The organism is Selenomonadales bacterium 4137-cl (genome assembly GCA_032334055.1).
Taxonomy (GTDB): Bacteria; Bacillota; Negativicutes; order Sporomusales; family UBA7701; genus Anaeroselena; species Anaeroselena agilis.
Window position 1 is genome coordinate 2,440,534 of the sequence record JAUOZS010000001.1, and the last position, 57,671, is coordinate 2,498,204.

Annotated in this window: 51 protein-coding genes and 1 riboswitch (1 of these 52 running past the window's edge); of the genes, 15 read left to right on the forward strand and 36 right to left on the reverse strand. The window is 59.7% G+C overall.

Going from position 1 to position 57,671, the window contains the following annotated elements; all coding sequences use genetic code 11:
* Nucleotides 1-4: 4 nt before the first annotated feature.
* Genes Q4T40_12845 through nifH form a run of 9 tightly spaced genes read right to left on the reverse strand, consistent with a single transcriptional unit; the run spans nucleotide 5 to nucleotide 9,001 of the window.
* Nucleotides 5-313: a 2Fe-2S ferredoxin gene (locus Q4T40_12845; protein ID MDT8902136.1), complete on the reverse strand. Its 309-nt coding sequence runs from the start codon at nucleotides 311-313 to the stop codon at nucleotides 5-7.
* Nucleotides 314-326: 13 nt separating this feature from the next.
* Nucleotides 327-1,577, reverse strand: a complete 1,251-nt coding sequence (nifB, locus tag Q4T40_12850; GenBank protein ID MDT8902137.1) for a nitrogenase cofactor biosynthesis protein NifB — start codon at nucleotides 1,575-1,577, stop codon at nucleotides 327-329.
* A gap of 6 nt (nucleotides 1,578-1,583) precedes the next feature.
* The gene (locus tag Q4T40_12855; protein MDT8902138.1) at nucleotides 1,584-2,981 is read right to left on the reverse strand and encodes a nitrogenase component 1; all 1,398 of its coding nucleotides are present in this window, start codon (nucleotides 2,979-2,981) and stop codon (nucleotides 1,584-1,586) included.
* Nucleotides 2,974-4,341, reverse strand: a complete 1,368-nt coding sequence (nifE, locus tag Q4T40_12860) for a nitrogenase iron-molybdenum cofactor biosynthesis protein NifE (protein MDT8902139.1) — start codon at nucleotides 4,339-4,341, stop codon at nucleotides 2,974-2,976. Before nifE ends, Q4T40_12855 begins: the two co-directional genes overlap by 8 nt.
* A 36-nt stretch (nucleotides 4,342-4,377) precedes the next feature.
* A complete protein-coding gene (gene nifK, locus Q4T40_12865) occupies nucleotides 4,378-5,763 on the reverse strand; it encodes a nitrogenase molybdenum-iron protein subunit beta (GenBank protein ID MDT8902140.1) in 1,386 nt (461 codons plus the stop codon).
* Nucleotide 5,764: 1 nt separating this feature from the next.
* A complete protein-coding gene (nifD, locus tag Q4T40_12870; GenBank protein ID MDT8902141.1) occupies nucleotides 5,765-7,378 on the reverse strand; it encodes a nitrogenase molybdenum-iron protein alpha chain in 1,614 nt (537 codons plus the stop codon).
* 18 nt (nucleotides 7,379-7,396) lie between these two features.
* The gene (locus tag Q4T40_12875) at nucleotides 7,397-7,810 is read right to left on the reverse strand and encodes a P-II family nitrogen regulator (GenBank protein ID MDT8902142.1); all 414 of its coding nucleotides are present in this window, start codon (nucleotides 7,808-7,810) and stop codon (nucleotides 7,397-7,399) included.
* Nucleotides 7,811-7,822: 12 nt separating this feature from the next.
* Complete coding sequence (locus Q4T40_12880; protein ID MDT8902143.1) at nucleotides 7,823-8,149, reverse strand: P-II family nitrogen regulator; 327 nt, start codon at nucleotides 8,147-8,149, stop codon at nucleotides 7,823-7,825.
* A gap of 24 nt (nucleotides 8,150-8,173) precedes the next feature.
* On the reverse strand, nucleotides 8,174-9,001 hold the full coding sequence (gene nifH, locus Q4T40_12885) for a nitrogenase iron protein (GenBank protein MDT8902144.1): 828 nt from the start codon (nucleotides 8,999-9,001) through the stop codon (nucleotides 8,174-8,176).
* Nucleotides 9,002-9,609: 608 nt separating this feature from the next.
* On the opposite strand from nifH, the gene Q4T40_12890 reads away from it, so the two are divergent.
* From Q4T40_12890 to Q4T40_12920, 7 genes are read left to right on the forward strand one after another with little or no spacing between them, the layout of a single operon-like run.
* On the forward strand, nucleotides 9,610-10,587 hold the full coding sequence (locus tag Q4T40_12890) for a methyltransferase (protein MDT8902145.1): 978 nt from the start codon (nucleotides 9,610-9,612) through the stop codon (nucleotides 10,585-10,587).
* A 16-nt stretch (nucleotides 10,588-10,603) separates the two neighbouring features.
* Nucleotides 10,604-11,215 (forward strand): FmdE family protein, encoded by a 612-nt coding sequence (locus Q4T40_12895; GenBank protein MDT8902146.1) that lies wholly within the window; start codon nucleotides 10,604-10,606, stop codon nucleotides 11,213-11,215.
* 3 nt (nucleotides 11,216-11,218) lie between these two features.
* A complete protein-coding gene (locus Q4T40_12900) occupies nucleotides 11,219-12,817 on the forward strand; it encodes an ABC transporter substrate-binding protein (GenBank protein ID MDT8902147.1) in 1,599 nt (532 codons plus the stop codon).
* A 13-nt stretch (nucleotides 12,818-12,830) separates the two neighbouring features.
* The gene (locus Q4T40_12905) at nucleotides 12,831-13,868 is read left to right on the forward strand and encodes an ABC transporter permease (GenBank protein MDT8902148.1); all 1,038 of its coding nucleotides are present in this window, start codon (nucleotides 12,831-12,833) and stop codon (nucleotides 13,866-13,868) included.
* On the forward strand, nucleotides 13,868-14,689 hold the full coding sequence (locus Q4T40_12910; protein ID MDT8902149.1) for an ABC transporter permease: 822 nt from the start codon (nucleotides 13,868-13,870) through the stop codon (nucleotides 14,687-14,689). Before Q4T40_12905 ends, Q4T40_12910 begins: the two co-directional genes overlap by 1 nt.
* Nucleotides 14,686-15,495, forward strand: a complete 810-nt coding sequence (locus Q4T40_12915) for an ABC transporter ATP-binding protein (GenBank protein ID MDT8902150.1) — start codon at nucleotides 14,686-14,688, stop codon at nucleotides 15,493-15,495. Before Q4T40_12910 ends, Q4T40_12915 begins: the two co-directional genes overlap by 4 nt.
* 2 nt (nucleotides 15,496-15,497) lie before the next feature.
* Nucleotides 15,498-16,292, forward strand: a complete 795-nt coding sequence (locus Q4T40_12920) for a dipeptide/oligopeptide/nickel ABC transporter ATP-binding protein (protein MDT8902151.1) — start codon at nucleotides 15,498-15,500, stop codon at nucleotides 16,290-16,292.
* On the opposite strand, the gene Q4T40_12925 is transcribed toward Q4T40_12920, so the two are convergent.
* From Q4T40_12925 to Q4T40_12940, 4 genes are all read right to left on the reverse strand, one after another.
* Entirely contained in the window at nucleotides 16,283-17,566 is a 1,284-nt protein-coding gene (locus Q4T40_12925) for an EAL domain-containing protein (GenBank protein MDT8902152.1), read from the reverse strand. The genes Q4T40_12920 and Q4T40_12925 overlap by 10 nt on opposite strands.
* Nucleotides 17,567-17,605: 39 nt before the next feature.
* Nucleotides 17,606-18,349: a zinc dependent phospholipase C family protein gene (locus tag Q4T40_12930; GenBank protein MDT8902153.1), complete on the reverse strand. Its 744-nt coding sequence runs from the start codon at nucleotides 18,347-18,349 to the stop codon at nucleotides 17,606-17,608.
* A 32-nt stretch (nucleotides 18,350-18,381) separates the two neighbouring features.
* Nucleotides 18,382-19,500, reverse strand: a complete 1,119-nt coding sequence (locus Q4T40_12935; GenBank protein ID MDT8902154.1) for a glycosyltransferase — start codon at nucleotides 19,498-19,500, stop codon at nucleotides 18,382-18,384.
* Between the two features lie 162 nt (nucleotides 19,501-19,662).
* A complete protein-coding gene (locus Q4T40_12940; GenBank protein ID MDT8902155.1) occupies nucleotides 19,663-20,352 on the reverse strand; it encodes a response regulator transcription factor in 690 nt (229 codons plus the stop codon).
* Between the two features lie 205 nt (nucleotides 20,353-20,557).
* On the opposite strand from Q4T40_12940, the gene Q4T40_12945 reads away from it, so the two are divergent.
* From Q4T40_12945 to Q4T40_12955, 3 genes are all read left to right on the forward strand, one after another.
* Nucleotides 20,558-22,627, forward strand: a complete 2,070-nt coding sequence (locus Q4T40_12945; GenBank protein ID MDT8902156.1) for a methyl-accepting chemotaxis protein — start codon at nucleotides 20,558-20,560, stop codon at nucleotides 22,625-22,627.
* 109 nt (nucleotides 22,628-22,736) lie between these two features.
* Nucleotides 22,737-23,810, forward strand: a complete 1,074-nt coding sequence (locus Q4T40_12950; GenBank protein MDT8902157.1) for a GGDEF domain-containing protein — start codon at nucleotides 22,737-22,739, stop codon at nucleotides 23,808-23,810.
* 71 nt (nucleotides 23,811-23,881) lie between these two features.
* Entirely contained in the window at nucleotides 23,882-24,358 is a 477-nt protein-coding gene (locus Q4T40_12955) for a histidine phosphatase family protein (GenBank protein ID MDT8902158.1), read from the forward strand.
* 89 nt (nucleotides 24,359-24,447) lie between these two features.
* On the opposite strand, the gene Q4T40_12960 is transcribed toward Q4T40_12955, so the two are convergent.
* Nucleotides 24,448-25,626, reverse strand: coding sequence for a TAT (twin-arginine translocation) pathway signal sequence (locus tag Q4T40_12960; GenBank protein ID MDT8902159.1), 1,179 nt, complete (start codon nucleotides 25,624-25,626; stop codon nucleotides 24,448-24,450).
* 260 nt (nucleotides 25,627-25,886) lie between these two features.
* A riboswitch (molybdenum cofactor riboswitch) is annotated at nucleotides 25,887-26,009 on the forward strand.
* Between the two features lie 145 nt (nucleotides 26,010-26,154).
* On the opposite strand from Q4T40_12960, the gene Q4T40_12965 reads away from it, so the two are divergent.
* Both Q4T40_12965 and Q4T40_12970 read left to right on the forward strand, forming a co-directional pair.
* Nucleotides 26,155-26,457: a hypothetical protein gene (locus Q4T40_12965; protein MDT8902160.1), complete on the forward strand. Its 303-nt coding sequence runs from the start codon at nucleotides 26,155-26,157 to the stop codon at nucleotides 26,455-26,457.
* A gap of 46 nt (nucleotides 26,458-26,503) precedes the next feature.
* Nucleotides 26,504-28,117: a hypothetical protein gene (locus Q4T40_12970; GenBank protein ID MDT8902161.1), complete on the forward strand. Its 1,614-nt coding sequence runs from the start codon at nucleotides 26,504-26,506 to the stop codon at nucleotides 28,115-28,117.
* A gap of 63 nt (nucleotides 28,118-28,180) precedes the next feature.
* Here the strand turns inward: Q4T40_12970 and Q4T40_12975 are convergent, their stop codons facing one another.
* From Q4T40_12975 to modA (Q4T40_12990), 4 genes are read right to left on the reverse strand one after another with little or no spacing between them, the layout of a single operon-like run.
* The gene (locus tag Q4T40_12975) at nucleotides 28,181-28,873 is read right to left on the reverse strand and encodes an ATP-binding cassette domain-containing protein (GenBank protein ID MDT8902162.1); all 693 of its coding nucleotides are present in this window, start codon (nucleotides 28,871-28,873) and stop codon (nucleotides 28,181-28,183) included.
* Nucleotides 28,873-29,559: a molybdate ABC transporter permease subunit gene (modB, locus tag Q4T40_12980; GenBank protein ID MDT8902163.1), complete on the reverse strand. Its 687-nt coding sequence runs from the start codon at nucleotides 29,557-29,559 to the stop codon at nucleotides 28,873-28,875. Before modB ends, Q4T40_12975 begins: the two co-directional genes overlap by 1 nt.
* Before the next feature lie 22 nt (nucleotides 29,560-29,581).
* Complete coding sequence (gene modA, locus Q4T40_12985) at nucleotides 29,582-30,379, reverse strand: molybdate ABC transporter substrate-binding protein (GenBank protein MDT8902164.1); 798 nt, start codon at nucleotides 30,377-30,379, stop codon at nucleotides 29,582-29,584.
* A gap of 13 nt (nucleotides 30,380-30,392) precedes the next feature.
* Nucleotides 30,393-31,190, reverse strand: coding sequence for a molybdate ABC transporter substrate-binding protein (gene modA / locus Q4T40_12990; GenBank protein MDT8902165.1), 798 nt, complete (start codon nucleotides 31,188-31,190; stop codon nucleotides 30,393-30,395).
* Between the two features lie 265 nt (nucleotides 31,191-31,455).
* Here modA (Q4T40_12990) and Q4T40_12995 point away from each other — a divergent pair, with 265 nt between their 5' ends.
* Nucleotides 31,456-32,391, forward strand: coding sequence for a helix-turn-helix transcriptional regulator (locus tag Q4T40_12995; protein ID MDT8902166.1), 936 nt, complete (start codon nucleotides 31,456-31,458; stop codon nucleotides 32,389-32,391).
* 52 nt (nucleotides 32,392-32,443) lie between these two features.
* Here Q4T40_12995 and Q4T40_13000 read toward each other — a convergent pair whose 3' ends face one another.
* The 6 genes from Q4T40_13000 to Q4T40_13025 form a co-directional block, all read right to left on the reverse strand.
* Nucleotides 32,444-32,584, reverse strand: coding sequence for a TOBE domain-containing protein (locus tag Q4T40_13000; protein MDT8902167.1), 141 nt, complete (start codon nucleotides 32,582-32,584; stop codon nucleotides 32,444-32,446).
* Between the two features lie 22 nt (nucleotides 32,585-32,606).
* A complete protein-coding gene (locus tag Q4T40_13005) occupies nucleotides 32,607-32,792 on the reverse strand; it encodes a hypothetical protein (GenBank protein MDT8902168.1) in 186 nt (61 codons plus the stop codon).
* 58 nt (nucleotides 32,793-32,850) lie between these two features.
* Complete coding sequence (locus tag Q4T40_13010) at nucleotides 32,851-33,615, reverse strand: DUF364 domain-containing protein (protein MDT8902169.1); 765 nt, start codon at nucleotides 33,613-33,615, stop codon at nucleotides 32,851-32,853.
* 56 nt (nucleotides 33,616-33,671) lie between these two features.
* Complete coding sequence (locus Q4T40_13015) at nucleotides 33,672-34,934, reverse strand: metallophosphoesterase family protein (protein MDT8902170.1); 1,263 nt, start codon at nucleotides 34,932-34,934, stop codon at nucleotides 33,672-33,674.
* A 323-nt stretch (nucleotides 34,935-35,257) separates the two neighbouring features.
* Nucleotides 35,258-35,476 (reverse strand): small, acid-soluble spore protein, alpha/beta type, encoded by a 219-nt coding sequence (locus Q4T40_13020; protein ID MDT8902171.1) that lies wholly within the window; start codon nucleotides 35,474-35,476, stop codon nucleotides 35,258-35,260.
* A 307-nt stretch (nucleotides 35,477-35,783) separates the two neighbouring features.
* The gene (locus Q4T40_13025) at nucleotides 35,784-36,047 is read right to left on the reverse strand and encodes an alpha/beta-type small acid-soluble spore protein (protein ID MDT8902172.1); all 264 of its coding nucleotides are present in this window, start codon (nucleotides 36,045-36,047) and stop codon (nucleotides 35,784-35,786) included.
* Nucleotides 36,048-36,282: 235 nt separating this feature from the next.
* Here Q4T40_13025 and Q4T40_13030 point away from each other — a divergent pair, with 235 nt between their 5' ends.
* A complete protein-coding gene (locus Q4T40_13030; GenBank protein ID MDT8902173.1) occupies nucleotides 36,283-37,020 on the forward strand; it encodes a manganese catalase family protein in 738 nt (245 codons plus the stop codon).
* 801 nt (nucleotides 37,021-37,821) lie between these two features.
* On the forward strand, nucleotides 37,822-38,106 hold the full coding sequence (locus tag Q4T40_13035) for a hypothetical protein (GenBank protein ID MDT8902174.1): 285 nt from the start codon (nucleotides 37,822-37,824) through the stop codon (nucleotides 38,104-38,106).
* A 38-nt stretch (nucleotides 38,107-38,144) separates the two neighbouring features.
* On the opposite strand, the gene Q4T40_13040 is transcribed toward Q4T40_13035, so the two are convergent.
* The 12 genes from Q4T40_13040 to Q4T40_13095 all read right to left on the reverse strand — a co-directional run.
* Nucleotides 38,145-38,810 carry a hypothetical protein gene (locus Q4T40_13040; GenBank protein MDT8902175.1) on the reverse strand — a complete coding sequence of 222 codons (666 nt, stop codon included), beginning with the start codon at nucleotides 38,808-38,810 and terminating at the stop codon, nucleotides 38,145-38,147.
* Nucleotides 38,811-38,820: 10 nt separating this feature from the next.
* Entirely contained in the window at nucleotides 38,821-39,393 is a 573-nt protein-coding gene (locus Q4T40_13045) for an N-acetylmuramoyl-L-alanine amidase (GenBank protein MDT8902176.1), read from the reverse strand.
* Nucleotides 39,368-39,727, reverse strand: coding sequence for a hypothetical protein (locus tag Q4T40_13050; GenBank protein MDT8902177.1), 360 nt, complete (start codon nucleotides 39,725-39,727; stop codon nucleotides 39,368-39,370). Before Q4T40_13050 ends, Q4T40_13045 begins: the two co-directional genes overlap by 26 nt.
* Entirely contained in the window at nucleotides 39,728-40,129 is a 402-nt protein-coding gene (locus Q4T40_13055) for a hypothetical protein (GenBank protein MDT8902178.1), read from the reverse strand.
* A 179-nt stretch (nucleotides 40,130-40,308) separates the two neighbouring features.
* On the reverse strand, nucleotides 40,309-40,683 hold the full coding sequence (locus Q4T40_13060) for a hypothetical protein (GenBank protein ID MDT8902179.1): 375 nt from the start codon (nucleotides 40,681-40,683) through the stop codon (nucleotides 40,309-40,311).
* Nucleotides 40,683-43,187 (reverse strand): hypothetical protein, encoded by a 2,505-nt coding sequence (locus tag Q4T40_13065; GenBank protein MDT8902180.1) that lies wholly within the window; start codon nucleotides 43,185-43,187, stop codon nucleotides 40,683-40,685. The genes Q4T40_13060 and Q4T40_13065 overlap by 1 nt, the downstream gene beginning before the upstream one ends.
* A gap of 13 nt (nucleotides 43,188-43,200) precedes the next feature.
* Nucleotides 43,201-52,275, reverse strand: a complete 9,075-nt coding sequence (locus Q4T40_13070; GenBank protein ID MDT8902181.1) for a transglycosylase SLT domain-containing protein — start codon at nucleotides 52,273-52,275, stop codon at nucleotides 43,201-43,203.
* Nucleotides 52,276-52,292: 17 nt separating this feature from the next.
* A complete protein-coding gene (locus Q4T40_13075; GenBank protein MDT8902182.1) occupies nucleotides 52,293-53,954 on the reverse strand; it encodes a hypothetical protein in 1,662 nt (553 codons plus the stop codon).
* Complete coding sequence (locus Q4T40_13080) at nucleotides 53,954-54,493, reverse strand: hypothetical protein (GenBank protein MDT8902183.1); 540 nt, start codon at nucleotides 54,491-54,493, stop codon at nucleotides 53,954-53,956. Before Q4T40_13080 ends, Q4T40_13075 begins: the two co-directional genes overlap by 1 nt.
* Nucleotides 54,494-54,497: 4 nt before the next feature.
* A complete protein-coding gene (locus tag Q4T40_13085) occupies nucleotides 54,498-54,974 on the reverse strand; it encodes a DUF2833 domain-containing protein (protein MDT8902184.1) in 477 nt (158 codons plus the stop codon).
* Nucleotides 54,974-57,268, reverse strand: a complete 2,295-nt coding sequence (locus tag Q4T40_13090) for a hypothetical protein (GenBank protein ID MDT8902185.1) — start codon at nucleotides 57,266-57,268, stop codon at nucleotides 54,974-54,976. Before Q4T40_13090 ends, Q4T40_13085 begins: the two co-directional genes overlap by 1 nt.
* Before the next feature lie 2 nt (nucleotides 57,269-57,270).
* On the reverse strand, nucleotides 57,271-57,671 hold the 3' portion of the coding sequence (locus tag Q4T40_13095) for a hypothetical protein (GenBank protein MDT8902186.1). It continues 196 nt past the right edge of the window; only the last 401 of its 597 coding nucleotides appear in the window; the start codon falls outside the window, past its right edge; its stop codon occupies nucleotides 57,271-57,273.

Below are 57,671 nucleotides of genomic sequence, written 5' to 3' on the forward strand. Positions count from 1 at the left end.
TTGGTCAGAGTGCCAGCCGCTCGACGATCTGGCCGCCTTCGATGTGCTTGTCGAGGATTTCCGCCACGTCGTCGGGGGTGACGGAGCCGTACCAGACGTTGCCGGGGTGGATGACGACGATCGGTCCTTTTTCGCAGATGCCGAAACAGCCGGTGTTGGTGACGAAGACCCGGCCGCCCAGTTCCCGCTCCTCGATCTCTTCCAGGAACCCGGCCATGATGTCGACGCCGCCCTTGGTGTGGCAGAAGCCCTTCTGGACGCCGCCAATGCGCGAACTGGTGCAGACGAAGATGTGATAATCGGGTTTTTTCACGGTTTCTCCCCCTTTAGCTGCACTTTTGCTGCTGCAGCGCGGCCACCGCCCGTTCCAGGCCGTGCTCGACGGTGAAGCAGTCTTCGATGCTCATGATGCCGTGGCGACGGAGGCGGTCGGCCGCCTGGCGGCCGATGCGCATCGAGAGGACGGCGTCGCAGTCGGCCAGGATGCCGATCACCGCCTCCTTGTTGTCCTCCTCCCCGCAATCGGCCGGCCCGTCGCAGTATCTGCCGACCCGCCTGGTGCCCGACAGCACGAAGCCCTGGTCGGTCGTCAGATATACGAGGAATTCCTCGGCCTGCCCGAAGTGGAGGTCGACCAAGCGCCCGTGCCTGGAGGCGACGGCGATCCTGTAAGGTCTGGGGACGGGAGGAGCGGGATGCGCGGACTCCGCCCGGCAGCCGCGGCTGAATTCGGCGGAGCGGTCCTCGGCGAGCAGGCCGATGGCGTCGGCCCGGCACTGGCGGCAGTGGCGCATCTGGCGGATGTCCTGCTGGCAGAGGTCGCGCATCGCCGCTACTTCCTTCATGCTCGTCTGGGGCAGGTATTCGAAGGCGCTGCCCGGCGCGGGGATCATCGGCATGATGTTGGTTACGAATACGCCGAGGTCCTTGACGGTCTTGACGACGGCCGGGATGTGCCGGTCGTTGACGCCGCCGATCATGACGATGTTGACCTTGACCAGCACCCCGCCGGCGGTAAGGGCGGCGATGCCGGCGAGCTGCCTGGACAGCAGGAGCTCGGCTCCGGCCCGGCCGGTGTAGGTTTCGCCCTTGTAGGCGACGTGGCGGTAGATGGCGGCGCCGATATCAGGGTCGACGCAGTTGACAGTCACCGTTACGTGGCGAACACCGAGGTCGATGATTTCCCGGGCGTACTCAGGCAGCATCAGCCCGTTGGTCGACAGGCAGAAGATAATTTCGGGGTCGATCGCCCGGACGCGCTCCAATGTTTCGCGGGTCCGGGGCCAGTTGGCCAGGGCGTCGCCCGGTCCGGCGATGCCCACGACGCTAAGGTTGGCGACTTTTTCCCTGACCAGGGCGAATTTGTCGCCCGCGGCCGCCGGCGACAGCACCTCGCTGGTCACCCCGGGCCGGCTTTCGTTGACGCAGTCATATTTGCGGCTGCAGTAGTTGCAGCTTATGTTGCAGGCCGGCGCAACCGGCAGGTGGATGCGGGCGAACTTGTGCTGGGCGTCGGCCGAGTAGCAGGGATGCCGTTCGGCGGCGGCCGCCGGGTCATGGGGACAGGAGCAGCCCATCTGTGGTCACCTCGCTTGAGCCGGGGCCAGGTTCAGCCTGCGGCCTTTGTAGAATTCGTCGTAGATTCTGGTCCGGTAGGTATGGTGTTTCGCGTCCAGCAACGTGTTGGTGATCCGGTCAAGGAGGTTCGCCGTGCCGGTGTAGCCGACCGAGAGGATGCGCTGGCCGCCCATGCGGTCGAGGATGGGGAAGCCCAGCCTGACCAGTGGTATGCCTTCTTTCTCGGTGAGATAGCGGCCGTCGGACGGGCCGATGGCGATGTTGGCCCCGGCGGCGGCGCTGCGGAAACGGATTTCGGCGAAGTCGGTCTCGCTGAGAAAATAGCTTGGCTCAGGCGACGCGGCCAGGACGTCCTTGAAGAGGGAAACCGCTTCGCCGCCTGCGCCGCCGGCGGCCACGACCGTCGGCCAGACGCCGTTCTCGAGGCAGGTCCGCGTGACGGCGTAGACCATCTCCGGTTCGCCGAAGATGACGCTGCGGCCGGCGAAGTTGTGTTTGTGGGAATCGATCATCGCGTCCAGCAGCCGGCCCCGCTCGGCGAGCACGCCCGCCGGGACCTTGCGGCCGGTTATTTCCCTGAGCGTCCGCAGGAAGAGGTCGGTCGCCGCCACCCCGATGGGGATGGGCAGGCGGTGGAGGGCGACGCCGTATTCGTCGGCCAGCAGTTGCCCGGGGGATAAGGCCGGCGGCACGGTAACCCCCATCTCGATGGTCGCCGCCGCTCCGGGCATGGCCCGGATGGCGTCCAGCGGCGTCCCTCCCGGCGCCATTTTGGTGTAATGGTCGGAGTACGGACGGTCGAGGGTGTCGGCGAAATCGGGCAGCAGGGTGTACTCTATGTCCATGGCCGCCAACAGGCGTTTGAGCTCGCGGATGTCGGCCGGGCTGACGTTGGCGGCGATGATGTTGATTTTGTCGTGCCGGGGCGTCGGCTGAGCGAGGGCGGCGACGATCCGCCGCAGGGCCAGGTAGTAGCCGTCGGCCTGGCTGCCGCCATAGCCGGGCGTGCTCACCGGCACGATAACCAGGTCGGCCAGGCCGCGTTCGGCCAGGTATTCGGCGGCGAGCCGCTCGATGTCCTCGCCGATCGTCTCGGCCAGGCAGGTGGTGAGGATGCCGATCAGCCGCGGGTCGTAAACTTTGCGGATGTTGTCGAGGGCCTGTTTGAGGTTTTCCCCGCCGCCGTAGACGGTGCCCTTTTCATTGAGGGCCGAGGAGCCGACGTCGACGGGTTCGTTGAAATGCTCGGCCATTGTGCGGCGCATATAGGTGCTGCAGCCCTGGGAACCGTGGATGAGCACCATTGCGCCCTCCACTCCCTTTAAGGGCAGGATGCCGCCGATGGGCATGCACATATGGCAGGGGTTTTCGCTGACGCTTTTCGCGACCTTAAGATCAGCCATCGAGATCGCCTCCCATCTTGGCGTGCCGCCAGACCGGCGAGCAGAGGGTGGTGTAGACTTCGGCCGCGAAGTTGACGGCGCCGGCGTAGCCGGACAGGGGATGCTTGCGGTCGTGGTTATGGTCGATGAAGGCTCTGCCGAGTTTGTAGGCCAGCGGCCGTTCCTTGACCCCGCCGACCAGCAGGTCGGCCCCCTGCTCGGTCATAAATTTCTCCAGTTCGGACGGGTTGGCGTCGTCGAGAATTACGGTGCCGTCGGCCACCAGGGAATCGATGGTCTCGTATTCTTCCTTGCGGCCGGTCTGGGTGCCGACCATGACGACTTCAACGCCCAGTTCGCGGAACTGCTTGATGAGCGAGATAGCCTTGAAGCCGCCGCCGACGTAGACGGCCGCCTTCTTGCCGGCCAGCTTGGCGCGGTAGCCGTCGATGACCGGCTGAACCTTGGCCGTTTCGCGGGCGATCAGTTCCTCGGCCCGCTCGCTCAGGCTCCCGCCGCCCAGGGCGGCGGCGATGCGGCGGAGGGAGTCGGCGGTGTCGGCGAGCCCCAGGAAGGAGACGTGCATGTAGGGGATGCCGTAGGCTTCTTCCATCCGACCGGCCAGGTAGACCATTGAGCCGGCGCACTGGATGATGTTGAGGCGGGCGCGGGTGGCTTTCTTGAGCTCGCCGTAGCTGGAGTCGCCGGTGAAGACGGCGTTGATGTCGACCCCGACCTGCGCCAGGTAATCGCGGATGATCCACGCTTCGCCGGCCAGGTTGAAGTCGCCGAGATAGTTGATGCTGCGGTCCTTGCCGACGAGCGCCGCTTCCGCCGGCGTTGCGGGGGCGGTGAGGCGGAAAAGGGCGTCGCAGGCCGCCCGGTAGCCGGCGGCCTTGTTGCCGGCGAAGCCGCTGGACTGCACCGGGATGACCTCGATGCCGTGGCGGTTCGCCGCCGCTTTGGCGACCGCCTCCAGGTCGTCGCCGATTACGCCGACGATGCAGGTGGAATAGATGAAGACGAGTTTGGGACTGTATTTGGCGACTAGTTCGTCGATGGCCGCGGCCAGTTTTTTCTCGCCGCCGAAAATTATATCCCGCTCCTTGAGGTCGGTGGAGAAGCTGTTGCGGTACAGGTCTTCGCCGCTGGTGAGGCTGCCGCGGATGTCCCAGGTGTAGCTGGCGCAGCCGATGGGGCCGTGCACCAGGTGGATGGCGTCGGTGATGGGGTTGAGGACGACGCGGGCGCCGCAGTAGACGCAGGCCCGCTGGCTGACGGCGCCGGCGATGCTGTCGTCGTCGCATTTGAGGCGGCTTATCTGCCGGCCCTTGGTGGTGATGAAGTCCTGCCGTCCGTCGATCGCTACGGCCTGCGCCATGGTTTTCACTCCCTTTTCCCGCTGACGCGGCAGTTTTTACATGACGAGCTCGAAATCCTCGTCGGCGGCGTCGCGGTCCTGCCTGTCGAGGAGCGCGCCGGCGATCATCTCGACCAGCCGCATGGCGCCCCGGTAGCCGACGACCGGCAGGTAGGAATGGACGCTGCGGTCGAGGATGGGGAAGCCGACGCGGACGAAGGGGATGTCTTCCGCCCTGGCGATATATTTGCCGTAAGTGTTGCCGATCAAAAGGTCGACCGGTTCGTTCTTGATAAGCTGATGGAGGGCGAAGAGGTCGCCGCCGGCCTTGATGTTGGCCTTGTGGCCGGACTGACCGGCGATTGCGGCGATGTCCTCCTCGAAGCTGCCAACGTCCGAGCCGATGGCGCCGCCCGGCGTGCCGGTGAGGACATGGACGGGCACCATGCCGAGGCTGACGGCGAACTCGGTCAGGCCGGTGACGACGTCGGGGTCGCCGAAGATGGCCACCTTCTTGCCGTGGAAGTGGAAGTGGGTGTCGGTCATGATGTCGACCAGTTGGCCGCGCTCTTCCTCAAGCGCCCACGGCACCTCTTTCACGAAGGCCCGCCTGAGCGCCATCACGAAGGCGTCGGTGGCTTTGATGCCGATCGGCGTCTTGAGGGTTACGGCCGGCACCCTGCACTTTTTGGCGAGCGCCTCGGCGGCGTCGCTGGACGCGAACCGCCCGAGGGCCACGGTGAGCTTGCTGGCGCCGCTGTCGGCCAGTTCGGCCAGCTTCGTCCCGCCCTTGGGGAACATGACGAATTCGCCGGTCATGGGGGTGTCGACGACGCCGCTGGTGTCGGGAAACATGATGAACGGTACGCCCATCAGGTGGGCGATGCGTTTGATCTCCCGCATGTCGCCGGGGTTGACGAAGCCGGGGATGAGGTTGGCCTGCTCCTTCTTGATGGCGGCGGCCTCGGCGAAGTAGCTGACCATCGCCTTGGTCATGTTGGAAAAGCCGGTGATGTGCGAGCCCTGGTAGCTGGGGGTGTTGGCGTGGAAGACCGTTTTGCCCTCGGGGATGTCGGCGTCCTTGATGATGCTGGGGATGTCGTCGCCGATCGTCTCGGTCAGGCAGGTGGTGTGGACGGCGATGATGTCGGGATTATATATCTGGAAGATGTTCTTGATGGCCGTCTTGAGGTTGGCGCCGCCGCCGAAGACGGACGCGCCTTCGGTGAAGGAGCTGGTCGACGCCATTATCGGGTCGCGGAAATGGCGGGTGAGGTGCATGCGGTGGTAGGAACAGCAGCCCTGCGACCCGTGGCTATGGGGCAGGCAGCCGTGCACCCCCAGGGCGGCATACATGGCGCCGATGGGCTGGCAGGTCTTGGCGGGGTTTATCATGCCGCCGCTGGTGCGTTCGGTGAATTCCTTGGGGGTCGCGTCAAGCATTTCAGGCCACTCCTTCCTCGGTTACCGAGCCGGTCAAAAGCGGCTCTTCTTTCCAGGGGGGAACGATAAAGTTCCAGGTGGGGGAAACGAAGCCCATCGACACGTCGCGGGCGAAGTTGACCGCGCCGCCAAAACCGGCGTAGGGGCCGCTGTAGTCGTACGAATGCAGCTGCTTGGCCGGGATGCCCATTTTCTGGACGACATACTTGTCCTTGATGCCGGAGGCGAAAATGTCGGGCTTGAGGAGCTTGATGAATTCCTCGGTCTCGTAGTGGTTGAGGTCGTCGACCATGATCGTGCCGTCGGCCATGTCGACCTGCATGCCGGCGTAGAAACTGAGGGGGATCTGCCGCTGGAGCTCGGCCAGCTTCTCCGGCGACACCTTGAGCCGGAAACGGCGCTCGTCGGCGGTGACGTGGAGGTCGGGGATGTTTTTCGAGTCGGCGTCGGTCTTGATTTCGGGGATGACCTGCCGCCCCTCGTAGTCGTCTCTGTGGGCGAATTCGTAGCCGGCCAGCACCGTGTCGATGCCCAGTTCGGCGAAAAGCCCCTGGTAATGGTGGCCGCGGGAGCCGCCCACGAAGCAGAAGGCCGTTTTGCCCTCGCACAGCTTGCGGTACTGCTCGATCTGCGGCTCGACGCGGGCCAGTTCGCGGGCGATGATCTCCTCGGTGCGGGCGGTGAGGGCCGGGTCGTCGAAGTAGCGGGCCATGTTCCTGAGCGACTCGGCGGTGGCCGCGACGCCGATGAAGTTGACCTTCAGCCACGGGGTGCCGTACTTGGTCTCAAGCATGCCGGCGATGTAGTTGATCGAGCGGTGGCACTGCACAAGGTTAAGCTCGGCGGTGTGGGCGTTCTTGAGGTCCTCGTAGGAACCGTTGCCTGTCATGACCGACACCACGGTGTAGCCGATTTCGTCGAGGATCCGTTCGATCTCCCAACTGTCGCCGCCGATGTTGTACTCGCCGAGAAGGTTGATGGGGTACTTGCCGGCGGCTTCCTCGCGGTCGCCGGCGCCGATCACCCTTTCCACCAGGCCGTTGTTGGCGATGTGATGGCCGGCCGACTGGCTGACCCCCTTGTAGCCTTCGCAGCTGAACGCCAGGATGGGGATGCCGAGCCGTTCCTCGGCGGCCCTGGCCACGGCGTTGATGTCGTCGCCGATAAGGCCGACCGGGCAGGTGGCCGATACGGTGATCGCCTTGGGTTTGAATATCCCGGCCACCTCGTCGATCACTTTCGCCAGCTTCTTCTCGCCGCCGAATACGATATCGCTCTCCTGCATGTCGGTCGATACGCAGTAATTCAGGAATTCCTGGCCCGGTTCATCTGCTCGCGCCTTGTTGCGGCGGGTGCCCCAGGAATAGTAGCCGCAGCCGATTGGTCCGTGGGTGATGTGGACCATATCCTTGAGCGGGCCGAGGACGACGCCCTTGCAGCCGGCGTAGGCGCAGCCGCGGTTGGTGATGATGCCCGGAATGGTGCGGGTGTTCGCTTCTATCTCCTGCCGGTCGGCCGACGAATCTTTGATGATGATGTGCTTCTTGCGGTTCTTTTCCACTTTGGAAGGGTATTTGGCCAGCATTTCGCTGATTTGCTCCAGAGTCATGGCCATGGTCCATACCTCCTTTTCTTACAGGGCGGCGTCGCCGGCCTCGCCGGTGCGCACGCGGACGGCGTCGAGGACGGGCAGGACGAAGATTTTGCCGTCGCCTACTTTGTTGGTTGTGCGGTTGGCTTTCATGACGGCGTCGACGATGCGGGGGACGTCCTCGTCATGGGCCATGACGGTGAACATCCGCCGGGGGAAGAGCCGCGAGCCGTCGAGGAAGCCGTCGACGAGCTGCTCGGTCTCCGCCGGCTCGACCTCGTCGCCGGCCAGGGCGAGCAGCCTCGCCTTGCGTTCGGCGATGACCGACTGATCTTCGACCAGCTTGCCCCGGCCCAGCACCTTCGTGGCGGTGAAGCCGGCCACTCCGGCCTCGACCAGGGCCCGTTTCATGGCGTTGGTCTTGTTCATGCGGATGACCGCGATTATCTCTTTCATGCGCCAGCCCCCCTACAGGCCCTTGGCGCCGCTGGAGATGGTGTAAGCCTCCTCGATCGGGCTGACGAACACCTTGCCGTCGCCGTAGGCGCCTTTTTCGCTGGTTTTGGCCGCTGCCAGCACCGTGCGGATAACGTCGTCCTTATCCTCGTCGCGGACGGCCATGAGGATGAGGCTTTTGGGGATTTCGTCGTATACGATGCCGCCGATCTTGATGCCCTTCTGCTTGCCGCGGCCGACGACGTCGACTACGGTGGCGGCGTGGAAACCGGCCCGCGATAATTCGGACAGCACTTCGTCCTTCTTCTCCGGCCTGACGATCGCGCGAATGAGTAGCATTATCCTCTTCTCCCTTCAGTCTCGTTAAGCAATCGCGTCGAGAAAACCGTGCTGCATCATCAGTTCTTCCAGCCGGTCCTGGGTCATGGGCTTGGGGATGACGAACAGCTGGTTGCCGTCGATGGCCTCGGCGAGCTTGCGGTATTCGGCCGCCTGGCCGGCCTCGGGGTCGAAGTCGATGACCGTTTTTTTGTTGATCTCGGCCCGCTGCACGATGTTGTCGCGGGGGACGAAGTGGATGAGTTGGGAGCCGATTTCCTCGGCGAACGCCTTGAGAAGGGCGTACTCGTTGTCAACCTTGCGGCTGTTGCAGATGATGCCGCCCAGGCGGACCTTGCCGTTGGTCGCGTACTTCTTGATGCCTTTGGCGATGTTGTTGGCGGCGTACAGCGCCATGAGCTCGCCCGAGGCGACGATGTAGATCTCCTCGGCCTTGCCCTCGCGGATGGGCATCGCGAAGCCGCCGCAGACGACGTCGCCGAGAACGTCGTAAAATACGTAGTCGAGGTCGGGGGTATACGCCCCGAGCGACTCCAGCAGGTTGATGGAGGTGATGATGCCGCGGCCGGCGCAGCCGACGCCGGGCTCGGGGCCGCCCGACTCGACGCAGCGGGTGTCTTTGAAGCCGGGCTTCAAAATAGCGTCGAGCTCGATGTCGTCGCCTTCGTCGCGAAGCGTGTCGAGCACTGTCTTCTGACACAGTCCGCCCAGGAGCAGGCGGGTCGAGTCTGCTTTCGGGTCGCAGCCGACCACCATTACTTTTTTGCCGGCTTCGGCGAGAGCCGCCACCGTATTCTGGGTGGTCGTCGATTTGCCGATGCCGCCTTTACCGTATATAGCCACTTGTCGCATATTGATTACCTCCTCGAATCGCTTGTTGAAAAACACCGGCTCTCCGGCTATAATGAAAACTAGGCATGTCGAATAACCCTGGTTTAGCCGCTGGGGGGAAGATGTGCGCCGGCTTCATGGGTATGCCAGTACTCATGAAGCCTTTATTTTTTTCCATTGACCGCGAAGAAGATCCTCACCTCCCCGATTAAGCTTGTTTATGAACACATCGGGGCCAATAAACAGCTGTTTATTAGCCCCGATGCTATCATGCTGGCGAACTGACTCCCGGACCATATTCGGTTAGTGGGACTAGGATGCGAAAAGGCGCTTCGGAGCCGTGCTCCAAAGCGCCTTTGCTTTCTTTATGTTGTCGTTACTATACCACAGACTTTTCCTGCCGGTCAATACCTCCGGCCATATTCGCAATATTCATTATTCCCCGGGGCTTTTCGCCGCTTTTTCCAGGCGCGCCCGCTGCGCGAGTCTGTTGACAATCTGTACCAATGTGTAATATCATAGTTTATAGAAATTTCCGGACAACTGTATACAGCACACGAAGCACGGGTATGAAACCCAAGGGAATGAATTCCCCTGGCGTTTCATTTTTTATTTTTGGGGGTATGCGCATGGATTGCAGACCATTGTACGAACCGCTGCCGATCGACCCCGGCCCCGTCCTGGATATCGCCGAGGGCAACCAGCTTTATCAGGCGGTGGCGGTCGCCTGCCGGTTCGGCCTGTTCGCGGCGCTGAGCGAGAAGCAATCGGCGGCGGAGCTTGCGGCGAACAGCGGCCTGGACGGAGCGGCCGTCGCCAGGTTGCTGGATGTGCTCGCGCACGCGGGCTTGCTTGACGAGCAGGACGGAAGCTATAAAACAGCCCCGGCGGCCGAAGCCTACCTGCGGCCCACCGCCCTGCTCTATCTCGGCCATCTGTTTCCGGCCGGCTTCGCGCCGGAGTCTTTCGGCGGGCTGCTGGCCGACTGCCTGCAGGGCGGCTGCCGGGAAAGCCCGGAACCGGGCTGGAACCCGGAGCAGCTGCGCCAGATCGGCGTGTCCGGCCTCAACGGCTCCATCCAGGCCACCGTCGCCGCGGTCGACCTCGCCGGCGCCGCCCGGCTGCTCGATCTGGGCGGCGGACACGGGTTCTACAGTATTGCCTTGGCGCAGAAATACCCCGCTCTTGCGGTCACGCTGTTCGACCTTCCGCAGGTCGTGGGCCTGGCCGGCGAGTATGTCCGCAAGTTCGGGCTGGCCGACAGGATCGGCCTGGTGGCGGGCGACTTCCTGAAGGAAGCGATCGGCGCCGACTACGACGCCGTGCTGTGCGCCAACATTCTCCATAGCACGAAGCGGGCTACGGTGCTGGCAAAGGTCTGGCAGGCCCTCAATCCGGGCGGCCGGATCATCGTCAAGTGCCGCGTGGCCGATTGCCGGCCCACGCTGACGACCGCCCTCGGAAAGCTCGTCTGGCTGGTGCGCGGCAACAGGGAGCTTCATGACGGGGCGACCTGGCACGGCTTTTTGGAGCAGCAAGGTTTTAAAGACGTAAAAACCATCAATATCCACGGCCTGTTCGCCACAATGACAGGCGTGAAAAAATGAACCGGGAGGTATCGTGATGAACAAGGACTACCCACAGGATTTGCAGGAAGCGATCGAATTTCACGGGCATTTCTGCCCCGGACTGGCGATCGGCTACCGGGCGGCGAAGGCCGCGCTCGAGAAATTGGCGGCGGCCAGGGCGGGCGATGAGGAGCTGGTAGCCATCGTCGAAACCGACGCCTGCGGCGTCGATGCCGTGCAGTCGCTGCTGGGCTGCACGATGGGCAAGGGCAATCTCATTTACAAGGACTACGGCAAGCAGGTGTACACCGTCGCCAGCCGCAAGCAGGGCAAGGCCGTCCGCGTGGCGTTGAAGCCGGACGCTTTTCCCCAGCCGCCCGGCGCGGACGCCCTGCGCGCCGCTGTTTTCGGCGGCACGGCTTCGGCGGAGCAGCGCAAGGAGTTCCAGCAGTTGCAGCAGGCGAGAATCGGCCGTCTGCTGGCGGCGAATACCGATGAGCTGTTTAAGGTGGAGTGGGTCGATATGCCGTTGCCGCAGCCGGCGAGGATATTTGGCTCGGTGGTGTGCGGTTTCTGCGGCGAGGCGGTTATGGAGCCCCGCGCCCGCCTGCAGGACGGCAAGATCGCCTGCCTGTCCTGCCATGAAGAATATACGCGGGGGTGGTAAGCCTTGAGGCACCGTAGGCTGCTGCTGGGCCTGGCGGTATTTTTCGTCGCGGCCATCGGGCTTTTACTCTACCACTTGTCGAGCTCACCCGGACTGGGCGGCGGCAGGCAGGCCGCCACGCTGAAGATCGCTTCCGAGGACTACGGCTTTCCGTCGCCCTATACCTTTTATCCGCGCGGCCCTGGGTACCTGAGGATGTCGCTGTTGTTCGACACCTTGGTGTGGAAGGATGCGCAGGGCGTTATTCCCTGGCTGTGCGAGCGCTACGAAGTCTCCCCGGACGGCCGCGAATGGTCGTTTTTCCTCCGCGCGGGCGTGAAGTGGCAGGACGGCCGGCCGCTCACCGCCGCAGACGTCAAGTTCACGTTCGACTACATCCGCAGCCATCCCCACGCCTGGTTCAGCCGCGAAACCGGCGTGATAAAGTCTGTCGAGGCCGTTAGCCCCCGGCAGGTCAAGTTTACGCTCAAGAGCGCGTACGCGCCCTTCCTGACCAATATCGCCGGCACTGTGCCCGTATTGCCCCAACACATCTGGCGGGACGTGGCCGACCCGATGAAGTTCACCGCCGACGCCGCCGCCGTCGGCAGCGGCCCCTTCAAGCTGGCGAAGTACGACAAGGCAACCTCCCTCTACATATACGAGGCCAACCCAGGATACTTCCGGGGCAGGGTCAAGATCGACCGCCTGATATTTTCCCGGCCGGGACAGCCGCTGCTGGCGTTCAAAAACGGCGAGGTCGACGCCTTCAATCCCGACGTTGACCAGGTCGCCGTGCTGAAGAACGCCAAGGATGTCAAAATAATCGAGGGCAGCGGCTTCTGGGTGTGCCGCCTCATGTTCAACCTATCGCAGGCTCCTTTCGACCGGCCCGAGTTCCGCCGGGCCGTCGCCCATGCCCTCAATCTGCCGGAGCTCGTAGCCCGGGCCACCCATAACGGCGCCATCCCCGGCAACCCCGGCTACGTCCCCCCCGAACTCGGCGAGTGGTATAATCCCCGCGTCGCCGCTTATCCCTTCGACCCCCGACGAGCCGGCGACCTGCTGGCGGGGCTCGGTTACAGCGTGATAGGCCCGGACGGGATACGTTCGACTCCCGGCGGCGAACGCCTGAGCTTTGACCTGCTGACGCTGCCTCAGGGCCACGAAGGTGAAATCGTCAAGAGCATGCTGGCGGCGGCCGGTATCGAGGTGAGGGTCACGGCGCTGGAGAAAGCGACCCATGACCAGCTTATCGACAGCGGCCAATACCAACTGGCGGTAAACGGCCACGGCGGCCTGGGCGGCGACCCGGTTTTCCTGATGCAGCTCACCAGGCCGCTGACGACGGCGGGCACCAACACGACTCTGTACGCCAACCCCGAATACCTTCGCCTGGCCCGCCTGCAGACTAAGCTGACCGACCGGGGCGCGCGCCGCGCGGCGGTGTTCGCCATGCAGGAAATGCTGGCCGACGATCTGCCCACTATTCCCCTATATTACCGCAAGATGTACTTCGCCTACCGCCCCGGCAAGCTGGACGGCTGGTTCTACACGCCGGGCGGCATTGCCTTGGGCATCCCGACCGAGCTCAACAAGCTAGTGTTTATAGAATCGCGCTAGAGGTACCGCCATCATGAGTTGCGCTTTCGACAAGGAGACCGAACGCCGGTTGGCAAAAAAGAAGCTGCATTTTCTGCAGCACAAGCTTCTGGATTACCTGGTCACGATCGGCTTCGTCGTGATCATCAACTTCCTGCTGCCGAGGCTGCTGCCGGGCGACCCGTTCGCCCAGCTTAGCGGCCTCGGCGCCGGCGCCGATTTCGCCGTCAGCCTCGACGCCGCCAGCGAGGCGGCCCTCCGCGAGTATTACGGACTGGACAAGCCTCTTGGGGCGCAGTTTGTCCATTATCTGCAGAACCTGCTTACCGGCAATCTCGGTTATGCTTATTATTTTAAGGCTCCGGTCGGCCAGCTGCTGGCCGAGCGCCTGCCGTGGAGCTTGCTGCTGCTGCTGACAAGCATTCTGCTGGCTTCGGTTGTCGGCATCGCCTGCGGGGTTTTTGCCGCCTGGCGGCGCGGGACGGCATGGGACCATGGCCTGCGGGGGCTGCTGCTCGGCATGCGGACAGTCCCGCCGTTTTTTCTCGGCAGTCTGCTGCTCCTGATTTTCAGCGTCAAGGGACAGTGGTTTCCCGTCTCCGGCGCTTTCAGCGTCGATACCGCCGGCGCCTCCGGCCTGGCCCGCCTGAAAGATATTATCTGGCATCTGGCGCTGCCGGCCGCGACTTTGACCCTCGCCGAGCTTTCCGGCAATTTCATGCTGACCCGCAGTGCGATGCTCGATACGCTGCGGGAGGACTACATTACTTTCGGCCGCGCCCGCGGCCTGAGCGAGAGCCGGCTGATGTTCGGCCACGCCCTGCCGAACGCCCTGCTGCCGGTGATAACCCACACTGGCCTGCGGTTGGGTCTGGCGAGCGGTATCGTGATTTATGTCGAAAAGATCTTCGGCTACCCGGGAATAGGGATGTTCATGTACGAGGCGCTGGCAGGCCGGGATTTCCAGGTCCTGCAGGGCGGCTTCCTGGTGATTAGCCTCACAGTGCTGCTGCTCAACCTGACCGTCGATATTCTATATGCGTATCTCGATCCGCGCGTGGAGGTGAGCTAGTGTCACGGACGGCAATTCTCGGCGGCGCGCTGCTCGCCTTATTCGCGCTGGTCGCCGTCTTCGCGCCCCTGCTGGCGCCCTTTTCGCCGCTCGCTTACAGCGGGGCGCCTCTCGAGCCTCCCAGTTTGCGCCACCTGCTCGGGACCGACGGCACCGGCCAGGATATTCTGAGCCAGCTTATCTACGGCGGCAGGGTGTCGCTTCTGGTGGGGCTGTGCGCCGCGCTGGGCGGCATAATGCTGGGCGCCGGCCTGGGCATGGCCGCGGGTGTTTACGGCGGCCTGACCGACCGGTTCGTCATGCGGTTCGTCGATATTTTCCTGACCATTCCCCATCTGCCGTTGATGGTGCTGCTGGCCGCCCATTTCCGGCCGCAGCTTTCCACGACCATCGCCGTCCTGATATTTTTTTCGCTGCCGGTCGAGGCCAGACTTGTCCGCTCCCAGGTGCTGTCGCTCAGGCAGCGCGAGTTCCTCGACGCCGCCAGGCTGGCGGGGGCTACGAAATTCTATCTGCTGCGCCGCTATATTCTGCCGGAGCTTGTTCCGCTGCTGCTGGCCCAGGTTGTCATCCGCACGAGCTGGGCCATTCTCGCCGAGTCGGGGCTCGCCTTTCTCGGGCTCGGCGATCCGACGGCCAAGAGCTGGGGCATTATGCTCAAACAGGCTCTGGATTATCAGGCGATTTATTTTACGCCGGCCTGGCAATGGTGGCTGCTGCCGCCGGGCCTCTGCATAACGGCGCTGATCATGGCCCTGACGACGACCGGCTACGCCCTGGAGGAAAAGTTCAACCCCACCCTGAGCGAGGTGAAACGATGAGCCTGCTGGCCGTGGAAAACCTCACCGTCAGCTACCTGAGCCGCGGCGGCGCTTTCCCCGCCCTGCGGAATTTTTCCTGCCGGGTGGCGGCAGGCGATACGGTCGGCGTCATCGGCGAGTCGGGAGCCGGCAAGACGACTCTGGCGCTGGCGCTGCTCGGCCTTTTGGGCGACCGGGCGGTGATCGAGTCCGGCTCGATCGTTTTCGGCGGAACGGAGTTGACCAAACTGACGGCCGGCGAGTGGCGAAAGTACCGGGGAGGCCGGCTGGCCCTCATACCCCAGGCGTCGCAGAATATTTGGAACCCGGTGCTGACTGTCGGCCATCAGCTCGCCGAGCATATCGAGCACCACCTCGGCATCTCCCGCAGCGACGCCGTACGGCAGGCGGCCGCTGCGCTGCGGGAGATGGGTCTTGAAGAAACAGTGCTTGCTTCCTATCCGCACCAGCTGAGCGGCGGCATGCGGCAACGGGCGGCGATCGCCGCCGCCTGCGCCGTCAATCCCGCCTGCATCATCGCCGACGAATGCACCAATTCTCTCGATGTCCGTTATCAGAACGACGTACTGCAGGCCCTCGAAAACCTGCGTCAGGCGCGCGGCACTGCCATGGTGGTGATTTCCCACGACCTGGCGGTCATCGCCAGGTTGTGCCGGAAAACTTATGTATTGCTTGCGGGGGAGACGGTCGAGGCCGGCCTGACGGCAGATATTCTGCGCTCGCCTGTCCATCCTTACGCGCGGCGGATGGTCGCCGATACCTGCAGTTTTCTGGCCAGTCTGCCGGCCGCGGGGAAGGAAGTGTGAGCTTGACTGAGCCCATTATCAGGATAACCGAAGTTACGAAGAGTTTCCCGCGCCACCATCAGCCGCCCCACATTGTGCTGAACCGGGTTTCGTTCGCGGTCGGCGCAGGGGAGATAATCGGCCTTATCGGCGAGAGCGGCAGCGGCAAATCGACGCTGGCGAGGATAATCGCCGGGCTGACGGCGCCGGACGGCGGCGCCGTCGATTGGCCGGGCGACCGTGATGACGGAGGACTGCGGGCCCAGATGATTTTTCAGAACCCGTACGCCTCGCTGTACCGGGGCATGACCGTCCGCGAGCTCGTCGCCGAGCCGCTGGTCATCCAAAACAAAAAGGCCGCCGACCGCGGCGAGGCGGTGCGGCAGGCGCTGCGGCAGGTGGTGCTGCCTGACGATGACGGGTTTCTCGGCCGCTATCCCCAGCAGCTGAGCGGCGGGCAGCGCCAGCGGGTCGCCATCGCCAGGGCCCTCGCGGGCAGACCGCGCCTGCTCGTCGCCGACGAGCCGACGTCGATGCTTGATGTCCCGGTGCAGAAGGAAATAACCGATCTGTTGTTGGCGCTTAACCGCCAAACACGCCTGTCCATTCTGTTCATAACCCACGATCTGGCGCTCGCCGCCTATGCCTGCAGCCGCCTGGTCGTGCTGGCGCAGGGAAAGGTGGCCGAAGAAGGCGAAACCGCCGCTGTCGTCAGCCGCCCGCGAAGCCCGGAAACCGCCGGGCTGCTTGAAAACGCCCGCCGGCTGCACGATGGCTGCCTACGGCTCCTCACCGACGTAACCGCCTCTCACCCTTGACCGTTTTCCATCATGACCATTTTTTCCAGGAGCAGTTTCACGGGAACTGCTCCATAATATTTTCCTTCCCGCTCGACGAGAATGTGATCGTAAACGTTGTTTTCCGCCCGGGCCAGGGCGCGTTCGGCGACGACGCCCAGCGGCGTGGCGTGGCCGACGACCAACGGCTGCCGGTTCATGAGCAGGCGGACCGGTCTGTTCATATACAGGGCTTTCCCGTAGTTGCCAGCCAGCCTGGCGAAGAGGTCGTTTTTCATCACCAGGCCTACGGGCACCCCTCCGTCAACCACCGGCAAGCCCTGGATCTGCGGGCTGCCGGCGAAATAGTCGAGCACCCGGCCCACCTGCATCCCGGGGGCGATAGCGGGCCCCTGCGGCACGATTTCGCCTACGGGGACGGCGCGGGGGTTACGTCGGCGATCGCCGGTATTGCCCCGGTAAATGCCGGCGATTGTTTCCCGGATGCCGGGCGCGATGTCGACGAACGCGAACGCCGGTTTTTGAAGGAAGAAGCCCTGGCCGTAAGGGATGCCGATCGCGATGAGAGCGGCGAGTTCGTCCCGGGTTTCGATGCCTTCGGCGATTATCTGGCTGCCGGTCATTGCCGAGATGTCACGAAGCGCCTTCATCATCGCCTGTTTGAGGCCGTCCTTGTCGATGTCGCGCACCAGGTCCATGTCGACCTTAATGAAGTGCGGGCGGGTCTGGGCGAGCGTTTTTAGGCCGGAGTAGCCGGCCCCGGTATCGTCGATGGCTATTCTGTAGCCCTGGCTCTTATAGTTTTCGAGGATGCGGCAGAAGCTTCTGTAGTCGCTGATCGCCGTCTTCTCGGTGATTTCGAAGATTATGTTGCCGGTCTCGGCGCAGTAGTTTTGCAGCAGCTCCCTGGTGAGCCCCTTTTGAAAGCGGTGATCGTCGATGATTTTCGGGTCGACGTTGATGAACAGCATTTTCGAGGCGACGATGTCTTTCGCTTTTTCCAGGGCTTTGGTCCGACACAGGTACTCCAGTTCCCAGATGAGGTCGCCTTCGGCGGCGGCGGAAAAAAGGGCGTCGGGGCGTTCGAGCATCGAGCCTCGCGGTCCGCGGCTCAGGGCCTCGTAACCGATAACGCTGCCGTCGGTGAGGGAGACGATCGGCTGAAAGACCGTCGTTACCGCCTGCTGACCGATTATTTTTTTTAATTCTTTTACGGCCTCGGTGTCGGTTTCACGCCGGCCGGTCCGCCCGAAAAACCCGGGCAGCCTGCCTTTGGCCATGGCAAGGATAGTCAAGATATACCTCCGAAGATGACTGAGTAGTGTGTTGCGATGTCAGGCGACCGCCTTGCGTGCGGCTACGGCGGTCGTCATGTCGATGCCTGCCTTGACAGCCTCGTTTGCGAAGTGCCACATCAGTCCGGCGGTGGTTCGCTGGGCGAGCGGCAACAGGATTTCCGTGGTCTTGTGATAGGCGGTCTCGTCTTCTTCCCGTTTCACGGAATCGAAGAAGTCGGCGGCGATCACGGCGTTGGCGACCAGCAGCGAGCAGGCCGGGTGGTCTTCGCCGTAGACGCCGCGGGTATTTACCGCGTAACGGTCGAAGCGTTTCTCGACCCAGGTTTCGTATTGCTTGTGGCCGTCGAGCATTTTGGCGCGGGCGTGATGGGGCACGCACAGGTCCTGCACCAGATGGGCGGCCGCGCCGAGCAGGAAGGCGGCCCTGCGCGGGTCCGCCCGCCGCAGGGAGAGCAAGGCCGTCCGGTAATAGGCGGCAAATTGCTGCCGCGCGTTGGCGAAATGCCACAGACCCTTGCCCGAGGTGGGCTCGAAGTAGTGATGGATGTTCTTCCAGCCCTGATCCGCCCAGTATACGCCGCAGTCGAGTTCCTGCCCGAATAGCTGGAGAAACTCCGCGTAGCGGGTAAACCCGTCGCCGCGCAGAATCTGCAGCGCCTGGCGGTTGCAGAATCCGTGGGTGATTCCGGGGCGGTCGAGCATACCCTGCAAAGGGGATACGGCGGCCAGCAGCAGGCGCAGGCATACTTCCGACGCGGTGGCTTTCCCGGTTGTTTTCATGTTTCCTCCTTGTCGTGTCCGAATGCTTGTCATTAACCCGCGGGGTTGGCGCGCCGCGCGATAAGACACCCGCCGATCGTGGCGGCGATTTCCGCCGCGGCGTTCGGACGGCCCAGCACCAGCGCCCGCGACCTCATCCCCGCCAGCAGCTCCGGCTTGGCGAGCATCCGCGTAACGCTCAGGCTAAGACTGGCTGCGTCGTCGGCTTTCACGGCCACCCCCTGGCGGACGAGATAGGCGGCGTTCTCCTCCTCCTGGCCGGGCAGGGAACCGTAAAGCAGCAGCGGCGTGCCGGTGGCGAGCGCCTCGCTGCAGGTCAGCGCCCCCGGCTTGGTAATCAGCAGGGTGGCGCCGGCCATGAGTTCGTGCACTCTGTCGGTGAAGCCGAGCACCGCGATGTTATGCGGGGACTGTTCGGCGACGGCTGTTATCCGCCGCCGGAGGGCGTCGTTTCCACCCGCCACTACGGTGATGCTGAGCGGTCCGCCGACGGCGGCGAGGTTGGTGACCGCCTCTTCCACCGCGCCGAGCCCCAGGCCGCCGCCCATGACGAGGATGGACGGCTCCTCCCCGGTCCCGCGGCGGGGCGGTTGGGTCGCGAAGCCGGCGGCCACGGGGATGCCGGTGGCGTAAATGCGTTCACCGTTTATGCCGAGCGCTGCCAGCGAGGCTTTCATTTCCCGGCTGGCGACGAAGTACCGGTCGATTTCCCGGTGAACCCACAGGCGGTGGACGGCGAAATCGGTAAGCACGGCCGCCGTCGGCAGCTGGAGCTGCCGGCTGCCGCGCAGCGAGGCCGCCGCGCAGCAGGGAAACGGATGGGTGAAGACGACGATGCCGGGACGATGTTCCTCAAGCAGGCGGAGCAGTTTATTCCTCATAAGAAGGGCTGTCAGGCTGCCGAGGTTTGCGCCCGGGACGGGCGACTGCGACCAGCGGTAGAGGTGATCGTAGGCATTGGGGAAGACGCCGAGCATCTTGAGGTAGGCGTCCTTGATTACACGGCTGGCCGTATCGCGGTCGTCGAGGAAATCGGCCACCGTCGCCTGCGAAACGTGGCGTCCGCCAAGCAACGCGGAGCGAACCGCCTCGGCCGCCCGCGTGTGGCCCGAACCGATCGAGGCGGTGATTATCAGCGCTTTTGCTTCCACGATAGCGGTGCCCTCCCTTCATTTACCCCGCTTTTATTGTAGCAGCGGATAATTACCGGGTTGTTAAGGCCAGTTTAAGGCTGTGTTAATTTTTTGCGGCTTTTCTTTTTTTCGACAAATGCAAATAAATGAGGACCGCGGCGCCGACCCCGCGGTCCTCATTTATTTGCGCAGCCGATAGCCCACGCCGCGCACCGTTTCGATCGCCTCCGCCAGCTCGGGGTCGACGGACAGCTTCAGGCGCAGGTGGCGGATGTGGACGTCCACCGTCCGGGTATCGCCGGCGTATTCGTATCCCCATACCTTTTCCAGCAGCAGTTCGCGGGTGTAGGCCTTGCCCGGGTCGGCGACAAAGCACTTGAGCAGTTCGAATTCCTTCGGGGTAAGTTCGAGCTTGGCGCTAAGGATGAAGGCTTCATACCGGACAAGGTTCATCCGCAGGTTGCCGAACGTCAATTCGTCCGACTGCTGGGGGTCCTTGTAGCCGCGGCGCAGCACCGCCTTGATCCTCGCGATCAGCTCGCGGGGGCTGAACGGCTTGGTGACGTAGTCGTCGGCGCCCATCTCCAGTCCGAGGATGGTGTCCACCTCCTCGATCTTGGCGGTAAGCATTATGACGGCAATGCCGGATAATTCCGGCCTAGATTTCATTATCCGGCATACTTCCAGCCCGTCTTTGCCCGGGATCATTATGTCAAGCACGACCAAATCGGGGCGTTCTTTATTGATTATCTCCAGGCAGGATATGCCGTCTTCCGCCTCGATGACGGTAAACCCTTCCCGCTCAAGATTGAATCTGACCAGTTGACGAATGTTCGGTTCGTCGTCGACGATGAGAACCTTGCCTGCCATTCTCCGGCCTCCCTTCAGCTCGTCCGCGGCGCGATCGCCCGCGGCTTTTTTTACTTTGTTCAATTGTCGCCGCGCGTTATCCTGCGCCGGCGACCAGCCGAGTATTAAGATATGGTTAAGGGTTGGTTAAGCTTTGGGAAACCGCCTTCCGACCGCAGGGAAATCGTGGTACCATCGAACCAAAAAACGAGTGAGAGGTCGTAATATGCGCATATCAGGTCTGTCCCAGTTAAGCCGCCGCGGGCGGGAGATGCTCGCCGGGCGATTGCGGTGCCCGGGCGGCGACGCGGGCGGAAAGGACGATCTCGCCCGCGGTTTTTCATCCCTGACCGTGCGGGCGGCCGTTTTTATCGTCGCCACCTGCACCATCCCGCTGCTCATCCTGGGGTGGTATTTTTCCCATCAGACCGAACAAAGTCTCACGGCGGCGGCCGTCGACCGCAACAGCAAGGTGGCCGAGCGGGTCGCCAGCGACATCGGCCTGTACGTCCAGACCAGGAAGAATTTCCTGACTGCTACCAGCGGCAAGGGCGAGCTCCGCTCGATGGATCCGGAAGCCGCCGCCCGGTTTCTCGTCCAGGTACAGCCTTACTACGGAGGCAACGACGCGCTGTTCGTGGCCGACCGGAGCGGCAGGCAGATCTGCCGCACCGATGGCTCCCGGCCGGTCAGCGTCGGCGACCGCGATTACTTTCGCGCCGCCCTTGGCGGGGCGGTCAGCTTTTCCGATCCTGTTTTCAGCAAGGTAACCAACCAGTTGACCATCCTCGGGGCCGCCCCCATCTACCGCGACAAAGCGGTGGTCGGGGTCCTCGGGGCCAATCTGTCGATCGCGAACCTGCAAACAAGGGTGGAGACGATCCTGGCGCAAAACCCGGGATATGCCATCGTTCTCCTCGACAAGCGCCGCATCCCGCTATACAACCAGCACAATCCGTCGTCGGTGGAAAACCAGGAGCCGTTGTCTGAGGAAATTTACGTCGAGGCCGCCCAAAAAAAGACGGGCGACCTGATTGGGACCTTGCGGAACCAGGAATATCTCGCTTCCTATCGGGCGGTGGACAATACCGACTGGGTCGTGGTGTCTCTTTTCCCTAAGGACAAAGCCCTGGAAACGATCGGCGCCGCCGTTCGCCACGGCGCCCGGGTGGCTGTGGTGCTGATCGCGGTTTTCGTGGTAACCGGCCTGGTGGTCACCCGCCGGGCGCTGGCCCCGCTCAAAGAGCTTGAGAAGGGGACCCGCCTCGTCGCCGGCGGCGACCTGGGCGTAACGGTGAACGTCCGGCGGGGCGACGAGTTGGGCAATGTGGCCACGGCGTTCAATTCGATGACAGCCGGCTTGCGGGAGCTGGGCGACGCGATGAAGACATCGTCGGCACACATTTTCTCCACCGCCGCCAGCGTCACGGAGGCGGCCGGGCAGGCGAACCAATCCTTCCAGCAGGTCTCCCAGTCCATCCAGGATGTGGCGGAGCGAATAACCTTGCAAAGCGACGATACCGGCAAGACGGAGACGCTGCTCGACGAGCTGCGGACCATCAGCGTAAACGTTTCCGGCCACTCCCGCGAAATGGCGGCCGCCACCCGCGAATGCTCGTCGGTCGCCGGCGAAGGCCAGGCGGTTGTCGACGAAGCGATCGCCCATATGCGGCAGATAAAAACGACGGCGGAAAGCACCGTCGCCAACATTTCGTCGTTGGGGGCCAGTACCAGGGAAATCAACCGCATCACCGACATCATCACCTCGATAACCAAACAAACCCAGCTTCTGGCGCTGAACGCCTCGATCGAGGCCGCCCGGGCCGGCGATGCGGGCCGCGGGTTTGCCGTGGTGGCCGGCGAGGTGCAGAAGCTGGCCGAACAATCGGGCGAGGCCGTGAAAAACATCGCGGCCCTCGTCAACGACGTCCAGGCGAAGACGACGGAGGCCACCGCCGTAATCCAGCACAGCATGGAATTCATCGAGCGGAGCGTGGACATCAACGAGCGACTGGGCGCCGCCTTCGGCCATATCGTCGCCGCTATCGGCAAAACCCGGGCCGAGGCGGACGAGATCACCGCCGCGTCCGAACAGCAGCTTGCCTGCTGCCGCCAGGCTTTCGACGCGGTCGCCGGCATTGCCGGATCGACGGCCGAGAACAGCACCACCATTCATGAACTGGCGGCAGTCAGCGAGGAACAGGCGGCGGCGATCCAGAACATCTTCTTCTCGGTGGAGCATCTGAAATCGCTTGCCCGCGACCTTGACGGCGTGGCGCAAAAGTTCAGGGCTTAAAAGGCTGTCCAAACGTTAAGAAGTCTTAACAAAACTTTAACAGCGCCGGGGGGATGTTTGCATTATAATAAACTTGAAAGCGCGAAAAAAAGAGAGTGAAGTGGAGCCTGTGAATAGTTCGCCAGGCTGTCGAAAACCTCAGGAGCACGGACAGTTCCGTCCTGCTGTGCCAGCGGCTGCCGTTCCGGCCGGCCTGCCGGATTACGGCGAAGCAACGATCGGCGATATCGCCAAACAAAGCCCCGCGGTGGACGGGCAGTTGATCGTGGCCGAAACGCGAGCACTCTTCCCCGATGGCAATCTCCAAGGCATCGTTGTCGTCGAAGAGGGCAAGCCGGTCGGCCTGGTGATGAAAAACGAGCTTTATTACCGCCTTGGCAGTCAGTACGGCGTGCCGCTGTATTATAAACGGCCGATCAGGAGGCTGATGGATGCTCATCCCCTGGTCGTCGACTACGGCCTGTCGCTGGAAACCGTTTCCCGCCAGGCTATGGCCCGCGAGGAGGCCAAGCTGTACGACCTTATCATCGTGACGAGGGAAGGCCGTTACTGGGGCACGGTCTCGATCATCGACCTTCTCCGACATATCACCGACCGGCAGATACGCTGCGCCGCCAACGCCAACCCTCTCACCGGCCTGCCCGGCAATCTCGTCATCGAGGAGCGGCTGAAAAGCCTGGTCCGCGGTGACAAACCTTTCGCGGTCCTGTACATCGATCTCGACAATTTCAAGGCTTTTAACGACCGCTATGGATTCGAACAGGGCGACCGCGCCCTGCTCCTGACGAGCGACATCCTCAGCCAGGCGATCGTCGCCTGCGACGATTCGGGCGGAGATTTCCTCGGCCACATCGGCGGCGACGATTTCATCATCATCAGCCGGCCGGAAAAAGCGGAACCTCTCTGCCAGTCTGTCATCACCCGCTTCGATCGCGAGTTTCGCCGCCTCTATGCGCCCGACGACCTCGCCCGGGGTTATATAACCGTGCTCAACCGCAAGGGGCAGGAGGAAAACTATCCGCTGACGACCGTGTCGATCGCGGTTGTCGACAATTTGGAGCGGCAATTTACGAATTATCTCGAAATCGGCGAAATCGCCGCCCAGCTCAAGAGGCGGGCCAAGGCCATCGAAGGCTCGGTATACCTGACCGATCGCCGCAAACAGCCGCCAGACAAAAATTAACAATAAATTAACAATCCGCCGCCAGGAAATTCCCCGCCGACAGCCAACGGTCTGTATAGGAGGAATATTCTATGTATATTATTCTCTTTCACACCGGCGAAGCGGAAGAAAAACAAACCAAGCAGGGCGAAACCCGGGCAGTATTGACAAAGAACGGCGAGAAGGCGGTGGTCGACGCCGCCCAGGGACTTGACCGGATCATCCCCCGGAAAATCAAAACCCAGGTTTGGTCGAGCATGCTGCCCGCGGCGTCCCAGACGGCCGAGCTGGTCGCCGAGGAGTTGGGCGTCAAGCGCCGTTTTCTGAAAACCCTCGACACCGACGATCTGTCCACCCTGCTGGCGATGGCCTTCGAACACTGCACCGACGACTGCCTCATATTCGTCAGCCGTCAGCCCTATCTGGGCGACTGGTCCCGAAAACTGGCAGGTCTGAAGCTGCCTTTCGGCGAGGCTTCGGCCGCCGGCTTCACCGTCGATCAGGAAGCGCCCGCCCAAAACGAGCTTCTGTGGTTCATTCAACCCAGGATATTGAAGCGTATCGGCTAACTACAGGAAAAAGCCGTCCCCGTTAACGGGGGCGGCTTTTTTGGTCTTCTCCAAGGAAGGGGGTTCCCAATTTAGCCACTGCCGAATTGTCAGTCCGCGCTCGTCTCCGCCGGCTCGACCAGGCTATGGACAGCCGCGCGCAGGCCTTCGGGCCCACCCACGACGTAGGTCTGGTAAAGGGCGATCATCGTCGCCTGGGAAAAAATGTAGTTGCGGAAGGTGTTGAAACGGCCGTTTTTGAGATCAGCGGCCCCCATGCCGTAATCGGCCACGGCCAGTACTTCCAACAGGCCGATGGTCCATCGGGCGGCAGGGACGCTGAAAGTCCAGTCATGATCGCCAAGATAGGTGACGAACGGTTCGATCCGGCGCGGCGGGGCGATCTTGCCGCCGCACGCGGCGAGCAGGCCGGCGGCGACCGGGTCTTGGCCGGCGATGGCTGCCGCCGCCTTTATATAGCCGACCAGCCGCGCCTCGTCGGCCGGGCTGCCGGCGTTGTCGTGGGCGCTGGCCTGGGCGATGAGCACCTCTGGCGGCAGGCCCCGGTAAATCGTTTCGGCGAGGCTGAGGATATGGTGAGCGCCTGTGCCGGCGATCTGACACTCTGGCAGCGTCGCGCCGTCCTCCTGCCATTGCAGGACCCACGGCTTGTGCAGGTCGTGCAGCAACTGGGCCGCCAGCACGACATCGCGGTCGAGCAGCACGCCGTAGGTATCGTGATATCCTTGGCATAAACTCAGCGAGGATTTGACGTTCAGGGCAGTATGGACGACCAGGCCGCCGGGGTAGGCGTGATGGCTGTCGTAAGTGCTGCCGGAAGCCGCAGAGAATTGCTGGGACGGCTCGTCGCAGCGGGCGAGCGGCGGCAAGAGCTGCTCGGCCGTCACCGCGGCTTTCAGGAGTCCTGTGCCAACTAATTCCCGCCGCAGGCCTTCTTTGTCCGCCTCTGTCTGATACGCGGCCATAAAGGTGGGGGCAGGATCGAGAACAATCCCTTTCACCATTTCTCTCAGGCCCGGGTCGGCGATATCGCCGGCCGCCGCGAGGAGAAATTCGTAGCCCGCCCGTACTACAGCCGACCGTTCGGCCATTGCCCCCGGGGCGAGGCTAAGGCACTCTTCTATGGATATCCGTCCGGCCGCATCGCCGGGAGCGGCGCCAAAAGTTAGGCCGGGGACTTGCGTCAGGGCAGCCGCACCGGAGGCGCAGGCCGACAGGCGAAGAAACGCGCGCCTGGAAAGTTCCTTGTCCGCGAACAGATTATCCATCTTTCACCTCGCGCTACTTTTTAATTTCATTGTACCAGGACACCTGTCCAGGTATGTTACGGCACGGTTAACCGTTTGTTAAAGTTTGGTTAAATCCTCCGGCCGCTGCGGCGGGACATCGCCGCTGACGTGAACAAAATTGAACTAACATTAGCTATTGCATTTGTAGGCATTTAAATATTATAATGTTATTAAGCTGGTTTATGTTGGTTTATTTTATAACGAAACACCCTCTCTCCCGACCTCTAGACCCTCCAAAATAATAAGTTTTGCTCCTTAGCCGGCCTACCTAAACCTTAACCAGGCATGGTGTCCGGCCGATCGGTATAGCGGGAAACGGCTATGCTTCCCTACCCTTGGAAAGGAGCAATGTTTCCGGCGGTGCATTTACTTGCGCCTATTTTCGCTTACCCGGCCGGATGTATTGCCAAGCCTTTCCGATTTTAGACAGGCTTGGCATATTTTATTTTCCCGTCCGCGGCGGCCGGTTATGCCGCCGGCGATTATAAGACGCGAGGAGGAACTGCGATGATTTGGACCGAGGACGAAAGAGCCGATCACCTGCTGGCCAACCGCGAATATATGGAAAGGGCTTTGCGGGAAGCGGTTATGGTCACCCGGAACGCCATCCGCGAAATCAGCATGGCGAGGGATGGGTATCTGTTCGAGGAATACGTCCGGTTCCTCGATTCCCTGACCGGCGATCTGACAAGGTTGACCGGACTTCTGCTGGCTATCGAGACGGAAAAAAAGCCGCTGATAAGGTACCGGGGCCGGCACGACTACGCGCGCGAGGTTCCGCCGCCGGCCGCAAAACGGGCAAATCCCTGAGCCGCTCCGCAAGCGGAAAAATCGCTACCGAAATGAGGCTTGCACCATGAATATCGCCGACTTCACCCTCGAAATAGGGACGCTAACGACGGATACCATCCCGCCGTTCGTGCAACTCGCCGCCGATACCGCCGCCGCTTACAAAGAGATAGACGCGCTTTACGCCGCGCAAAGCGCCCGCTGTCACGCCAAGGCGGCGCGATCGCCGTATCGCGGCCACCCGGCGTTCACCCGCGGCGGCATCGACCGGGAAATATACGCGCATAAGTATCTCGGCCTCGTGCTCGCGGCCATCGAGGAGGGGCCGGATTCGCCCTTGTTCGCGCGCGTGTTCGGGGTGATGGCCAGGCGGTGGGCCGGCCTTCACCGCTACATAACCAACAGCCCCGAGGTGTTTCTGGACGATGTCGTCGATTCAAAATACCATTCCCCCGCGGCGCGGCAGGCGGGCGACAATCTGCTCGCCGGCGCGGCCGGACACTATTTCGACTGCTTCGTCAACGTGTACCCCGTTCTCGACCAGCCCCGCCAGGCGGCTCTCAGGTTCGCCCTGTTCGCCGCCTGCGCCCTAGGGAAAGCGGTAAACGTGAGAAACCGCGATATACTGGCGGAGATAGAGCTTTTAAGCGACCAAGCGCCCGTCACGGCAAGTTTCCGGGATATAAGCCGAAGACTGGGCACGCCCGAGTTCAAAAAGGTGACGCGGAATCTCAAGAACGCGATCTTCCAGCAGGCCCGTCCCGACGCCCGGCTTCTCTGGCGCAACGATCGGTTTATCGAGGGCTTGGCGCACTGCGGCGCGTATCTGTCGGCGGAGGAAGGGGTTTCGCTGCTCAGCCGCGATTTTCTGGCCGCTCCGAAAGAGCGGGACATCGAGCTTCTTTGCCGCCTTTATTTCATAAAGACGACGGCGGACCTGTTCCGTTTCGGGCCATTTTTGCAGTCCAGGGAAGAGGTTGAGAAGGAGTGCGCCGAGTTCGTGATGTTCGGCCTGGTTTGGCTTGGCCTGGTGCGGGAATACAAGAAAACCAGACGATATTACTCGTCCCGCAACGCCGACTATCTTCGCGCCGAGCTGAAGGCCCTGGAGGAAAAACTCGCCGCCAGCGAGGAGAGTCTGCGCATAGCGAACGACGCGCTGGCGGCCAAAGACCGCCTGCTGGCGCTGAAAGACCGGCAGGCAAGCGAGCTGGCCCGCCAGCACAGACGGGAAACATACGCTTTGACAAAGGAGATCGCGCGCCTGAAAGGCGAGGCGGCCCGCGACGCCCGGCTTAAAGCGCTGGCAGCGCCTGCCGGGGCAGCGACCCCGGCGGCCGCCGATGCGCCGGAGCCGCCGGTCGCGGTGCCAGATACTCCGAACGACCTGAGGAAGCTCAAAAGCGTTCGGGCGGTCGTAATCGGCGGCACCGAGAAATGGCAGGCGAAGCTCAGCAACCATCTGCCCCATTTCGTGTATTTATACGGCGATACCACCGGCTTCGACGAGGCGCTGGTCATCAACGCCGATATCGTGTTCGCCGACACCCGGTTCAAGTTCAGCCACGGCTGCTTTTACCGGCTGGCCGATATCGTGCGCCGCCACAACAAAAAACTCGTTTTTCTGTCCAGGACCAACACCGCGCTTGCCGTCCACCAGATGGCCGCGGCGGTGGACTGACGCCGACCGCGCTGCGGAACGCGAACGCCCCCGGGAAAGGTTTTTTCCCGGGGGCGTTCGCGTTTATGTTTTCGCCATTGCGGCCACTTCTTTTGTCACGGCAGGCGATGCGGCCATTGCCCCGCCGGTCTGCCGGCCCTTGTCGAGAAACAGTATCTGATGGCCGAGGTCCTTCGCCTCGTCCGGGTCGTGGGTAACCAGGACGAAAGGGATGTTCCACAGCTCCTGCATCCTTTTGAGCTCCGCCCGCAATTCCAGGCGGGTGGCACTGTCGAGCGAGGAAAGCGGTTCGTCCAGCAGGAGGATTTTGGGCTCGGCCATCAGCGCCCGCGCCAGAGCCACCCGCTGCTTTTCGCCGCCAGATAGCTGACCGATGTAGCGGTCGCCGAGATGTCCGATCTTGAGCAGTTCCACCAGCCGGTCGTACATTTCGGCCGCGGCCTGGTTATGTTTTTTAACCCCGTACCAGATATTCCTTTTCACGTTCATATGGGGAAAAAGGGCGAATTCCTGGAACATATAGCCGATGTTCCGCTCCCGGGGCGGCACGAACGTGTTGGCCGCGCCGGAGTAAAACACCCGCCCGTCGTAAACGATGCTGCCTTCGTCCGGCCTCACGAGGCCGGCAATCGAACGCAGCACGGTGGTTTTGCCGCTGCCCGAAGGGCCGAACAGGACGAGAACGTTGCGCTCGACGGAAAATTTGACTTCGAGGGTGAAATCAGGGAGCCTTTTCTTGATATCAACCGCCAGCATCACGACACCACCTTGGCCGAGAACGGCTTCGCCTTTGCCCGCGCCCAGCTGTTGAGCCAAAAAATGAGCGAGAAGGTGATGACGCTGATTATCACCACATACAGCCCGGCCTGGGTCAGGTCGTTGGATTCGGCGGCGAAATATATCGCCAGCGGAATGGTCTGGGTCTTGCCGGGAATGTTGCCCGCCACCATGATGGTCGCGCCGAATTCACCCAAAGCGCGGGAGAAGGACAGGATCAGTCCGGCCACGAGACCGGGCCAGGCGAGCGGCAGGGTCACCGTCCAGAACACACGCCATTCGCCGGCGCCGAGCGTCCGCGCCGCATCCTCGAGATTGGTTTCGACGGCGAGGAAGGCGGCTTTGGCGCTCTGATACATCAGCGGGAACGCGACCACCGTCCCGGCCAGGATGGCGGCATACGGGGTGAAGATGATCTGGGTGTGAAGATATTCGTCCAGCAGGCGGCCCACCGGCCCCTGTTTGCCGATGATCACGAGCAGCAAAAAGCCGGTAACCACCGGCGGCAGCACCAACGGCATGGTAAAGAGAGCCTCCGCCGCCGCCTTGCCGGGGAAATCGCGGTTCCGCATCAGGTAAGCGGCCAGAACGCCGAATATGGCTACGAATACCATCGAGCAGAGAGCTACTTTTATTGACAGGATGACCGGCTGCCATTCGACCACGAGGTTCACCCCACTGTTGTTATTAACGACTGATTACGCTGAAGCCGTATTTTTGGAAAATCCTCGCCGCTTCGGGTCCGGAGAGGTAGTTGAGAAAAGCTTCGGCTTCGCGGGGGTGTTTGGCGTCTTTGAGCACCGCGCCGGGAAAGACGATCGGACGGTGACTGCCCGGCGGAGCGGCGGCCACCACGCGGACCTTGTCGCTGAGGGCGGCGACCGTCGAGAAGACGATGCCCGCATCGACATTTTTCGTTTCCACATAAGCGATAATCTGGCGGATATCCTTGGCCAGCACCGCCTTGCCTTTCACCTTGTCCCATATGCCGAGATATTTCAACACTTCTATGCCGTACTGCCCGGCGGGCATCGTCTCGGGAGTGCCCAGGCCGTATCTGACAACCTTTTCGTCGGTCAGGTCGCGGAAGCTCGTCAAGCCGAGGTCCGAATCCTTATGTATGACCAACACCAGCTTGTTGCCGACGAGGTCCCGTCGGGTCGCATCCGCGATCCGCCCCTTTTTCTGCAGGTCGTCCATTTGTTTGCGGGCGGCGGAGATGAAGATATCCGCCGGCACTCCGCGTTCGATCTGCGCCTGCAATACGCCGGCGGCCGCCAGGTTGTAAACTAGTGTTATATTCGGATTCTTTCCCTCATACTCCTTCTGGATATCGAGCAGGGCTTCCTTGAGGCCGAGCGCCGCCGATACGTTGAGCTCGATTCCGGATGCCGCCGCGGGTTCCGGCTTGGTGCCGCAGCCTGCTGCCAATACCGCTATCAGGCATACGACCGCCAACCATGACGCCAGCCTGTACTTTCTCATATCCTCGCCCCGCTTATTTGCTCATCGCAAAGCCATGCTTTTCGAATACCGCCTTGCCTTCCGGGCCTGTCAGGTACGCCAGGAATTCCTCCGCCGCTTTCGGCTGCTTGGCGCCGCTCAGAATGGCCACGGGATACACGATCGGCTTGTGCGATCCGGCGGGAGCGATGGCGGCGATTTTCACCTTGGCCCCGGAAACGGCGTCGGTCTTGTAAACGATGCCGGCATCTACGTTTCCTGTCGCCACATACGTGAGCACGGCGCGGACGTCCTTGGCGAAGACCGCCTTATCTTTGACACCTTCCCACAGGCCGAGTTTTTTGAGCACCTGTTGGCCATACTGGCCAGCAGGTACGCTCGAGGTCTCGCCCATGCTGAATTTTTGCACCTTGGCGCCGGCGAGGTCCTCGAACTTGTTCAGGCCGCCAGCGGAGTTCTCCGGCACCACCAGCACCAGTTTATTTTCCACCAGGTTCCTGCGACTGGCTTTATTGATGAGGTTTTTGGCCTCCAAGTCGTTCATCTGCCTGGGAGCCGCCGAAATGAAGACATCGGCGGGAGCGCCCTGTTCGATCTGTTTCTGCAGCGCCCCTGACGAGGCCAGGTTGCAAATCAGCTTTACCGAAGGATTTTTGGCCTGGTAATTTTTCTGGATTTCCAGCAGCGCGTCCTTCAGGCTGGCGGCGGCGGAAATGTTGAGCTCCACCTGCTTGGCGGCCGGAGCCTGCGCCTGTTTCGCCCCGCCGCCGCAGCCGGCGGCCAGCAGGGTCGCAATCAACCCGATAAAAACCCACAGGAATCTCTTGTTCATCTTTTCTCCTCCTACAACAGCCAAATAACCAAATGAAACTAATCCAACCAAACGAAACCAGCAATTACTTTAACAGCATCACCCGCTTCAGCAAAAACGCTTGATTGAAAACTGCACAAAACAGCGCTTTCCGGAACATTGCCAAACACAACAAAACATCAACTAACAAAAACCTTATGGTGTTATTATATAATTTGCGGTAATATTAATGCAAGAGGGTTTACCAATTAATACATGCACTATCAGCTAAAAATGGGGTGGGTTGATGACGGACACAATATCCTATACTCCCGAAGAAGTTGCCAAGATTCTTAAAATCTCACGGTTTACGGTGTACGAAATGATCAAGCGCGGCGATCTTACCGCCTACCGGATCGGCCGCAAGGTCCGCGTCGAGGCCCCTGATCTCGAAGTGTACATCAAAAAATCGAAAAGCCTGTCGTCGGCGGCCCAGGCACCGGCGACCAAGCCGGCGGAGGCGCCCGCCCCGGCCCAGGAAGGGCTTATCATTTGCGGCCAGGACGTTATCCTCGACATCCTCACCCGCCATCTGGAAAAAACACTGCCTTACGCCCGCTTCCTGCGCAGTTACGCCGGCAGTATCGATGGCCTAATGGCCCTTTACCGCGGCACGGCCAACGCCGTCACCACCCATCTGTGGGACAGCGACAGCGACACTTACAACGTCCCCTATGTAAGGCGGATGCTGCCCGGCCACCGCACCCTCATAATCAACCTGGCCTACCGGATGGAAGGCCTCTATGTGGCCAAGGGTAACCCGAAGGGGATAACCGGCTGGCAGGACCTCGCCAAGCCAGGCGTATGGTTTGTCAACCGCGAACGCGGCTCGGGAGCCAGGGTGCTGCTCGACGAGCAGTTGCGCTCCCTCGGCATAGACCACCGCGACATCGCCGGCTACGACCGCGAGGAGACAAGCCATCTGGCGGTCGCCAGCAGCGTCGCCAGGGGAGAAGCCGACGTCGGCCTCGGCATTGAGAAGGCCGCAATGCAGGTGCGGGAAATCGACTTCATCCCCCTGCAGAAAGAACGGTACGATATGGTCATCCGCAAGGAAGACGCCACCAAGCCGCATTTCCAAGCCCTGATCACCGTGCTGCGCTCGGCCGCCTTTCGCGACGAGGTGGCTGGCATGGGCGGCTACGATATAACCCAAACCGGCGAAATCCTCGCCGAAACTTGAAAAAAAGACACTGCACCCGCCCTTCGGCGGGTGCAGTTTTGTGTATGGCGGCTTATTTGATTACCATCATTTCGGTGGCTTTTACCAGTGCCGTTACTCTGTCGCCAACTTTGATCCCGAGATCATCCACCGAATCCGCCGTAATCGCCGCGATCAGTTCGGTTCCCTTGCAGTCCATGACAACTTTTGCCATAACAGCGTCTTTTACGACTACGCTAATACTCGCTCGCCAGGGCAAGCATGACAAGGCCTGTGCCGATCATCAGGCCCGATATCCACACAAGGATCTGGACAATCCTGTTCTGCTTCACGTCGAGTTCCATGGCCATGGCGCAAAAGCAGGAGATGGCCATCATCAGCCCAACAGCCAACAGAAACGCGGCAAGAATCAGGGTTTTCATTGACCCCACCATCCCAAGCAGGTTCGCTAAAGCCTTTTGCACATCTGGGCCGGCGCCGTTATACCCGTGCCGACACCTTACGTCCGTAACCGATCAACTGTTTCATCCCGGCGCACTGGCTAATCCCCGTCAGGATAGCGTCCCTGTTTTCCGGAAGCCACTTCGTTCCCGCGAGCAAGGTTACTCCCGTGCCGGCGAAGGCGGCCGGATACATAGGGGTGCTCGCGCCGACCATGACGATGTCGCGGGCTTTGCCGCAATAGCCCAACAGGTTGTCCAGCGTGCCGTTTATCAGCGATGTGCTGCTGACGAACACCACCTGGCATTCGGGGAGCAACTGCGGCTCGGCCGCTTCCGGGTAAACGTCGCCTATCGCTTCCTTGCCCCGCTCGAAGACCAACAGCCGCCGGACTTTGCCTCTCAGCCCGGCAATGAGCGGACCGATATGGCCGACAACCCCGACGGTGTCGTCAGGACCGGTCGGCACGGCGAACGCGGCATCCTCGTCCCGGTCTCCCTCCTGCCCTGCGTCGTCGAATTCGGCGACGGCGTTCATAACCGCCAGCCCCGCCGCCACGGCGATAACACTTTTGCGCTCCAGCGCCCATGAGGCCATTTCCGCGGCCGGCATACCAGTAAGTCTGCCCGCGCGGGGAATAGCCGCGCAGCCGGAAACCACGTCTTCCTTCAATACATAGGCTAATCCCAGCGAGCCGTCATCAAGCTCGACGCCGAGAAAATTCAGCCCAACCCTCACTTCGCCGATCCGCCTCCCCGCGAGTATGGGGGAAGCCAAGTCATAGATACGGTCTAAGATCATCATGATACCTCCTTGGAGAATTCAAAAAGCGACCCGCTTCGCGGCGTATCCATGTACCGTTATTTTTCGATCTTCCAGTTGTCGATCAAGTCGCCGCCAAGCTTGTACACCTCCACCGCCAGCACGTTGCCGGCCACTTTTACGACGAGATAGTTCGGCTCTTCCGCTGGGTTGTAGTATACTTCGTGCCATTCGCCGGCGCGCGCCTTGACGCGCGCTTTGCCGCCGGCGCGGCCGGCCGTCACGTATACCGTTCCTTCAGACGGAGCGGCCGCGACAGCGTCGTCGTGGAGGGGATAGGTGCGCGCGTAGACATGCTCGTGACCGCTAAAAACGACGGCGACGCGATGACGCTCAAGGATCGGCACGAACGCCGCTTTTACGGCGCCGTTGCCGCGGGCCGTCTCGCTGTTGTAAGGCGGCTTGTGAAGAAACGCTACCTTCCACTGCTTTTTAGTCGCGGCCAGGTCCTTTTCCAGCCAAGCTTTCTGCCGCTCCAGCATATCCGGCAGGAAACGCGCCCCTTCGCGCGCCTGGCTGTCCAGCATCACAAAATGCACGTCCCCATAGTCGAAGGAATACACCTGCCCTTTCATTCCTTCCGGACCGTTGCCGGGCAGCTTGAACCTGGCGGTAAACATCGACGGCAGTGATCGTTCACCCCACAGCGGCGTGTAGTATTCGTGGTTCCCTGTCAGCGGCATCACGGGAATGATGTCGATGGCCTCTTGCGAGGCGTCAAACCAGGCGTCCCATTGCTCAGGGTCTTGCCCGACCTCCACCAGGTCGCCGACGACGGTCCAGAAGGCCGCGTCGGGGTTTGTTCCGCAAGCCCGGCGGAGGACCGCCCGCCAGAGGTCATAAACGTCATTTTGGGTGTCGCCGAAGACGAGAAACTTAAAGGCTCGGGCCTCGTCCGGGGCTGTTTTAAAGCTGAGCGGCTCGCTCCAGCCGCCGTCGGCCCCCACACGGTAAATATAGCGCGTGCCCGGTTTGAGGCCGGTCAATGTCGCCGTATGGATTATTATTTTTTCGCCGTCTGTCAGGAGAGGTTCTCCCCGGGCAACAACCGCAACGGCGTTTACGGGCAAGCCGTTTCCCGCCGCGGCTTCGGCGTATTGGGCCCGCCCGCGCGGACAGAAGGAGGCCGTCTGCCAGGCGATCGTTTGCGTGGTGCGCGGATCATCGCTCCAGGTCAAGGTTACTTGTTGCGGCGCGGACGACGGCGCCGCGGAAGAAAGCGCCGACACCAGACAAGCCAGCGCGATTATTAAAAGTGCCGCTATCGACCGCATGCGGACACCATGCTTTATCCCCGTCATTTATCCACTTTCTTCCCGGGTCCGGCGAAACCCGTCGCTCCGCGGATTTCCGCAGTTCGACGCAGACGCTCTTTGTCCCAATGGAATTTGTTTCCCTATAAACATGATAATATTGCAGCAAATATAAATCAACATAAATTAACTAGATATGTTTATTTATATGTTTTTGTTTGTTTACGTTTTATGGAACAGATGATTTGGAGAGAAAAAACACTCTAACAGGGCCAGCGACGGACTGCGAGGCTTCGCGGAGTATCCGCGAAGCCTCGCTTGGGGCGGAGCTGAAATAAAAGCCGCCACAGACTCATTGACAGCGGTTATCACTATTCAGCGCTGTCGGACCCGGCCATATTGGCCTCGGCCATCGCAATCAACTTCCTCACCTTTTCGCCGCCAATCTTGCCGCCGATCTTCCCGACCTCGCTGGTTGTCAGTTCTTCGTTGCGGCCCCGGTCGAGCGGTATACCAAGCTGATCGGCAACCTCGTGTTTGTCGGGCAGCGACTGATCCAACTCCTTCATAGAGCTGTATTTCTCCGTCAAAGTTGACCCTCCCGAGATTTTCTTCCTGCCCGTTTATCAGCGATAGCGGCGTTAACCATTTCGGGCAGCACGGTCCCGTCCCGGTTCGCCGCCCGGCTCTCCGGGACGAACTTGACGCCCACCTCGCCTGTAGTAAGGCGGGGCTCTTCTGTTGTCACGGAACGCTCTTCCGCTTTTATCTGTCATTCCTCCTCCACGCGGTCCCTGGCGGCAGTCCGCGGCATCAGCCGGAGACCGCCGTAATATCGCGAGCAGACAGCATCAGGAACGGGGCCGTTGGCCGGCCCCGTTCCGCCATTCAGGCACTTTAGCTGTTGATGTTGCTGTTCTGGGTCATGGTCCCGCCGGTTTGCGAGGCCGAGCTCGTGCCACTGGTCATACCCGACTCGTAAGACTCTATCATCTTGCGGACCATGTGGCCGCCGACCCGGCCGCAGTCGGCGGACGTCATCGTGTTCCATCCTCCGCTCCGGATCCTGTCGGCTATGCCGAGTTCGGAGGCAACCTCAAATTTCATCCGGTCAAGAGCATTCTCGGCTGCGGGGTTAACTACCTGATTACTTCTGGCCATTCTGCCAACCTCCCTTTTACTGTTTTCCGGGCCCTTCTTTAGAGTTTCCGTATATAAATTTTAAATGTGTAGAAAATAATGGCCTTCCTTGCTACAAAGGGAAGCTAAGATCGTGCCTGTTTTTATGGCTGTTGAAGGCATTGGCTATTGTTGAGGCGCACGGCCAAAAGTTGTTTTGCTGCATGGAGTCGGGCTAAACAAGAAATAATACGGAAAAAACGCAGGGGGCGATTTAATGTTCAAGCATGAGAAGCAGCTATTGCAAGAGGTCCGGGTAGAGCGGCCGAATCCTACATATGCCGCAATGCTGACAGAGCAACTAGGAGGTCCTGACGGCGAGATGAAAGCCGCCATGCAATACATGGCGCAAAGCTTCAGAATCAAGGACCCGGAAATAAAGGACCTTTTCATGGACATCGCATCCGAAGAGCTAGGCCATATGGAAATGGTCGCGACCACAATCAATCTTCTCAACGGCCACGACATTGACACCGGAGCCGTTATGGCCGGACACATCGAAAGTCAGGTGCTCACCGGGCTGAACCCGTTAATTGCGAACGGGTCGGGGTATCTTTGGACAGCGGCCTATGTCAACGTCACCGGCGATCTGGCAGCGGATATCCTGTCAAATATAGCCGCCGAACAGCGGGCGAAGGTCGTCTATGAATACCTCCACCGTCAGATTGCCGACCGGCATGTCCGCCAGACGATAGATTTTCTCCTGAACCGCGAGGAAGCTCATAATACTTTGTTCAGAGAAGCCTTTAACAAGATCTCCGGAACCGGCTCCACCAGGGACTGGGGCGTCGACGAAAACGCCCGTCTGTATTTCGACCTTTCGACACCTGGAAAATACTTTGATCTTAAAAATCCCCAGCCTCCACAGTTTCAGCCCCCGGACCCGGGTGAAGCAACAGGACAAACGCAGCAGAATCGAATCTTGACCACAGAACACGACATTCCTCAGCATTAGTTTCTTACCGGAGCCAAAAACTCTTGCCCGGAAAAAATTAGCGCAACAAAAAACAAGACTCCGTGACGTTTTCACGGAGTCTTGTTTTATTAGGCAGTGAAGGTAAGCGGGGTCAAACACCGGCCACAATTCGGTTGTGCGAAACCCTATAATTCAAGAGCTTTTTGTGCCCCGAGATTTTGTCCTTCTTTACAACATTTATTATCCGTTCAACCAGCCAATAGCAATTGCGCCCGCTGTCAACGCCGATTTGATTTTGCATGAAAGTGGCGTTTGAAATTTGCATGTTTGTGGCGCGGGTCACTATTATTTCTGTTCGAACAGCGTGTTGATGGCATGCTGCTTTTGCTTCATATACTCCTTGCGCTCTTTAGGCCTGTAGCTGTCGCCCTTGATGTTTATGACGGTGCAGTGGTGCAGCACCCGGTCGAGGATAGTAGAGGCTCCGTTCGCGCCTTTCGTCTTGTCAGATTAGCAAAATCAGAACATATGAAATAATATTAGCAATTGTTAGCAAAAAAACGAAAAAGGCTTCTGAGGAAAATCCTCAGAAGCCTTTTCGGAACGTGGTGGAGGTAAGCGGGATCGAACCGCTGACCTCTTGAATGCCATTTAGCATCAACCATTCTAAATAGAGGGAACGCGCCAGGAAGTGCCTGATTATACTGGTTCATCGTTCTAACAAGAAGGAAGAAATACGGTCCAAAGGGAAACTGTTGATTAGAAATCGGATTAGAAAGGCCCCCTATGTTCCATACCCTCCCGGGGTATGTTATAATACGGAAAGGAGGGGATAATGAAATGAAAGCCTATGCGGAATTCACCGCGGCCGAATGGAACGGTCCCATCACCCATGCAGTATATAGAGATACCACCGGCGCCCTGCACCTTGCAGCCGGCGACTACGGCGCCATAGATCCGGATCGCAGCAAGATCGTCCAGGATGCCGAAATTGTGATCTGCCGCGGCAGCAAGGCCGATCAGCTGCTTGATCGCGCGCTGAACGTGGTAATGACGGATGAAGTGGTCTATATCAATCTGAACGAACACCCCAGGATCGCGGATCCTGATAATTGGGGATACTAAGCCAAAAGCCCCCGGCCAATGCCGGGGGCTTTTCTTCGTTAAAAATGCCAATTCAACATAGCTTCCTTATATTTATCATCCTGGCCGGCGCTATCTTTGTGCCGGCCCAGCGTTTCCCGATAGCTGATCGAAAAGGATGGCGAAGGCTGGATCCCTACGGCCGCGGCCGGCCCATGATTCGACATACCCAAGCCAACGCTGAAATGCTTCACCCTCTTGGAGATCTCCGCATCCAGGCGGGCAGACACCAGCGCTTCGACCATCTGCGTCACGTCAATAACAATTTTGCCGGTCTGCGTCAGCACGATCTTGTTCTTCTCAAACATAAAGGATTCATCTTCGGCCTTCATTAGCTTAATTTCCCGGCCGTTGATCAGCATGAAGAAATCTATTTTACCCAGCGATGCCTGCATATCGGTCCGCGCCGGCGCCGAAGTTTCCCGGCCGGTGACCGGATCCCGGATAATCACCGTTTCCTTCGGAACATACTGGATATCGGTTACATATCGCGTATCGATCACTTCGCGGGCAGGTTTCGCTTTTTCATGCGCAGCATCCTTCTGCGCCAGCGCCAGTTCCAGCTTCAGCTGCGCCACCTGATCCTTCAGATCCAGCACCTTGAAGTGGTACATCCCCCAGGCGCCGGCTGCGGCCCCGATCAGGATGCCCACCAGCGCGATGATCACAATGTTCTTCGTCTGCATGGCTATCCTCCTAAAATCCGGCGAACTGATCCACGGCCGCGCAGATCGCTTCGATCACCCTGGCGCGGAACGTGGGATCGTTCATCCACATTTCTTCCTGCGGATTGCTGATGAAGGCAATTTCGATCAGTACGGCCGGCATCAGGGTATGCGTCAGAACGTACAGATTGCCTTCCTTATCATCATCCCCATCAGACTTGTCGGCCCTGATCGTCAATTCCGGCGCGAACGCCTGCACGTTGCGCACGATCAGATCAGCGAACAGATCCGCCTTCGTTGGCCCCGGGGAAGTCCATACTTCGAACCCATGAGCGGAAGGGGATGCGAAGCTGTTGGCGTGAAGGGAAATAAATAAACCGGCCCCGGAATTGTTGGCCAGTTCGCACACATACGCCAGATCGTAATTGCTTGCATCCGGTCCGCTGCGGGACATTAGCACCTGGTAAGCCCGGGCGATCAGCGCCGCCTGCAGTTCTTCCGCGAACAACATCATCAGGCCCGCTTCGGTGGACATAGCGCCGAGCGCCCCGGGATCCACGGCCCCATCGTGGCCGGCATTAACGAATACTATCCTGCTGAACACCGGCGCCGCCCCCCTTCTGGTGAAGATCCGGGCATCCGGTTTCCTCCTGCACCTTTCGGATCACCAGCACCACCAGCCCAATAATCCAGCCAATGATCGCGTTCGGGAGGAAGATACGGCGCCAGCCTAGCACCTGCACCAGCTGGGCGATCAGCATCATCTTCTTCGCCGGATCCTCCATTTCATCGGCAAACTTGTCCACTTCGTAAGCGGCCCGGGTAATGACCGGGAACGCCACCTGCTTCGCGGCCAGGAAGATCACCACGGCCGCGATCACCAGCGCCGCCAGAATGACGATCAGCAGCACCACCAGCAACTGCATTTCGGAGAGCATTTAACATCCGACCTTTCCCATAATTTTTTTTACGCTGCCGCACACTTCATCCTGCCGTTCATGTATCCTAACCAGCGCTTCATTAAATTCCTGCTTGGTTACGGCCGTTTGCAGCAGCGTATCCACCTTTTGGCCCAGCTGTTCAACATCCCCCCATCCCCCCACGGCGCGCTGATCATGCGTCAGCACCAGATCGCTGACCTTCGTGATCGCCACGGCCACAGCCTTATTCGCTTCGATATCCGTTTTGATCAGTTCGATCAGCTGCTTGAACATCGGAACCAGCTTGACGATCCCGAAGATCACCAGCCCGACAAACGCCAGGGACAGCAAAAACATGATGCCGATGTTGGCCGCATCAGCCAGCACCGGCATCCACTCTTTAACGCGAATAGGATCCATATTCTACTTATACCCCCTAGCTTGTCGGTTCGGATTCCGGCGCCGCGGCCAGATCCTGCGCGAATGTCGGCGCGGCCGGTTCGGTATAGAGGCATCCGGGCTTCGGACACTTCCAGGAACCATCCTCTTGCTGCACCAGCTTAAACATCGGATGGAATGGACACCGCCTGCTGATCGCGTTAGGAAGAACCGCCATTCAATATCACCCCCATTCTTATTTGATATTCTTCTTCTAACAGCGTGAACTCTCCGACCAACTCTGCCACCGTCACCTGATCGTTATAAACCTTGTCGGCCGTAGTGATGTATTCCAACAGCAGCCGACGCTGCACGTCAAATTCGGCGTTTAGCGCGGCGATCTGCTGGTCCTGGGGGATCGGGGGAACATAGAAAACCAGCGAAGGAATATCCGCTTCCTCCACTTGTTCCCAGCCCATTTGACAATACTGCTCCTTTACCGCATCCGACACCCACGGCGAAGGCCACGGATCTTTCGTTTGCGGCGGACTGATAACCTGGCGCTGTTCATTGAATTGCGTCCACAGTTTAGACATTACTCTATCACCTCCGCGTAACAGCCAATATAGCCACTGGTTTTCCATACGCTGTTTAAGAGCGTAGCTCCGGCGGCATAAACACGCAAACCGAATGGGGTATTTTGATTAGGTCGCAATTCACAGCCATAGTCCACACCGCCGTATGACCATAAATTGTAAACCGGGCTTTCGTTTTGCCCACTGACGTCAGCCGCCCAGGTATACGTAGCACGTACCTTTCGTGTGTCGAAGGGATTATCCCAAAATAGTGTAGTTAAGCCGCTGAAATATTTCCACCCCAAGAATACTTTGCGATTGCCACCCACGGCCCCCTCTCGCCGCCCATATTTATAGTCGGTGTCATTGGCCTCGATAGGGGATACGGCGTCCGTTCGGACAAAGCCGATTGAGATAGAATCGGCGGGGAGGGTGGAGCGGATGTCGGAGTGGTCGGGCGTCGCAATATGGGCGCAAAACTCCGCTGCCCCCCAATAGTTATCGGCGGCTAAGTTAGCGGTCGCCAAGACCCTAATAGAATATTGAGAGGAAGGTGCGACGTATGGTGGCAGGACTAACTCATTTACCAAACCTGCGGTCGTATTCATTGTATAACTCTGCATATCAACCCAGACTGAACCGTTGAAAAATTGCGCCTTTACCGTGGCAACAACATTCAAGGCAGAGACGGGATTCTGGATGGTTATGGATTTTATCGGAGTATTCGCCGGGATGTTGCTAACTCCGATGTACGCGGCATTAGCAATGGACACACCCACCTGCGAAGAAAACCAATAAGTGGAAGACCGTCCGTCTGCCGCGTTTGTAAGTGGATAGGAGGCATGGTTTCCACCCGAAATAAGGGTGCTCGCCGTGGCAATATTCGTGGTTTCGTACCTACACGGCAGCAGGAGGGCGTTAGAAATGGCGGCTATCTGGGCCGGGGTGCGGAGGGCGTTGCGAAGTTCGACATAATGGATTGTTAGGGTGGAATATTGAGTGGATGTTAGGTATCTTCCAATGTGCAGATTCCCTGCCCCTGTATTTATCGACAGCGCACCTTGTACAACGAGAGAACCATTGACATATATGAGAACGTTTGTCCCGTCATAACAGCACGCCATGAAATAGGTTTTGCCTGGGACCATAATATAGTCACTGCTAATGCCAACAGCGCCGTTGCTCACCGCAATAGCGCCGCTGGCCAAAATATAAACAATAAACACATTGGGAGTTGTATCAACACCGTAAGCGGCGACAACTGATTGCGCCCCTGTACCAGTAAAAGTTAGCACTATGTCTAACTCTCGCGCATTAGCCCCAGTGGGGAATCCAACGCTATTAGCACTTGAATAGTATCCGGTGCTACCGTCGAATTTTCCAGCGTAATCCGCTGCCCAACCACTGACTTGTGTTACTGTTCCGAATTTAGTACCATTATTACCGTTGCCGCTAGTGTCGGTCAGGGTTGCGCCGCCGTCAACGATATAGCGTAGGACGGTGTTAGCGTCTGCGGCAGGAAAGGCGGCGTCAATTTTCCCCACCGTCCCATCCATCCTAGCATAAACCAACTGCGCCCGCCGCGCTGCCAGCGCTAAGATTTGTTCGGTATGGAACTGCACATCCTTTTCGCTGATCGACGCATGGCCGGTTTCCACCGTCAGGTTCAGGTCCGCCCCGGGCCGCAATTTCAGCCCGCTGGCGATGTAGTTTGTCAGGCCAGGAACGCCGGCGCCGGCATCGCCTGGAATAAATTCTTCCGTTGCGGCATCATAGACCAACGCCTGACCGTCCTGGATCCCGGTCAGATCCACCGTTTTACCGGCCACCTTCGCCGTGTCCGCCGCCTGCGCCGTTGCATCCAGCTTGCTGTTTATTGCCGTTTCCACCGTTCCGGCGCCGTGTTGGATGGCGCTGGACTGATGCGCTGCAACCGGATCGATGATATGATCGATAGCCGCTTGAACCTCCGATGCGCTGAACAGATCAGGAATACCGGTCTTATTCTCGATCCTGGTTCCGTCAGCACTCCACCCCAGTAGCGCGTTCGCCACCGGCGCCGGAAGCACAAAGTTAATCACGGAGGACACCGGCCCGATCAGCACACGCCCCAGCTTTTCGGCCAGCTGCTGCGCGATGAACGTGATCTTATCGAATGCGCGTTCAACATCCTCCGCAAGATACGGCCCCTGCGTCACCAGATCCATTTCCTGCGTCAGCGGCACGTCCCGCAGCAGTACGATCTTCCATCCCACCGGTAGCTTCGGCGGCTGCAATTCCGGCGCCGGTTCGGTTCCCGGTTCGTACCCGGGATACTTCACCTGATGATTGACAAGATCAACATAATAATCCGAAGTCAGCGGGATTTCAGATCCGGCCGGATCGACCAAAATCACCTTGATCCAATCGGCATTACCAGACAGCGGATTGCCAGGATCTTCACCGATGGAAAAGGTAAAGGGCCACAAAACTGCGGCCCCATCACCGTTATAGATATGCTTGTTGTTTTGGTTCTGCACCGTCACCGGCGATCACCCCTTAGTTCTTTTTCTTTTTCCCAAGAAGCGCATCCCTAATATCCACATCGGCATCCTCCACGATATAATCGTACAGCGCATGAAGTGATATCAGCAATTGCTTCCCAGGAAGTCCGGAAAAGTAAGTAAGCGCTTCCCCAGCCTTCCATGCCGCCTTTTCATAATCGTCATCTTCGCCGCTATCCCAGGCTTTATAGCCTGATTGAAACGCCCGGATGAACGTTTCAACGGCATCAGCGGCCGGCGACATTCTGTAATCGTACCCGGAAGTTAGGGAACTGACAGCATCCCGGATCCCCGGGATCGCCTGGAACGGATAAGCGACAATGGTTTTATAAAGCCACTTTAGCTTTTCATCGTCGTTATCGTCATCCCCAGGACCGCGGCCGGTTGCCAGTTCAGAGAGCAGCGCCGGGAAAAACCATAGCCAGGCGGCGCCGGCGATCAGCCGCGGGATATCGCTGGTTCCCTTCGTCTGCTGCAGCCTGGACGCGAACAGGTTATAGAGCGCGTTGAAGTACGAATAGAACATCGTGAACAGCTTCAGCATTTCCGGCCCGCGCTGGATCGCGGCCAGATCCTTCACCATGCCGCTGCCCTGCGTCTGCCGGATCAGCGCGTCAGCCGCCCGCAGCGCCCTTTCATCGTCGCCGGTTTCCTCCCTGACCTTGTTGTATTCGTCAATCCAGACCGGCACGCTGATCGAAAGATCCATGAACCCGATATGCCAGAAGAACGTTTCCTTGACACGATCCCAGGCATTTTCCTTCATCAGCTGATCGATGGTCTGCCGCACGTCCCGATCATAATTTGATATCCGCGTCCGCATGAACACGGATTTTTCGAACACGAAATCGATCTGTTCCTTCCATGTCCATGGCTTCGCGTAGAACCCGGACAGCGCCGCCAGCGTCCGCACCGCCCCGATCCGATCCATGAAGTTGAAGGCGCCAACCGGCTGCGCCAGCGCCGTGGTGATCTTCCAGCCCATAGCGACCACCGTTGTCCCTTTGCGCGCCTTCGCCGCCAGCCCTTCCAGGTAATTCGCCGGCGCCGAATAGTCATTGGCGATGGCCTGCAGCCAGGGATTGAACTGCCGGTATACCTCCCGGCCCAGAGTGTTCACGATGGCATCCTGGATGCGCTTATGCCGGATCATCTTATCCACGTCCCGCACAGCGCGCCGGAACGCCAAGTCGTGAATAACGTTGGTCAGGTGTTCGGAAAGCACGCCGAGATCCAGGCGCAGCGGCCGGCCGACAACCTGCGCGGCGCGATCCTTCGTATGCCCCTTTTTGGTAGCGGCCCGGAAGAATTGGTTTTCGAAGAAGGACCGCTGCCGTTCGACCTCATCGAAGGCGAACGCCGCTTCCGACTTGCGCGCATCGTACTTGATCGGATAGTACCCACCGGCATAATCTCCAAACTGCGTTATCACCGGCGCCGCTTCCACCTTCGGCAGCTTCACGCCGGCCACGTCCTTTGTCAGCTGATCGATCTCCGGGTAATAGGAATTGATGTAATCCCATATACCCTGCACCAGATCCCAATCGCGCTTCGTCATGTGATCGTCCAGGATCTTTTCAACCGTCTGCTGCGGCCACCCGAAGCCGCTCATTATCCGCTGGCGGTTCCCCTCGTTGCCCCAGTTTAGTGCCAGCGAAATAATGTTTTCCTTAGTCAGACTAAGGTTGATATCCTTGATAAAGATCTTACGCGACTTCCATGCAGCGCGTTCGGCCGGCGAGATCCCGGAGAACAGTTCCTTCAGCTGCCCTTCGGCCGCTTTCCGCAAGGCTATTTCCTGTTCCTCCGCTTCGATGATCGGCCGGAACAGATAATACCACGCGGTTCCGAGATCATTGTGGCCGTCCAGCTGGCGTACGATAAATTCGATCTTGGACAGCTGCGCGTGAGCGCTGCGCATCCTGGCCAGCCACTTCTGCAGACCTTCTTCGTTCGGATCCAGCGATTGCGGCTTCACCTTGTTGTTCTGGTAGATAGCCGCTTCCACATCAGCCACGGCCGCTTCGAACTCCCGCTTGTTCTTCGCGGTCAGCAGCTTGTTCTTCAGCCGGCCAAGGTGTTCGATATTCCGCACGCTATCTTCCAGATCCCGCAGTTCGTCGATGGTCAGATCCGAATAGTGTACCCGGAACGCTTCGTCCCGCAGCTGGTCGGGGATCGTCACGACCTCCATGGCCGCTTCGTGTTCGATGATCCATTCCCGCAGCGATTGGCGCTTCGCCAGCGCCTTCGCCCCGGCCTTTTTGAAGTCGAACCGTTCTAGGAGATCATCGATCTGTTCCAGATAAGCCGGATCGATAGACAGCTTTTTGCCGCCCCGCTTCGTGAACTTTTCGAAATACTTGATGGTCTTGTCCGCTTCGGCCTTGATTCGCAGCGATTCCATGGCCAGCGCGTGATTCAGCAGCTGCTGATCCTTGAACTGCAGCGCGTCCTGATATCGGCCGGCGCGGATCGCCGCTTCAGCCTGCTGCTGCGCCCGCCGTTCGGCCGCGAAGAACCTGGACGCCTGGACAGCTTCCACATAGCGCTTCGCCGCCAGCTGCGCCTTCGCCGCGGCCTGGATGGCCCGATGCCGGGACAGCGCATCCTTTACCCGCTGCCGCCGTTCCTTTTCCAGATCCAGCGCCAGCTGCCGCGCCTGTTCCGGCGCCACCGGCATCGCCGGCGCGGCCTGTTCGGGCATGGACGCCGCCATCCGTTCCACATCGGCCAGCATGTTGGCCACGGCCAAGTATGTTTCGTTCTCCGGGACATAGCCATCCAGGGATTGCAGACCATTCCGCAGATGATCGTCCGCCACGATCTCATATGCTTCGCGCATGGCCTTTGGCATCTTGGCCAGATCCTTTTCGCCGGCCTTGAACGCTTCGGTGAAATCGTACCAATTCCCGGGCAGGCCACCGTTCGGTGTCAGCGCCAGGATATCGGCGTACCACGGATGGTTATTGGAGAATCCGGCCGCAAAATGATAATCGCCATTCTCGTCAGGCGTCATTGTGCGGCGTTCAACGCCCAGCGCGCTGTTCCTGACAAGATAGGCGATATGTTCATCCATCAGCCGCTGCCGTTCTTCGGCCAGCGTTGCCTGCATCTGCTTATTGGCCACCGCGCGGATCCGGTTATCCAGATCGCTGCCGCCCATGGTCAGTTCTTCAACGATCTGCCGTTCCATGGCCAGCGCTTCCAGGCGCTTTTCGTTGTGGATTGCGGCAGCGGCTTCAGCCTTGATATTGATTCCGGTCTGCGCCGCGAACCTTGCCATGTGAAGATCGATCCGATCCTGCACTTCCTGATCGATAGGCTTGGCCGCGGCAATCGCCTGAATCAGTTCATCCCCGGAGGAATAGCCGAACAGATCCGCGGCATCGTCCGCCGTCAGCGCCGCCTTGCCGGAATAGATATTCTTCGGCAGCTTGCCTAGGATATCTTCGCCGTAATACTTCACCAGATCGGCGGCGTTGATCTTCATGCCGCCGTCCTGTTCCGGCGTCTGCATTACGGCCAGCGCCTTGTAAACCTGCTGCTGCGATACTTCGTCCCAAATCTCCGGAGTGACGCGCCGGCGTTCTTCAGCCACCCGCGCCTTCTGTTCCTCCGTCAATTCCTCCATCTGTTTGGCCAGCAGGATTTCTTCGGCCGTGGCCCGCGCTTCGGCCTGCAGTTTCAGGTAAGCGTTGTAATCGGCCAGGGAGATCCCTTTGCCCGCTTCTTCCGCGAACAGATCGTGATAACCGGCCATCACTTCCGCTTCAGCTATTTCGTCCTCTGTGGCGATCAGGCGATCCATCAGGCCGCGCACTTCCGGCGTGATCTCCACGTTCAGCCCCTTGATGCTGCGATAGATCCGCGTCAGCCAGTATTTGAACTGCCGGAACACGTTCTGCAGCTTCACGGACGGCGCCTTGCCCTCCAACAGATACGCTTCCCAGCCCCGGGCGAACTTTTCGTGCTGTTCCCTGGTGAACTGGACGCGGCCCCGGGCATCGATCTGTTCCGGCGTGACGCCCAGCCAGGTTTTCGCCGCTTCGAAGTCGGCCAGCGTCTGCGCCGGCGCCCGCCCGGACAGCACCACATCCTGCAGATCTTCAAGGAACAGATGGCCGGTTTCGTGGACGAACGTGGATCTGTCGGCCCGCGGCAGCAGCGTGATGATCACGCGCCCCGGTTCGAAGGTGATCGCGCCGCGCGGCCCTTTGCCAGCAGCTTGGAACAGCGGGAACCCTTCGTTAATCGCCACGTTGCGCAGGCGCGGCGTAATGTCAAAGGCCGCGTTGGAGGAAGATGGCTTTACGCCACCAAATTCAGCCGCAGCTTTCGCGGTATCGGCAAACGTTGCCTTCTCCACTTCCACCCCGAACTGCTTCAGGAACTTATGCGCAATCTGCGGCACCATATTATCATAGAAGGCCCGCATTCCTTCGCCGCCGACTTTGAGATCCAAGCCAGCCATCTGATACTGATATGCACCACCGTAATGCGCTTTTTGCCTTTTGCCGGTTTTAGCTTCCATCCTGTCCGCCATTTCTTTACCAAGAAAACTTTCAAGATCTTGCCTGCTGTCGAAGGTCTTATTCATCGGTTCGCCTCCTGCAAGTTCGAACCAGACCCTGACAGGATAGATATCCTTCATCTTGTTGACTTCATAGGTCATGCCCTTGATATGCTTCGACAGGTCGTAGTGCGCAGCGTTCTGCTCCCCGGTGGCGAAGGCAACGCGGAAATACCCACCTTCCGCAGCCATGCGGATAACCTGTTTCAGCGCCAACGTGACCCATTTATCGGTAGCGGTGACAAAGGGGGCTTCGGGAACACTCCCTATTTGCGACTTATGGGCCTCCATTATTTCATAAGCTCTTTGTTCAGTCGCATGCCGACTAACCCATCTATCACCTTCTAAAACCACCCAAGGGTGTTCAGCATCTTCTTTCGGTCTGTGTTCAACCCTGTATTCGGATCTGAACCCCTTCTTCCGGCCCTCCTGCGCCCAGTCGGACTGAATTTCTTCAACGAACAGCACTTTTTTGCCGTCGCCGTCAACCCGATCAGTCAGACGAACGTGGGCGATGACGTTAGCTTCGTCCCAATGGGAGGAACTATAAACGGTTTCAGAAACGCCGCCTAGCTGATGGTGAATGGCTTGTTCTTCGGGATTCATATCGTAAATCCATCTATCGCCGTATTTTTGATACATTGATTCAACAAATTGGCGATACTTCGTTGGTAGCGTCAGCAGCACTTCGCGGTAATTATCGCCACCAGGAACAACGTACCGGCTGTATTTGGTGTTTCCGCGCCTGGCGTTTTCCTGCTCAACAAACTCCCGCGCTTCCCCTTCAAACTCAAATCCGGCAACCACTTCTTCCGTGTCCGTGGTGAAAACCTGCCATATCCCATCTTCCGGATCCTGGCTGTAATTCAGCCGACCTTCGTTGCCGGCACCTTTTTGCACCACATCAACGCGGATCGACCCTTCGGCGGCGATGAAATCCATCACTTCCGCCTTGCTGACTTTCTTCCTGCCGGCCAAAAACTCTTTAAGGCCTGACCACTTCACTTCATCATCTTTCACCCCGGCCTTCTTTAGCATACCAAGCAGCTGATCCGGCGCAAAAGTGTCCTGCTTCAGTTGCGTCAGTTCATAAGCCAACTTGGAAAAGAAAGTCGGTCCAGGAGCAGGTTCAACCTGGTTGATCTGCTGTCGCAGTTCCGGATCATACCGGAAATCCCGGCCGTTGAAATGGATGATCGCGTTGCTGTCCATAACAGGCGCCGTCACGCGCCGGCCATCCACCGTCAGCCCCAGGCGCATCATTGTATCCCTGGCTTCGATCTCGCCGGCCAGCTGCCGGTAAGCCTGCAGATCAGACTTGCCGCGCATCTTGCCGTGGACGCCTTCCCAGCGCTGCAGCATATCATCCGTAACGGCCGGATTCTGCGACAGCTTGAACGCTTCGTAATCCGGGAAGATATCACCCAGGCCCGCGGCAACATGGTCCGCCAACAGCTTTTGATACTGTTCTTCCGGCGTCATGTTTTCGCCGGCCTGCGGCAACCACGCCCGCAGCGCCGAAGCGCCCTGCATCTGTTCAGCCTTCTTCCGCACTTCGGTCATCAGTTCCACGGATCCGCCGCTGGCGAAATCTTCTTCCTGCTGGATCAGATGCTGAATTTCGTGCATCAGGATCCGCATGGCGTGATCCGGGCTTTTCGCGCGGATTTCAAAACTTTCGCCATTGATAGGATCGATGTTCATCCGGCCACCGGAATTAGCGTTCTGATCAATGATGATCGAAGTCGGAATATAGGCCAGATGCGGGTAAGCAGCGAACAGCGCGGGATGATCAAGCAGCCTGCCGAGATCGTTTTCGATCATCATTCCCTGCTGACCAACGTTGAACTTGAACTGCGCATCAGTATCGTTGATCTCCCAGCGCCACTTCCCATCCATGCCTTTATGCCATCCGGTGTTCTGGCGGATCGTTTCCGGATCAAATCCCTGGTATTCCAGTTCCTGCGCCTTCGCCAAATTCAGCATATCGGCGGTATCGGCCTGGACGCCGGCATACTGGAAGAAGGATTGTCCACCCATCCGGCCGGTTACTTCCCGGATATATTGGTTCACGGACGGATGCCCATCGGCCTGCGGCGTGTTCGGATCGTACAGAGGTTTCCCCTGCTGCAAGCTGCGGGCATATTCCGGACCGGCATACCACGCCGCAGCAACAAGTTCGGGGGAACCGAACTCTTTCATGTACTGCTGGATCTTGAACGCAGCAACGCGGTCCTGGTTCGCTTCCGACATATCGGCGGGATCCACGCCGGCTTCCTGCGCCCACACCGGCCAGTTATCCGGCATGATCTGATATTTCCCCGCGGCGCCGCTATACTGATTGACCACGTTCGGATCGCCGGCACTTTCCTGCGCGGCGATAGCGGCGATCAGACGGTCAGAAACAGGCCCGAAGTTGGGGGAAGTAACCGGGATCCGGCCGGCCGGCATCGCTTCACCCTTTTCGATGATGATGCCCTTGCGCTTGAACCATTCAACCGGCGTGATCCCCAGCTGCTTGGATGCAACCATGGACCGCGCGGCGATGATCTGCGCATCGGCCGCGGCCACTTCCGGCTTCCGTCCCTCCGCGATCAGCTGCATCTTGATCTGTTCAGCCACCTGATTCGCCTGCTGCGCTTCCTCGCTTTGAACCGCCAGGATCCCCTTGGCCTTGTCCAGTTCCTGCTGATAATACTCTTGCCGGCGCTTCGTGAACTCCTGCGATTCCCGATAGGACATATCATCTTCGCGCAGCTTGATATCCGGCGCCAGCTGCGCGTGATGTTCAGTCCCGGCCAGCTTCGCCTGATAGACTTCCAGGGGGATGGACAGATCGCCACCGGCCGCAAGCTGTTCGGCCAGCTGCTGATCGATCCCCAATTCCTGCGCCACCTTCGGCGCATTGTCCTGAAAGTAGGCCACGAACTGCGAAGCGGAAATGTGGATGTTCTCCACCGGCCCATCCTTCTTGACCTCCCGGATAAAATCCTGATAGGCAGAAGGAAGGCGCCCCAGCGTTTTGGACGCAGCCGCGTTTTCGCCTAGCGCCTGGATAACCTCCATGTTTTGCTGCGCCTTTGCAGCGCGCGCGCTATCGTGGATGAATCCGCCCATAGGCCCGGGCAGCGCCAGGATGGAAAAAGCCTGAACCGATTGCACGCCGGTTTCGGCCAGCCGGCTGGTATACGTTCCTTCCGGGACCGGCGCGAAGGATTGCCCGGATACCTTCTTCGATCCTTCCAGGCCCAGGATGGTGATCCCTTCCTGCAAGATCTCCGTGGCCGTTTCCTTCGACACCACGCCGGCATACTTCTTGGCGAAATTCACGAACGCATCGGAATATGTCCGGTTGCGCAAAATCTCCTTCATGCTGTCCCTGGACAGTTTGGCCACCAGCTTATCGGCGCCGGGGATGCTTTCCATCAGCCATTTCAACTGAAACGCTTCGATGCCGGCATTGGCTGCGCCGACCATGATGGCGGCGACCTTGGCCACATCCCGATCAATCGGATTCCCGCTGATATCCTTGGTGCTAATGAACTCCCGGAACGCCGAACCAGCTTCCAGCTTGAACGCGGTTTCCATGGCGCCGGTATACATGCCGGCCGTCATAGCGGCCATGCCCGCAGGCGCAGCTGCCGGCAAGCCCACGCCGGTCAGCGCCGCGCCACCGGCCACCGTGGCGCCGCCGATAGCGCCATATTTGCCGCCAGCCTTCAGCTGTTCAAGCAGCTGCGGCGCTAACTGCGCAGCGCCGAAGAAACTGGCCGGGAACCATCCTTCCGGCCCGATCTCCGCTTTCATTTCAGCTTCAAGCTGCTGCGCCCTGGCTTCCAGCGCCGCATCCGTATTGCCAAAAATCTGCTTACTGCCGATATCAGCCAGTTCCAGCTGCTTGTTCCCGGACTTCCACCCGCGCTTCAGGCTGTCGAAGAACCATTCGGTTTTCGCAAGATTCTCCACATCATCCTTGGCCACGGCCATGTTTTCCGGCCGCTGCAGGAAGGCAGACAGCTTCGGCGCCCGCTGGGAGATCATTCCCCAATCGTAATTCGGCCCCTTGCCCTGCTTCAATATTTCGATGGCCTGATCACGGTTCGCCTTGTTCGCTTTGAAGATCCACACAGGCACGTTCAGTTCCCGGGCAAGTTCCTGATCCATCGCTTCCTGATCCGGATCCGTATCGGCAACCAGACCATAGGCTGCGGCCAGTTTTTCAGGATCCACGGCCGGCTTATCTTTGGGCAGGTTGCGGCCGGCGAAATCCATGATGCGCTGCCCCAGCGAACCGACAGGCTGCGGTTGACCCGACACGGCGCCGGATACCTTTGCCTGATCTTCCTCCGACAGCGGGCGGAATGATCCCCGCGTGAACGGCTGCGGCTGCGGCACGTCCACCGGCGCAGAAACGCCGAGCAAAGGCGCCTGCTGCGCCAGCTGCCCCGGCCCCAGCAGCGCCTGATCCTGATCGTTAAGCGGTTTTATTTCAGCCATGAATTACCCACCTTCCTTTAGGGGATCCATTCGTTCCACCTGCCGGTTTTCGGATCCTGGAACACCCAGCCCCCCTTCCCGTTGTTTATTTTGGTGTTCCACATCGAACCGGCAGGCGCACCAACAGGCGGGGTTATCTTGAAATTAAATTCATCCTTGTTAAACCAGAACTTCCGCTGCTCGACAGTTACCTTGCCAACCAGATCCTGGACGATCTGTTCGCGTTCATCGACAGTCGGCGCGCGCCCCTTCTCGCCCTTGAACGCATCGATCCGCTGCGAGATCCCAGCCCACAGCTTGCCGTAATCTTCTTCCTTGACGCCGGCCTTCTTCGCAATCCTGGTAACGTCCGCGGCCCAGCCGAACCCTTCGTCGCCGTTCGTCCCTTTCAGGATCGCATTGAAGAAATGTTCGTAATCGCTATCTGCCAGCAGATGGCCGTAATTCATGCGCAGCTGCGTGATGTTGATCTTCCCGGTCTGAACGGCCAGATTGACCTGTTCCCACACTTCCCGCGTGGTATGCTTCGGCCGGCCGGTTTCATCCAGCCCCATCATGGAAAGCGCATGCGATTGAAGCGACAGAAATTGCTTCCCGGTCAGTCCCGATCCGCCCAGGATCTGCTGCACATTCTTCGGCGTCAACTGGCCGGCCGCTTTCAGCTTGACCAGCTGATCAATGCTATCGTCATACGCTTTTTCGTGCAGGCGGTCCTGATTGTTTTTCCGGAACGCCACTTCATGCCGATATTGGCCGATATAGTATTCCAATTCCGGCGCCGCCAGGTTGCGGCCTTCCAGATCCTTGCGGGCGGCTTCGGTGTCAAAACCGTACTTCGCCCACAGTTCCTTGTTCAGCACCTGGGACTTATCGATCCGTTCCTGCTTCATAATGTCGGCGTTGATCGCTTCCCTGCGCTGGGACGAAATTTCGTCCTTGTGTTCGTCATACCAGACGCGGGCGCTGCGGCTGTCGTATTTGCCGAGCATGGCCCTGATCGTGCTTTCGTGCAGGCTGGATATGAAATCTTTCTTTTCGGCCAGGATAGCTTCCGGCGCGTGCTTGCCAACCATCGTGGAATCAATGGCCTTCAGCCCCGCTTCCGCCTGCGCAGCAAAGTGATTCGGATCGTAAGGGTTTTTCCCAACGCTGTCAACCGCTTGATACTTGGCGCCTTCCCGCGTTTCGTTACCCCAACGATCCATTTCCTTGACCTGATGCTTCGAAACAGCTTCACCGACAGCCGAAGCGCGGCCGGCCACGAACTTCAGGAACGTTTCCCGCTGCCGGTCATTTTCCAGGGATTCCAGCACTTCCTTTTCGATCTTGGCCATTTCTTTTTGTGATTGCTCATATAGCCCATCGGCATCTTTGCCCCTGCGGAACATGATACCCTTTTCGGGATTATGAAGGTAATCATTCACCTTGGCCTGATAGGTATTGCTGGCGTCCAGAACCTTCCGCGCGTTTGTTTCTTCCTGCAGCTTGATAGCGTTATCGGTCAGAATGTTGCCGGTTTGCTGAAGCTGCGCACCCAGCGCCCCCTGCGCCCTGGCAACGCCGGCGCCGAAGTCATCCGGATCCGCTGCCGTACTTAGCCGCACCCCGGGCAACGCTTTCGGCATCGTCTGATCCTTATAATCGGGAATGGTGATCCCGCGCCCACCATAGCCACGCATCAGCCGCCACCGCCCTTCGCGCCGGCCTTCTTCATTTCGTACCATTTGTTGGCGACTGACGTGGCGCCGCCGATCAACGTGGTCATGGCGCCCCAGGATCCAGCAGCCCGCGCACTTTGGGCGCCGTAACGCGCCAGTTTCGCCTGATTCCGCAGATCACCAGCCTGCACGTCAAATCCCCAGCGCTCCCGCTGCGCATTGGCGCGGACCGTGGCAGCATCAAGTTCAATTTCTTCATTCGTCCCGGCCAGAATATCAAGCGCGGATCCGCTTGCCAGCAAGCCGTTTGCCCCGATAGCAGCCCGCTGCGCAGCCTTCACATCGGCCCCATACTTGCGCACCTTGCCTTCTTCCACGGCGCCGCGTTCCACCGCATCCGTGGCCTGCCGATCTACCATCTGCGCATTTCTTTCCAGCATCTGCGCTTCGTACTCTTTGGCCCGGGCTTGCGCTTCAGCCTGCGACTTCACCGCCCGCATCTGCGCCACCGTCCCGGCGACCTGAAGGCCGATACCCAATGCGCCATCAGCAACACACATAGCCTTAACCTCCCATCGTAAAGCGATAGAACGGCAGCTGTTCGGCGCCATACCGCACAGCCGCGTGAAAGGTGAACCCGCAGAACTTCAGCCACTTGATTGACAGATCGTTCCGCACGTCCACATGATTCTGAAGAAAGCGATATTCCTGAAGCATCAGCTGCACATACTCCCGGCTGTGACGCAAGAAGGGGATCGTCACCTTTACGATCTGATCCGTTCCCAGCAGCCAAGGCGCCCCGCCGCCCGCCAGACTTAGCCGCGAAGCGCCGAACATGGCCACCGGTTCATTTTTATATAGGATCGTGAACCGCATTCCTGGCCGGCGAAAAGAAAAGTCCAGCGCTTCGGCCGGCGTGAAATGATGGGACGCCCATATCTCCTGACGGTCAGCTTCCCGGATCCGCGGCGCCACCACAGCAATATCTTCCGGCAGCGCCAGCCGAACGGCCGCATCCTTGGTTACTTGGTGAACAGCCATCACATAACCACCTTCGGGATGATCGCCAGAATCGTAACCGGCAGGGGATCCTCCTGGCGGTAAAGCACCCGGCCTTCGCTGTTGTATCCGCCAGCCATGGCCACCCGGATATCGCCAGAATAGAGCGGCAGCGCTTCATCCCAAACGTCCCGGACCATAGCAGCCAGATCGTTCAGCTGCGCCGGATCCGGCCCGAGCTTGCCGCCGCGGGAATTTTCTAGCCGCATCAGCACTTCTGGGATCCGCTTCGGCCGGCCCTGCGCCGTCCCTTCCTGCGTCTGCACTTCGATATTCAGCGTTTCCAATTCGGCCGTGATCGGCAGGCCGGCCGTCACCACCGAATAAGCGGCTGAAGTGGTGGACAGGACGATTTTGCCGCCTGTCACCGTTTTCCGCGGCAGCACGTTGCCATCGGCCAGCACAGCCACTTCTTTCCCTTCCAGATGATGCAGGTTCGTGATCTCCTTGATCGGCGCCCCATCGTGCCGCAGACCGCAATCAACGAACCAGGAATACTTCACGTCCAGATCGTTCGGCAACCGTTCCGCCATGCGTTCGACGTAGCGAACCACCTGGCCGTTCACCAACCGCTGCGCTATGAACCAAACTTCATCCCGGTCCGCCCCGGGTATGGCGCACACGCTTTCGAACAGTCCGTCCGTATCGTGGCGATGCCAAGCGATTACTTCCTGTTCGCGCAGGTATGTCATGCCGAGCAGAACCCCATCGCTTCGGATCATCCACAGGATGCTGTCCGGTTCCTGCTGATAGGCCCATTCATATATTTCGTAGCGCTGCACCAGATGTCGGGAGAGTATGGATAGATCGTTGCCGGTGTACTTGTCCGAATAGAGATCATAACCAAGATCGCGCACCGTAGATCCTTTGTCCTGAACGTACAGGATCCGTTCGCCGACCACCGCAGGATCAACCCAGGCGGCGCCGCGGTATCCCTGGACGCGGGCGCGGATCGTGTTCGGCGTAAGCACCGAATTGGTCCCGGAAGGCCCGATCTCCCATTCGGAGGAAGAAGTCAGCCCGATGATATCCCCCAGCGCCACCAGGGACCGCAGTTCATTGACCTGGCGCGAAACCAGCGTGGCCGTGATCGCATCGTCATCCTTCGGCGGCGATCCGCTGGCGAAATTAACATAGTCGCCAATCTTGCTGAACCAGATGGTTTGCGGCTGATAAAGCGAATTGGCGGACGCAATCCTATCGCTGCTGTCGAAAACAACGCAGGCCGGATATCCGCGCACGTCAGACCATGCGCCTTCCCGCCAATCGTCAGTATTGCCGGTTCCGCCAAGTTCGCTGATCACATCGCACTTCGCCGCCCGCGGTCCGGTGACGCTGGTGATCTTCACAATCCCATCCAGGTTATAAGGATAGGACGATAGATCCACATTCGCCGTTCCGCTGCTCCAACCGTAAGCGGTCACGCGCAGCTGGCACAGTTCATCTTCGGTCCCGCTGTCGTTCGCGTTGAAATCGCCAGCGGACGAATAGAAACGGATCGCCTGCCACGTCGATCCGTTGTCTTTTGACCTTTCAACCTTCAGTTTTCCGGTCCATGTGCCATGCGAGATCAGTTTCCACGTTCCCTTGCACTTGATAGCCGTACTGCTGCCGTTGGTGCTGGCCGCATATGCCACCGTTGAACCCTCGACAAAATGCGTCAGCTTGAACAGCGCCCCCACATGGCCGGCCAAGAAGATATCGAAGTCGCTGGTGATATCCTTGTCTGTGCCGGTCACGGCGGATACTGCCAGATGCTTCGTTTCGTCCAGGTTCGGATCTAGGAACGGCCCGTTTTTATAGGGAAACGCGGTCAGCGTCCAAACATGATGATCGGTTCGGGAAAGCTGCTGCGGGGGATGATTGGAATGGGTGATATACATAACGTCCGCTGATTGCGCGGTTTTCAGATATGCCAGTTCGCCTTCGGTATAAGGAGAGGCTATTTCCACGATCTCCCCGGCCTGCGGATGACCCACAGGATAAACCACTTGCCCGCCGTCCTTGAAAAATCGGATATACTGATGGCCAAATTCCAGCACATACGCCTGCAGCGTGGAGAACTCAAACTTGATTAGGCGGGCCAGCTTGTCCGGGTATTTCGTGGCAGCGATGAACTCCGTCCCTGCGCGGTTCGAAGCGCCGCCATGCGGGTGAACGTAGAAGTTCCGCATTGTCCTGGTTCCAATAGCGTACTTCGCCAGATCAACCCGCGCGGCCATGGCCGGCGATAATTCGCCAGCTGCGAAGCTAGGCTGAATTTGATAAACAGCCATGGCTAAAACCTTGCATCCACATAGGGATTATCATACTGCGGATCTTCAGCACCTTCGTTCGCATCGGCGCGAACCGCACCTTCCAGGACGGTGGCATAAACTTTCAGCAGGTGTTCCCGCAGGTTTTTATCATCGGACAGCGGCACGCTAAGATCCGCGCCGAAGCGCCACGCGATAGCGTCAACAAACTCCGGATCGTACTGCGTTGTGTCGGTGATCCGCGCGTGGAACTCCATGTAGGCGCCGGGAAGGTTCGTATATACCCGCTTCCCGCTGCCGGTAGGCGCAGCCCGCACAACGTACTTGACCGGATTCACATCGCTGATCGTGGTTTCATTGAACAGGCGCTTGATCCGCAGACAGTCGGCCGGATATTGATAAACATAAGACCATTCCGGATCCG

What these genes read in the sequence shown, in the direction of transcription:
- nifB (MDT8902137.1), bottom strand. Translation starts at nt 1,577, where the DNA reads ATGGGCTGCTCCTGTCCCCATGACCCGGCGGCCGCCGCCGAACGGCAT.
- Q4T40_12855 (MDT8902138.1), bottom strand. Translation starts at nt 2,981, where the DNA reads ATGGCTGATCTTAAGGTCGCGAAAAGCGTCAGCGAAAACCCCTGCCAT.
- nifE (MDT8902139.1), bottom strand. Translation starts at nt 4,341, where the DNA reads ATGGCGCAGGCCGTAGCGATCGACGGACGGCAGGACTTCATCACCACC.
- nifK (MDT8902140.1), bottom strand. Translation starts at nt 5,763, where the DNA reads ATGCTTGACGCGACCCCCAAGGAATTCACCGAACGCACCAGCGGCGGC.
- nifD (MDT8902141.1), bottom strand. Translation starts at nt 7,378, where the DNA reads ATGGCCATGACTCTGGAGCAAATCAGCGAAATGCTGGCCAAATACCCT.
- Q4T40_12875 (MDT8902142.1), bottom strand. Translation starts at nt 7,810, where the DNA reads ATGAAAGAGATAATCGCGGTCATCCGCATGAACAAGACCAACGCCATG.
- Q4T40_12880 (MDT8902143.1), bottom strand. Translation starts at nt 8,149, where the DNA reads ATGCTACTCATTCGCGCGATCGTCAGGCCGGAGAAGAAGGACGAAGTG.
- nifH (MDT8902144.1), bottom strand. Translation starts at nt 9,001, where the DNA reads ATGCGACAAGTGGCTATATACGGTAAAGGCGGCATCGGCAAATCGACG.
- Q4T40_12890 (MDT8902145.1), top strand. Translation starts at nt 9,610, where the DNA reads ATGGATTGCAGACCATTGTACGAACCGCTGCCGATCGACCCCGGCCCC.
- Q4T40_12895 (MDT8902146.1), top strand. Translation starts at nt 10,604, where the DNA reads ATGAACAAGGACTACCCACAGGATTTGCAGGAAGCGATCGAATTTCAC.
- Q4T40_12905 (MDT8902148.1), top strand. Translation starts at nt 12,831, where the DNA reads ATGAGTTGCGCTTTCGACAAGGAGACCGAACGCCGGTTGGCAAAAAAG.
- Q4T40_12915 (MDT8902150.1), top strand. Translation starts at nt 14,686, where the DNA reads ATGAGCCTGCTGGCCGTGGAAAACCTCACCGTCAGCTACCTGAGCCGC.
- Q4T40_12930 (MDT8902153.1), bottom strand. Translation starts at nt 18,349, where the DNA reads ATGAAAACAACCGGGAAAGCCACCGCGTCGGAAGTATGCCTGCGCCTG.
- Q4T40_12940 (MDT8902155.1), bottom strand. Translation starts at nt 20,352, where the DNA reads ATGGCAGGCAAGGTTCTCATCGTCGACGACGAACCGAACATTCGTCAA.
- Q4T40_12945 (MDT8902156.1), top strand. Translation starts at nt 20,558, where the DNA reads ATGCGCATATCAGGTCTGTCCCAGTTAAGCCGCCGCGGGCGGGAGATG.
- Q4T40_12955 (MDT8902158.1), top strand. Translation starts at nt 23,882, where the DNA reads ATGTATATTATTCTCTTTCACACCGGCGAAGCGGAAGAAAAACAAACC.
- Q4T40_12960 (MDT8902159.1), bottom strand. Translation starts at nt 25,626, where the DNA reads ATGGATAATCTGTTCGCGGACAAGGAACTTTCCAGGCGCGCGTTTCTT.
- Q4T40_12965 (MDT8902160.1), top strand. Translation starts at nt 26,155, where the DNA reads ATGATTTGGACCGAGGACGAAAGAGCCGATCACCTGCTGGCCAACCGC.
- Q4T40_12970 (MDT8902161.1), top strand. Translation starts at nt 26,504, where the DNA reads ATGAATATCGCCGACTTCACCCTCGAAATAGGGACGCTAACGACGGAT.
- Q4T40_12975 (MDT8902162.1), bottom strand. Translation starts at nt 28,873, where the DNA reads ATGCTGGCGGTTGATATCAAGAAAAGGCTCCCTGATTTCACCCTCGAA.
- modA (MDT8902164.1), bottom strand. Translation starts at nt 30,379, where the DNA reads ATGAGAAAGTACAGGCTGGCGTCATGGTTGGCGGTCGTATGCCTGATA.
- modA (MDT8902165.1), bottom strand. Translation starts at nt 31,190, where the DNA reads ATGAACAAGAGATTCCTGTGGGTTTTTATCGGGTTGATTGCGACCCTG.
- Q4T40_12995 (MDT8902166.1), top strand. Translation starts at nt 31,456, where the DNA reads ATGACGGACACAATATCCTATACTCCCGAAGAAGTTGCCAAGATTCTT.
- Q4T40_13000 (MDT8902167.1), bottom strand. Translation starts at nt 32,584, where the DNA reads ATGGCAAAAGTTGTCATGGACTGCAAGGGAACCGAACTGATCGCGGCG.
- Q4T40_13005 (MDT8902168.1), bottom strand. Translation starts at nt 32,792, where the DNA reads ATGAAAACCCTGATTCTTGCCGCGTTTCTGTTGGCTGTTGGGCTGATG.
- Q4T40_13010 (MDT8902169.1), bottom strand. Translation starts at nt 33,615, where the DNA reads ATGATGATCTTAGACCGTATCTATGACTTGGCTTCCCCCATACTCGCG.
- Q4T40_13015 (MDT8902170.1), bottom strand. Translation starts at nt 34,934, where the DNA reads ATGACGGGGATAAAGCATGGTGTCCGCATGCGGTCGATAGCGGCACTT.
- Q4T40_13025 (MDT8902172.1), bottom strand. Translation starts at nt 36,047, where the DNA reads ATGGCCAGAAGTAATCAGGTAGTTAACCCCGCAGCCGAGAATGCTCTT.
- Q4T40_13030 (MDT8902173.1), top strand. Translation starts at nt 36,283, where the DNA reads ATGTTCAAGCATGAGAAGCAGCTATTGCAAGAGGTCCGGGTAGAGCGG.
- Q4T40_13035 (MDT8902174.1), top strand. Translation starts at nt 37,822, where the DNA reads ATGAAAGCCTATGCGGAATTCACCGCGGCCGAATGGAACGGTCCCATC.
- Q4T40_13040 (MDT8902175.1), bottom strand. Translation starts at nt 38,810, where the DNA reads ATGCAGACGAAGAACATTGTGATCATCGCGCTGGTGGGCATCCTGATC.
- Q4T40_13050 (MDT8902177.1), bottom strand. Translation starts at nt 39,727, where the DNA reads ATGCTCTCCGAAATGCAGTTGCTGGTGGTGCTGCTGATCGTCATTCTG.
- Q4T40_13055 (MDT8902178.1), bottom strand. Translation starts at nt 40,129, where the DNA reads ATGGATCCTATTCGCGTTAAAGAGTGGATGCCGGTGCTGGCTGATGCG.
- Q4T40_13060 (MDT8902179.1), bottom strand. Translation starts at nt 40,683, where the DNA reads ATGTCTAAACTGTGGACGCAATTCAATGAACAGCGCCAGGTTATCAGT.
- Q4T40_13070 (MDT8902181.1), bottom strand. Translation starts at nt 52,275, where the DNA reads ATGGCTGAAATAAAACCGCTTAACGATCAGGATCAGGCGCTGCTGGGG.
- Q4T40_13075 (MDT8902182.1), bottom strand. Translation starts at nt 53,954, where the DNA reads ATGCGTGGCTATGGTGGGCGCGGGATCACCATTCCCGATTATAAGGAT.
- Q4T40_13080 (MDT8902183.1), bottom strand. Translation starts at nt 54,493, where the DNA reads ATGTGTGTTGCTGATGGCGCATTGGGTATCGGCCTTCAGGTCGCCGGG.
- Q4T40_13085 (MDT8902184.1), bottom strand. Translation starts at nt 54,974, where the DNA reads ATGGCTGTTCACCAAGTAACCAAGGATGCGGCCGTTCGGCTGGCGCTG.
- Q4T40_13090 (MDT8902185.1), bottom strand. Translation starts at nt 57,268, where the DNA reads ATGGCTGTTTATCAAATTCAGCCTAGCTTCGCAGCTGGCGAATTATCG.